The organism is Aeromonas sp. QDB34, assembly GCF_027705405.1.
In the GTDB taxonomy this organism is placed as follows: Bacteria; Pseudomonadota; Gammaproteobacteria; order Enterobacterales; family Aeromonadaceae; genus Aeromonas; species Aeromonas hydrophila.
In genome coordinates this window covers 22,118-74,988 of sequence record NZ_JAPDBT010000016.1, presented here as the reverse complement: position 1 = coordinate 74,988, position 52,871 = coordinate 22,118, and the positions used below count along the sequence as shown (strand labels likewise).

Here is a 52,871-nt window from a genome sequence, read left to right as displayed (position 1 = left end):
GAGCGGGAAACGAGACTCGAACTCGCGACCCCGACCTTGGCAAGGTCGTGCTCTACCAACTGAGCTATTCCCGCAACTACCTTAAAACGGCCGTACAGCATTTGGTTGCTTGCGCTACTGTACGGGAGCCGAATTATAAGAGCAGACATTCCAATTGCAAGGGCTTTTTTGTCTGGTTGCGCGCGTTCGCTCAAAAGCTGGTCGAACTGTCGATTTTAGCAACCGGGAGAGCACAAGCCCTTGCCGCAGACTCAGATCTTGAAGACGTGGCTGCGGTAAAACTGCAGTTCGGCAATGGATTCGCGGATGTCGTCCAGCGCCTGATGGGTACCACTCTTCTTGAACTGATCCAGCAGCGCCGGCTGCCAGCGGCGCACCAGCTCCTTGATGGTGCTGACGTCGACGTTGCGATAGTGGAAGAAGGCTTCCAGATCGCTCATGTGCTTGACCATGAAGCGACGATCCTGGCCGATGCTGTTGCCGCACAGCGGACTGGTACGCTCCGGCACCCACTGGCGAATGAACTCGAGGGTCTCGGCGACGGCTTTCGCCTCATCGTGCTGGCTCGCCTTGACCCGGGCCACCAGACCGCTGTTGGTGTGGGTGTTGACGTTCCAGTCATCCATCTTGGCCAGCTCCTCATCGCTCTGGTGAATGGCGATGACCGGCCCTTCGGCCAGCACGTTCAGGTCCTTGTCGGTGACGATGGTGGCGATCTCCAGTACCACATTCTGTTCGGGGTCCAGACCCGTCATCTCCATGTCGATCCATACCAGGTTCTGCGCGCTGACTGTCATGATTGCTCTCTCTATTGGGAGGAATGGCGGAATTTTGCCAATTTGCATGTATCATACTGGCTTTGGATCTGTTCATAAACTGGCGAATCGAGTGGCAAAGAAAGCAAAACTCAATCTGGGTCAACAAAGGCGCGTCCAGGCCAACCGCGAGCGGCGGCTGCAAAAAGAGCACACCACGGTCGTGGATGACACCCTGTTTGGCCCGGCCATCGAAGGGGTGGTGATCAGCCGTTTTGGTCAGCACGCAGACGTCGAGGCGAGCGATGGTGCCATCCACCGCAGCAACCTGCGACGCAGCAGCATCAGCAGCCTGGTGTGCGGCGACAAGGTGGTGTGGCGTCCCGGCCTCAATGCCGCGACTGCCGGCGTCATCGAGGCGGTGCATCCGCGTCACTCGGTGCTGACCCGGCCGGACTTCTACGACGGGGTCAAACCCATCGCCGCCAACATCGACCAGATCATCATCGTCTCGGCGGTGATGCCCGAGTTCTCCACCAACATCGTCGACCGCTATCTGGTGGCCGCCGAAGATGTGGAGATCCGCCCCCTGATCGTGCTGAACAAGGTCGACATGCTCGATGACGCGGCCCGTGCCCGTATCGAGCGCCAGCTCGAGACCTACCGCAAGCTCGGTTACGAGGTGTTGCTGGTAAGCTGCGAGAGCGGCGAAGGGCTCGATGAGCTGAAAGCCGCCCTGACCGACAAGATCAGCATCTTCGTCGGCCAGTCCGGGGTCGGCAAGTCGTCGCTCACCAATGCCCTGATGCCGGGGCTGGATGTGCTCACCGGCGAGATCTCCGAGAACTCGGGGCTCGGCCAGCACACCACCACCACGGCGCGACTCTATCACTTCCCGAGCGGCGGCGATCTGATCGACTCCCCCGGGATCCGCGAGTTCGCCCTCTGGCATCTGGAGGCCGACCGCATCACCTGGTGCTTCGTCGAGTTTCGCGACTACCTGGGTGGCTGCAAGTTCCGCGACTGCACCCACAAGGACGATCCCGGCTGCGCCCTGCGGGCCGCCGTCGACAGTGGCGCTATCAGCGCCGATCGCTTCCACAACTATCACCGCATCCTGGAAACCATGCAGGAAGCCCGTCACGGTCGCCAACAGGCGCGGCTGTGACCCTATTCAACCTACCTTGATGATGAACATGAGCATTACTGACAACCTGAAAATTGCCGGTCAATACTGTCTGCCCAAACACGCCCTCTCCCGCCTGGTCGGCAAACTTGCGGCTGCCGAAGCAGGCAACCTCACCACCAGGGTGATCGAGGCCTTTATCAAGCAGTACCAGGTCGACATGAGCGAGGCGCTGCACGAGAGTCCGGCCCACTACAAGAGCTTCAACGAATTCTTCACCCGCGAACTCAAGCCGGGGATCCGCCCCCTGGTCGAGGATGCCATGACCCTGGCGCTGCCGGTGGATGGTACCGTCAGCCAGCTCGGTCCGATCCAGCAGGGCCGCATCATTCAGGCCAAGGGCCACGACTACAGCGCCCGCGAGCTGCTGGGCGGTTATGAGGATCTGGTGGCACCGTTCAAGGATGGCGACTTCGCCACCATCTATCTGGCGCCCAAGGATTATCACCGCATCCACATGCCGCTGGACGGCGTGCTGGAGAGCATGGTGTTCGTGCCAGGGGATCTCTTCTCCGTCAACCCGCTCACCGCCGAGAACGTACCCAACCTGTTTGCCCGCAACGAGCGGGTGGTCGCCACCTTCCGCACCCCGCACGGCCCCATGGCGCTGGTGCTGGTCGGCGCCACTATCGTGGCCAGCATCGAGACCATCTGGGCCGGCAACATAGCGCCGACCAAAGAGAAGCGCGTCGTGCGCTGGGATTACAGCGGCGACGAAGCCATTACCCTGCAAAAAGGCGCCGAGATGGGCCTATTCAAGCTGGGCAGTACCGTGGTCTGTCTGTTTGGCCCGGGCATGCTGGCCGGTTTCGAGCCCCATCTGGCCAACGGGGTCACCACCCGCATGGGTCAGCCCTTTGCCAAGCTGGCGGCGCAGGCATGAGCGAGCAGCCCGCCTCCTCGCAGAAGAACAACCCGCTGCACGGGCTGACCCTGGAAGCCATCGTCACCGCCCTGGTCGCGCACTATGGCTGGGAAGAGCTGGGACAGCAGATCAATATCCGTTGCTTCACCGATAATCCCAGCATCAAGTCCAGCCTGAAGTTCTTGCGCAAGACCCCCTGGGCCCGGGAGAAGGTCGAGAGCCTCTATCTGTACGTCCAGCGCAAGCAGGCCAAATCAAAGGAATAACGCCATGGCGTTCAAGATTACCTACACCTACGGCAAAAAAACCAAAGAGATTGGCTACGCCAACGACAAATTCAACAGCATCTACGATGCCATTGCCGCTGCCGAGGGGATCAACCTGGCCAGCTTCCACGCCATGGAAGAGCAACTGGCCCAGGTGTGCCGGCGCGACAAGAAGAGCGTGAAGGATTACCGGGAGAACTACTTCAAGGAGCTGGGCTTCTCCAACATCGTCATCGAACGGGACGCCAAGGAGTAAGCATGCGCACCCTGACCCTGATGGCCGCCTCCCTGCTGCTGGCGGCTTGCAGTACCCCGGAACAACATCTGGTTGGCAGTGATCGCGACAGCCATGGCTGCATCGGCAGTGCGGGCTATCAGTGGTCGGCGCTGACCAAGCAGTGCGTGCGGCTGTTCGAGCAGGGCATCCGGCTCAATCCGACCGATGTCGGCCAGACCAGCAGCGCCTTCGTGCTGTTCAACGCCGATCAGAGCCAGGCCGAGCTGACCCTGCCAAGCGGCGAGCAGCACCTGCTCACCCGCCAGGGGACGGAAGGCAACTGGTCGTGGCAAGGCAGCGGCTACACCCTCTTCCCCTGGAAGGGCTATGTGCTCAAAGCCGGCGAGCAGACGCTGTTTCACGGCGACGTCGCCCGCTAACGCGGCAACCTTCTGCAAGCCCCCGGCCCCGCCGGGGGCTTTTTTATGCATGCCTCGCGCCCCATAAAAAAGCCGCACCCGGCAGGGTGCGGCAAACGGCAGGCAGGGTCACTCATCCACGTCTGGCCAGCAGGGTCCTGGCCGAATCCACCATGGCAATGTAACCACACGCCAGCATCATGATGTCCTTCAGCACCAGCCGCCCCGCTCCCGACAGATAGGGGAAACCGTGGTGGGCATCCCCCAGCGCCGGCACCCAGGTTTCCGGCGTGAACACCAGAAAGCTGAAGGTGACGAAGGGGGTCAGAAACGCCATCATGGCCCCGACCAATCCCAGCAGGGGAAAGCGGAAATTGGCCAGGATCAGCAGGGCGAACACCAGTTCCACCACGCCCAGGCCATGGGAGTAGCCATAGGTGTTGTTCTGCTCGTGCCAGGCCCGGTTTTCCGGCACCAGCTCCCCCTCGTGATTGAGGTGCTGACGATACTGGTCCGGATGTTCATAGAAGAACGACATGAAGGGGCTGTTGGCCACGAAAGGGGTGATGCTGTCCGCCTCGTAGGGAATGAACTTCAAGAGCCCGATCCAGATGAACACGACCCCGACGGCAATGCGGCAGAGGGTCGCGCCCAGACGATCACCACTCGCGAGCACGGCCAGCAAGCGATTGAATATCAACATCCTTACTCCTCAGGGGCCGGCCGCAGCCGGCCCCGCACAGCCTCAACGATCGATGGCATCCAGCACCCGGGCGGAATAAACCATGGCTGCCCCGGCATTCATGGCAACGGCCACGCCCAGTGCATCGGCGATCTCCGCACGGCTGGCACCCTGCTTGAGGGCGGCATCGGCATGGACGGCGATGCAGCCATCGCAGCGGGTCGTGACGGCCACCGCCAGCGAGATGAGCTCGCGGGTCTTGCCATCGAGCACGCCGCTCTTGCTGCCGGCGGCCGACAGCTGCTGATAGCCCTTGAGGGTATCCGGGCTCAGAGTGCCCAGCTCCATGACGCGGCCCATCAACTGTTTACGGTATTGATCCCAGTCTTGCATCTTGATTCTCCGGTTTGGCAGAACAGGCCCCTGCCTGCTCGATGAAACCAGTATTGCATCGAGCAGTGAGTCGTTTAATACTTTAAAGACGCAAATAACAGTCAAATAGAATCATGAACCAGATAGACCAGCTGATCAGCCAGGCCGGCATCCAGGGCACGTTCGACGTGCGCTGCCTCTATCGCGGCGGTTTCAGACTGCCCCATGAGCAAAGCCCGGCCGGGGTGATGCCGTTTCACCTGCTGATGAAAGGAGAGATCCGGGTCAGCACGGCGCAGGGCGATGACGTGGTCCTGCGACCGGGCGATCTGCTGCTGCTGCCCGGTGGCGAGCCCCATACCATCTGGCGCGAAGGCGATGCCCTGACCCTGGCCGAGCCGGGCGACGGGCTGCTGCCGCTAAGGGGCGATGGCGGCGATCAGGTGGAGTTTCTGTGCGGCGAGTACCGCTATCAGGGACCGCTGCGGCCACTGTTGCTGGATGCCCTGCCCAGCCCGCTCTGCATCCCGCTGCTCGCCAGCGAGTCGCAGCAGGCGCTGAGCCTGGTGCTCAGCCTGATCCACCAGGAGCTGCTGCGCGAACAGCAGGGCTCGGGGGCTGTGCTGACGGCCCTCAGTCAGGTGCTGCTGGCCATGGGGTTGCGGGCCCATGCCAGCGATCCGCACGGGGCGCTCGGGCTGGTCGGTGCCCTGCAGGACCCCAGGCTGGGGGGCTCGCTGCAGGCCATGCTGGCCGACCCGGCCCACCCCTGGAGCGTGGATGAACTGGCAGCGCTGGCCGCCATGTCCCGCGCCACCTATTTTCGCCACTTTCGCCAACGGCTGGGCTGCAGCGTCTGGGAGTTCATGGTGCGGGTGCGGATGGTGCGAGCGGCCGAGCTGCTGCGCCACCCGGATCAACTCCCCCTCGGCGAGGTGGCACAGCGGGTCGGCTATCAGTCGGAGGCCTCCTTTGCCAAGGCATTCAAGCAATCGAGCGGGATGGCACCAGGCCGCTTTCGCCAGCAGGGCTGGCCGGCCCTGCCCGGCTAGCGAGCCAAAAACAAAAACCCCGTTGCAGGCAACGGGGTTTTTGCTGGCACTCGGCGCGACTTAATTGCCGAGGGTGGAGAACAGGCTCTGTTCCAGGCTGCCGCGGGAGACGCACACCGGGGTGATGGAGGGTGCCAGCACCCGCTCACCAGAGGACTCGACGAAGTAGAGCTGGGTGTTGCCCTTGACGTTGACGGTCGCCACGCTGTTGTTGCCGCTCTGGGTGATGATCAGGTTGATCTGCAGGTTGGGGTTGCCCAGTGCGACCTTGGAACCCATGGTACCGCAATCCAGCCACTCCAGACCGTCGGCCGAATTCTCGACGTTGGCGGTCATCAGGCCGGAGCCGCGCTGGCTGTTCTCGATGTTAAGACCGTGATCGCCAAACCACTTCTCGGCACGGGCCCACACCAGATCCACCGGGATCTGCATCTCCTGGGTGTTGTTGGTCGCCTTGGCTACCGGCGGGGTATAGCGGTACTGTTCGCCGCCATTGTTGTCGCTGGCACAACCGGCCATCAACAGGGCCAGTGCTACTCCCACAATCTTTTTCATGCTGCTTCTCTCATCCATATAATCCGGCCATCGGCCGACCGGCGGCTATTATGGCGTCAGCGACACAGACTGTCAGCAGGGATCGGCAGAAATGAGTCAGCCTTAACCCAAGCTTTACAAAACCAGCCTGCTATCATAGATTTGCTCGAAATTTCCCCCGTGAGTGTCTGTGTGAACTCCTTGCTCACCCTGCCCCTGCTGCAGCAGATCATCGACCAGCTACCCATGAATATCTTCTGCCGGGATACGGATGGGCGCTACCTGTTTGCCAACCGCGCCTTCACGGAGCAGGCGGGCCTGCCGCAACCGACGGATCTCATCGGCAAGACCGATGCCGACATGCCCTGGGGCGACATCTTTCGGGAAGAGGATCTGCGCCTGCTGGCGGAGGGCAAACCGCTGCTCTATCAGCAGCTGCACTGCAGCAGCGGTGATGCCACCAGCTGGATGGAGATCCACAAGATCCCGCTCTACGACGGGCACGGCAAACCGGTGGCCCTGTTCGGCATGGTCAATGAAATTGGCCAGCGCAAGGAGCTGGAGCAGACCTTTCGCCAGCAGCAGCTGCTGCAGCGCCGCCTGCTGGACGCCATCCCGGATCCGATCCGGCTGGAAGACCACCAAGGTCTGCTGATCGACTGCAACCAGGCCTTTCTCGACTTCATGGGCATGGTGGCGAGCGAGGCGCTCGGCCAGCGGGTCGCCCACCGCCTCTCCACCGAGCTGCCGATGGGGCGCGGTGAATACTGCCTGGTGGACGCCAACGGCCAGGGCCGCCATCTGGAAGTGACCCGGGTCGATGTGCCGGACGACGAGGGCAACTCCCTCGGCATCCTCACCCTGAGCCGCGACATCACCGGGCTGCGCACCACCCAGGCCCAGCTGCAGCAGGAGCAGCACTACGACAGCCTGACCGGCCTGCTCAAGCTCTCCCACTTTCTGCAGACCAGCCGCCATCTCGGCGCCCGCAAGGCCAGCCTGGTGCTGGTCGATTTACAGCACTTTCGCGAGATCAACGACCGCTTCGGCATCCGGGTCGCCGACCGGCTGCTCAATCAGGTGGCCCGCCGCCTGCAACAGCTGGCCCCGCCCCAGTCACTGGTGTGCCGGGTCGCCGCCGACGACTTTGCCATGCTGCTGCCCGAGCTGAGCGAGCCGCTGACCAGCTGGAGCCGCCGCCTGCAGGGGGCGCTGATGGTGCCCTATCAGGTGGAAGAGCACAGGATCCAGATCCCGGTGTTCCTCGGCATCGCCCACGGCAAGGCCAACGACGCCGAACGCCTGCTGAGCCACGCCGAAGCCGCGCTGGCCCAGGGCAAGCGCCAGCAGCAGCACTGCACCCTGTTTGATCCCGAACTCGATGCCAAGCTCAAGCGCCGCCAGCTGATCGCCGCCCAGTTGCCGCTGGCCATCAAGTCCGGCCAGCTGACCGCCGTCTACCAGCCCATCATCAGCACCCGCACCAGCCAGCTGCACGGGGCCGAGCTGCTCTGCCGCTGGCCCCACCCCGAGCTCGGCATGATCTCGCCCGACGAGTTCATCCCGCTCGCGGAAGAGCTGGGGCTCATCGGCCTGCTCGGCAGCCACATGCTGGAGCAGGGCTGTGCCCAGCTGGCCCACTGGCAGGTGGCGGCGCCGGATCTGGTGCTCTCCATCAACCTGTCGCCGCTGCAATTTCGCGACCCCGAGCTCTGCCCGCAGATCTTCGCCTGCATCGAACGTCACGGGCTCGCCCCCTGGCAGCTGGAGCTGGAGATCACCGAAGGGGTGCTGATGGAGAATGCCGACGAGATTGAGAGCAACCTGGCCAACCTGATCGAGGCCGGCTTTCAGCTTGCCATCGACGACTTCGGCACCGGTTACTGCTCGCTGGCCTATCTGCCCAGGCTGCAGGTGGCCACCCTCAAGCTGGACCGCAGCTTCACCCAGGGGCTGGCCACCAACCAGGCGACCACCGCCATCGTGCGCTCCGTCATCGGGCTGGGCCACGAGCTAGGCATCAAGATCACCGCCGAAGGGGTGGAGACGCAGGAGCAGCAAGCGTGGCTGGTGCAGGCCGGCTGCGATCGGCTGCAGGGCTACCTGTTCAGCCGCCCCCTGCCCCCCGCCGATTTTGCCCGCAGTTACCAGCTGCCGGAGCAGTAAGCCAGCAACAACAAGGCCACCCGAGGGTGGCCTTGTTGTTTTTGCAAAGCATGCTTTATCTGGCGCAATTACTCCTGGAAGTAGGTGCCCCAGCCGTCGTAATCCACACCGTATTTCTGAAGGATAGGCAGCATTTTTTCGATATCGGCGACTATGGTCTCGATGTCCAGCTTGCACTCGGTGGTGGCATCGAAGCAGAAGATGGTGGCGCCGTCATCCAGCTCCATCTCTTCGGCATCGGTCACTTCGAAACCGGCCTTGAACAGGTCGACCGCCGCCTTCTCCAGCAGATCGAAATCCTGGCAGGCAAAGTGGTGCTCAATCTCGTATTCCAGATCCGGGTTGCTGCCATCGGCCAGCAACTCGTTGACGATGGCGGTGGTCTCTTCGCGCCACTCTTGCATATCAAGACTCATATTAACCCCAGATGCGACTGTGTTGGTATCAAATGCCCGCGCGGGCGAGCGCCGTATCGGCTGTGCCCCTGCCCCGCAGGCATGGTTGCGGCAAAGCATACCCGCACAGCCACCTAGGCTCAATGCGGCAAGCCAAGATAAGCAGCTGGCGGCGGCCACCCCAAATGGGGTGCCATCACAAAAGGTTAATAAAGCGTAATCTTTTGCCGGGAATGAACTGCTCCACATGGAGCTTCAGCGGGACAAGGGAAAACCGCACAACCCCCGCAACAAGCCGTTTGAAATCAGCAGGATCCACCAGCGGCACCCCGGTGACAAAGACCATGGACGAGGTGTATCAAGGGACGCGGGCGGAGCACTGCCCGTACGGAAAGAGGAGCCAGCCAGGCTCCCTTTTTATCATGTGAAGGAGCACATAGATAATGCCTAAAAAAACAATAATGAGCCTGCTTGTCGGCTCAACCCTTATGATTGGAAACCAGGCCATGGCCGCCCCGGTCCACGGTCCGTTCGATGCCCCGCTGGCCGACGAGGTGAAGGTGCTGGAGATGCTCAAGAAGAGCGGCCGCATCCCCACCCTGGCCTCCCCCGAGCAGGAGCAGGCGGCCCTCGCCAGCTACTATCGCGAGAAATCGCGGGCCTATCAGGGCAACAGCGGCACCCTGGCGGTGAAAGAGGGCAAGGTGCGCGAGACCATCCTCAAGAAGATCCGCCTCAACGGCACCGCCCGTCCCGGTGATCGGGTGCCTACCCTGCTGCTCAAGGCCATCGAGCGGGAGCACTACCAGGGCCAGATGCGCAAGGACAAGATCCTCGCCATCCTGGTGGACTTCCCCGACTACCCGAAGAACAGCGTGCGCCCCGAGCTCACCAAGATGTACTACCCGGATTACACCCCGGCGCACTACAACGATCTGCTGTTCTCGTCCAAGGGCTATGCCGGCCCGAACGGCGAGCGGTTCATCTCCATGCGCCAGTTCTACGAGCAGCAGTCCGGCCAGAGCTACAGCGTGCGCGGTCAGGTGGCGGGCTGGTATACCGCCGACAAGAACGCGGCCTACTACGGCGCCAACGCTACCCCCAACACCATCCGGGAGCTGGTGAAGGAGGCGCTGATCCAGGTGGCGAACGACCCTGCCATCGATCTGGCACAGTTTGACCAGGAGGATCGCTACGATCTCAACGGCAACGGCAACCGCAACGAGCCGGACGGTCTCATCGACCACCTGATGATCTTCCACTCCAGTGTCGGCGAGGAGGCCGGTGGCGGCGATCTCGGCGAAGACGCCATCTGGGCTCACCGCTGGAATCTGGGCGCCCCCTACCCCATCCCCGGCACCAGCAGCCCGAGCCAGAACTTCGGCGGCCAGTTTGCCGCCTACGACTACACCATCCAGCCCATCGATGCGGCGGCCGGGGTCTGCGCCCACGAATATGGCCACGATCTGGGGCTGCCGGACGAGTACGACACCAAATACACCGGCAAGGGGGAACCGGTGGCGACCTGGTCCATCATGTCCTCCGGCTCCTGGGCCGGGGTCATCGGCGGCACCGAGCCGACCGGGTTCTCCGCCTGGGCCAAGGAGTTCCTGCAGGCCTCCCTTGGCGGCAACTGGCTGCACGGCAGCAACGTGCAGCTCGCCGATCTCAGCCCCCGCGGCAACGTCTACATGCTGGATCAGGCCAACGACAAGGGGCGCAACGACGACGTGGTGCGTATCAACCTGCCGGCCAAGCAGATCCCGCTCAACCCGCCCTACGCCGGCCAATACCAATACCACGGCGGCAAAGGCAACAACCTCGACAACCGCATGAGCCTCAAGCTGGACCTGAGCGGCAAACAGAGCGCCAGCCTCGGCTTCAAAGCCTGGTATCAGATTGAAGAGGGGTACGACTACGCCCGGGTGCTGGTCAACGGCCAACCCATCGCGGGCAACCTGACCACCAGCGACGATCCCAACGGGGTGGGCTTCGGGATCGGTATCACCGGCAACTCCAACGGCTGGACCGATGCCGAGTTCGATCTCACCCCCTGGGCCGGTCAGCAGGTCACCCTCACTCTGCAATACCAGAGCGATGGCGGCGTGGCCGAAAACGGGCTGTTCGTGGACGAGCTGCAGATCCTCGCCGATGGCGACACCCTGCTGAGCGACGGGGCCGAGGGCAGCTCTGCCTTTACCCTGGCCGGCTTTGTGAAGAGCAACGGCAACGAGGCCAAGGATCACTACTACCTGGCCGAGTGGCGCAACCACGCCGGGGTGGACAAGGGGCTGGCCCACATCAACGTGGCCGACCAGCTGATGCGCTACGAGCCGGGCATGCTGCTCTGGTACGTGGACAACAGCCAGGCCAACAACTGGGTGGGTGTCCACCCGGGTGAAGGCTTCCTCGGGGTGGTGGATGCGGATCAGCGCACCATCAAGTGGAGCGACGGCGCCGTGGCCGGCACCCGCTACCAGATCCACGACGCCACCTTCAGCCTGGGCTTCCAGCAGCCACTCAACCTCAAGCACCCGAGCGGCTCCCTGCTGCGCGACTTCTGGATCACCCCGAACCGGGTGTTCAAGGATTCCCGCAGCTACCAGAGCAAGGAGATCCCGGATGCCGGTCGCCTGCTGCCCGAATACGGGCTCAAGATCAGCGTCACCGGCCAGGCCCGTGACATGAGCACCGGGCGGATCATCGTCAGCCGCCACTGAGCACGACAGTTGTGAGCAGGGGGCCTCAGGCCCCCTTTTTTTATCTGCTGACCTGCCGCCCAGGATGAAAACGGGCCAAACAGCCCAACAAACGCCCTGATTGCTCACTTGTCGAGCGAACAGTCCGACTATCTGCGCCCTGCGGTTGACACATCCGTTCAGAAAGGGTTTAATGCGCGCCGTTGCCCAGATAGCTCAGTCGGTAGAGCAGGGGATTGAAAATCCCCATGACAGTTTCCATACCACAGCTCTGGATAGCACACCCCACAAGGCTTCGCTTTCAATGCGAGGCCTTTTTGTTATGCGTCTCTGGTCAATCTCTGGCAAGGTTGCTCACCGAGCTCGGGATTAATAATCCCCGCCTCCTGCTCCGCTGCTTCATCTGACAACCGATAGCAAAGTACGCCTCCCTCCCCTGAAATGACTCCCACTTCTTACAAACAACACGTGCCCTCTGAATCGCCCCTACTTTCCCTGCCAACTCTACGTTATACAGGTTGTGTCGTGAGCCGAATCCCGGTTATCGCAGAGGGGCTGCTTCCCGGACAGTCATGGAAGATACTGTGGACCCCATGGCCCTCATTGAGGTATCCTGATTTTCACAGACAGTCCCGATTGTTACGATGAGACAATCGGGGGTATTGAATGAAATCGAGAGAACACTATTCACCAGAGTTTCGGGCAGAGGCGGTTCGACTGGTGTTGGAGCAAGGCCTTGGCCAAGCTGAAGCCGCCAGAAGGTTGGGTATTGCCAAAGGCACACTGAGCAACTGGGTGGTTGTATCCGAGGAGCTAGACAATTGGCCTTCTTTGACATCGATATACCAACTGCAATCAAACTGTGCGCGATGGCCGACCTCTCGATAGTTGCACTGTTGTGGCTATATCGCTATGAGGGGGGATCAAAACGCGCGCTCTCTTTCTTTGTCTCCGGCCAGTTCCTGAGAGCGCTCGGGATGTCGCTTATCAGCTTTCGGGGCATTATTCCGCTGCTGCTATCAGCCCATGTCGGTAATATCCTCGTCTATATCGGAATCGCACTCGAAATATTCGCCTTCACACTGATCAGCCCCTCGCGCTTTCGCCTCACAGAGCCACTCATCGCGGTCGTCGTGACAGGAGCACTGCTGTTTGCGAGCATCGATTTCCTGTATCCGGATCAAGCGGTCGCCAAAACACGGTATGTTCTCGTCTCCAGTCTCGTGATTAGTAGCCTGTATGCTCTGGGAGGGTTGAGCTTGTTCGGCGCCACGTGTTCGTCGCGGCTACGGAAAGGGCTAGGTGCGATCTTTATCGTCCTGGCGCTGTGTTTCCTTGGCCGTCTCCATCCATCATTTGCCCATGGAATGAACATTTTCACACCGGGATTGATCCAATCACTGACCTTTGTTGCCATCCTCATCGCGGCTATCGTTTGCGGTATAGGTTTCATGCTCTTGATGCACGAGGCTGCGGACAAGGCCCTCCGACTAGCGGCTACGACGGACGCGCTCACCGGACTCGCAAACCGGCGACGGTTCAACGAGGTTTTGAACACCGAGTTTTTCCGGCTCAAGCGATCCGGGGCGCCGCTCTCCCTGATCATCCTAGACGTGGACTACTTCAAGCGTTTCAACGACCGCTACGGACATGTCCAAGGGGACGAGTGTCTGAGGGCTATCGGCCAGGCGATCAAGGCTTCCGTCCACCGGCCCCCTGATCTCGCGGCCCGGTTAGGTGGCGAGGAGTTCGTGGTCATCGCGCCCGAAACGGGCGCCAATGGAGCACTGGCTCTGGCAGAACGCATTCGCCATGCTGTCACCAGATTGGAGATTCCCCATGAAGACAATACGGCCGCCCCTCATGTGACGGCTAGTTTGGGCGTCGCAACCTGCTATGCGAACGAACTCGAAACCCCCGAAAGCCTTGTCGAGCTCGCAGATCAGGCACTATATCAGGCTAAGCATTCCGGACGAAACCAGACGCAGATCCGGCTCCGGCAAGAGGATGAAGTCGGCAAGAGGCCAGGGTTCGTGCGCTTGCTCTGGAATGATATGGCCGAGAGTGGTCATCCCCGACTCGACGAAGAACACAAGGCTCTTTTCGATCAAGCAAACCTTCTGCTTTCAGCCATCGCGGACGGACAAACCAAGGCGGAGTGCCGGGTTCTTCTGGATCGGACAATGGAGATCATTGCCGGTCATTTCAGGGATGAGATCGAACTCATCGCCACCACGCCCTTTCCTGATATCGATCATCACCGCCGATGCCATCAAGCGCTTCTAGGAAAAGTCGTTAAAATGTCCGAGCGCTTTGACCACGACGAGCTCTCGATCAGTGAGTTGTTTGGCTTCCTAGCCCACGACGTCATCGTTCAGCATATCATGGGCGAGGACAGAAAATTCTTCCCCTATCTTCCGACGCCGGATCTTGAAGGCTGAGTTGCCACGATTGGCACAATCATCCTAATTGCTTAGGGTGGCGCTGAATTATGAGCAGCAAGCGCTCCTGAATCAGGTGAGTTCCATGTTCTGACAATCCAGTGATGTCAGTTCCTGCTGCCATGGTGATGATTGCAAACCTTGTTATGGGCCAGGAGGCCGTTGTTAAAACAGCTCGGTCCTTATTTCCTCTGGTTGAGGCCGCACAAATGATGAAGCGACCGCTGACTTGTTGACACAACGTATCCAATTACACGAGAAGACGGCTTGGATGCTACGTAGCCTACTTGAGTAATTGCTTAGTGATGTCAGATATGATTAGACCACTACATTCGCTTTCCATACGCAAGATAAACTAATGAGTAACCACGAACGGACCCCCCTAGGGAAGGTGCGAATAAGCGGGGAAATTCTTCTCGACTGACTCAGTCATTTCATTTCTTCATGTTTGAGCCGTTTTTTCTCCCGTAAATGCCTCGAATCAGCCTATTTAGACCGTTTCTTCGCCATTTAAGGCGTTATTCCCAGTTTTTAGTGAGATCTCTCCCACTGACGTATCATTTGGTCCGCCCGAAACAGGTTGGCCAGCGTGAATAACATCGCCAGTTGGTTATCGTTTTTCAGCAACCCCTTGTATCTGGCTTTCACGAAGCCGAACTGTCGCTTGATGATGCGAAACGGGTGCTCCACCTTGGCCCGGATGCTGGCTTTCATGTATTCGATGTTGATGGCCGTTTTGTTCTTGCGTGGATGCTGTTTCAAGGTTCTTACCTTGCCGGGGCGCTCGGCGATCAGCCAGTCCACATCCACCTCGGCCAGCTCCTCGCGCTGTGGCGCCCCTTGGTAGCCGGCATCGGCTGAGACAAATTGCTCCTCTCCATGCAGCAGATTACCCAGCTGATTGAGGTCATGCTCGTTGGCCGCGGTGGTGACTAGGCTGTGGGTCAGGCCACTCTTGGCATCGACACCAATGTGGGCCTTCATGCCAAAGTGCCACTGATTGCCTTTCTTGGTCTGATGCATCTCCGGATCGCGTTGCTGCTCTTTGTTCTTGGTCGAGCTGGGAGCCTCAATGATGGTGGCATCGACCAAGGTGCCTTGAGTCATCATGACGCCTGCTTCGGCCAGCCAGCGATTGATGGTCTTGAACAATTGGCGGGCCAGTTGATGCTGCTCCAGCAGGTGGCGGAAATTCATGATGGTGGTGCGGTCCGGCAAGGCGCTATCCAGGGATAACCGGGCAAACAGACGCATGGAGGCGATTTCGTACAGAGCATCTTCCATCGCGCCATCGCTCAGGTTGTACCAATGCTGCATGCAGTGAATGCGTAGCATGGTTTCCAGCGGATAAGGTCGCCGGCCATTACCAGCCTTGGGATAAAACGGCTCGATGACTTCCACCATGTTTTGCCATGGCAGAATCTGCTCCATGCGGGACAAGAAAATCTCTTTTCTGGTCTGACGGCGCTTACTGCTGAATTCACTGTCGGCGAAGGTGAGCTGATGACTCATGATGAACCCTTTTTAATGGCTCCAAATGACAAACATGATCTCATATCAGGGACTTGTTCGCACCTTCCCTAGGCGTTATCGTGAGACTCGTCAGAGCCATAACGAGCAACCATTATTTGCCCATTGAATTCAAGATATGTAAACAAGTGCTTACCACTTTCAATACCAAACGAATCAAACTTGACTCCATACACAATAGAGCCAAGTAGCTTTTGTTGATTACATATACATCCACTAAGAGTCATGTTTTTCCCTATTTCAATATCATCAAAGAATATTTGAATTTCTTGACCCATTTTTAAAGGTATTGAAAAATGCTTTACTATAAAAGCACATCCATATGTTGATATATCGATAAGCTTAAGTGGTAACCTTACTCCCTCACCAACGATAGACCATCCAAAAATAGAGACTGGATAACGAGCCTCCTTGCGGATACGATTCACTGTAATATATTCTGGCACATCAGTTGTTATAATAGCTGGCTCGGTTCCAACCTTATCAATCACTCCATCAAAATAAACGATGGAGCCAATTCCTTTCTCACATAAAACGGAGGCATGAACTTTGTATCCGGGGTGGCATATAGAAAGCATCTCATCCCGACTGGCTGATGGGAAAGAAAAGTACAGGCGGGGCTGTCTATCCATACCAACAAAAAAAGCAGAAAGTCTTTTTGTCGTTCCTGTAGGTTGTCTAATTTGTATTCCCGCCTTACTAGAAGGATTAAGGTGTAATAAGATATCAGACCCAATAACAATGTACCCAGAGTCCTTTATTTCCCTCAGTTTCTTTTTTACAGTTTTCACTGGCACCTCATATAAAGAAAAACATATTATTGCATGTGACATCAAAAAAATATTCTTCAAATCATATTTCATATTCCAGGGCGAAGTTAATAACTATTTTTATCTGTATGCCACCACAGCCAGGATATGATACTCAGGATTCATACAATTCACATAGCTCAACCTGCAGTTTTTTCAGGATGAAATTTCCGACATAGCTACCGGCGACAGCAGCAAGGCGCTTTTGGACACCTTCTGTTACTCGGTCTTCTACGTATGTTTCCCATGCCGTTAGTGCCATGACCAGCCCCGCGCGCTTCAAGACTTCGGCGTTTGGTGGCGGAGGATTTGCGTTCATGGCGTCAAAGTGAGCAAGGAGTTCTTCGGCGTCTTTTATTCCGTGCTCGAATGCGGTTTTGGCAAGGGACATCTTGTAATCTCTGACAGTGATTAGATGGAAGGCGGTACTAATCCGTTAACAGAGCCTTCCATATAACTCCGCCCCATTTTCATCACCGCCAAGCAAAAATCAAAATTAAATCATAGCATTACCAGTCTACCTCTGACGCTCAAACGCATTCGTTTGCCCCCCTATATTTGCGCTATCACTACCACTGTATAAAAAAACAGCTGACAAGTCAGTCCACTGGGATAATCGCTGCCTCCTAACGTGGTCGCATGGCTCCCGAGTTGTGCCTAAGCTACCGCTCCTGAATTACAACCTTCAGTCTGCTGTTTTTTACCTAGGGCGTTTCTCCAGCCTGGCTCATGGGTGATTCAGGAGAGGCAGTTCCAAACGATTACCCTAGCGCTTCAGATAGATGACACAAAAGAGGGGAATTGTAGTTTTCTGAGCAAGATCAACAAACTAATCCGCATTAGAGGGTGATGGACAGCATCAACACGCGGGAAGCCCTCACTTTCCCTGCATGGCCTTTTTCAAAATCACCGCTCATCCGCTATCAATTGCTGGTCATCCTGATTTCCTGCTCTCCCATTCCCGTAAAAGCCCAATCCTCAAACATATATGAATCTCTGGATAACCCATGACCATTCCGGTCCGGGAACATCCAAGGAGAACATCCATGTCTGAACTTTCATTGTTCGATGCCATTGGCGAAGGCAAAAACGCGACTCAGGATTATCTGGATACCCTGTCGCGAGCACTGCTACGCCATCATCAACTGGTCAAAGCCATCCGCATCCACGGTCGTTATGTACCGGAATCCTTGCCAATGCCCGGTCTGCCGGTACTGGTCGCCATCTTCAGTCACACCAATACCTACACCTTGCACCAACTGCCCTCGACTCAGATAGGGCAGTTGGTGCTGTCGATTGCTCGCTTCTCCGGTCAGGCCACCCATGACCTGGACAACGGCATCTTTGAAGAGGTGTGGGAAATGGGTGACAGCAGCTTCACCACGGACAGCGCCGAGCAGGCCGTCTACTGGTTGCCGTTACCGGAGCGCTGGATTGCTCTGGAAGGCACACAAGTGGCGCTGCACGATAAAGACCATCCGGTGTTCAAGTTGCTCAACGTCACCGCCCGGAACTCTGGTCCGGTCCTGGATATCTGCGATGGCGTGGTCAGTCTGGCGCTGGAGTCAGACTGGGATGGGGAGTGGGCCGCATGACCGAGATAAACCGCTCCTCGCTACTCGCCAAGCTCAAACACATCAAGGGCATGAAGCTGCTGGTTGAGCAGGCCGTCTTGCTCTACCTGTTGATGGCCGACGAGCAGACGCCTGTGTGGGTCAAGACCATCGTGGTCAGCGCACTCGCCTATTTGCTCTGTCCGGTCGATGCCGTACCGGACTTTATCCCCGGCGTGGGTCTCACCGATGACCTGGGGGTCATTAGCGGTGCCATTGCCTCGTTAGGCAGTCATATCCATCAAGGTCATCGCAGCAAAGCGGCTGACTTCTTCAAGTAACCCCTTCAGAAGGAATTTCATTATGGCTAAAGCCACACAACCGGCAGCGTCGGCTGCTCCGGTCTGGACTGTTATTAAATCCGCTAAGGCACCGAAGATAAGCGCACGGGCCAGTGGTTTGCTGCACTACGATGTGGGCAAGAATGATGAGGGTCGCTACGCCCTTCGCATTACCGCCAACGACACGGGCGGCCTGTTCAGCAAGCACTGGTTATCGCTCGATGACATCCTGGCACTGCTGGATATCCTCAAGGATGCGCCATTCAAATCGGTAGCGCTCAAGGCGCTGTTTGTTCGAGGCAGTGCCAATAACCACGGTTTCCTCGCCGCCATCCTGCGGGCTGAAAAGTTACTGGTGGCCGCCGAGCCCAACTCGCCGTTCCACCGGGCCGGTCTCTCTCTCAGCGACTGGTCTACTCAGCTGGATGAACCAGTCAATATGGATAAACAGGCTCGCAAGGGAAAAGCCAAGGGGCAGAAGGGCCAAGATGACATGACCGATGAGATAACCATCGAGAAAGGCAATGAGCCCCCGTTTTTGGAAACAGCCAACGACCAGGCCGGTTTGTCAGACAAGATGGATGAGACAGGGGGTGAAGTTGAAACCGTAGACCCGGCGGCCAGTGAGGAGGCCCAACAATGAGCAACCGTGACATAGCACTGAACTGGCAGGGGCTCCCTCTGCCGGTTTCACGCCAGTTCGCAGTATGTCTGACCGACCTGCTGAACACGCACCATCCCACATGGCCCCAAGCCCGTGCTGTCACGATGAACTTTCGTGATCCGGGTTATGGTCCGGAGAGTGGTGGCTTTCATCCGGTGGAAATCCGTCTACAACGCCGAGGAAATCTATGGTCCTTGGTCTATATGACGGACTTTTCCTATGTCGGCATGGGTGACTATGCCGAATTGGCTAAGGAGGTTGATTTTGACTTCTCAAGCCAGGAAGGGCTGATTGCCTATGCGCATGTGGTGCCGTTGTCTGAGTTGGGTGAGTTCTATGAATTATGGGAGGGCAATTTCCTCACCTACCTGTCGCTGGGTGTCTATGCGATCACGGTAGCCACTGAATGATCCCTCCCTATTAATGCGCAAATTTCGCGGGTTCACGGGGTTGGCGTCGATTTACCCAATCTCTCCAAGGGAAAAACGCGCCCCGTTACCCCCCCGCTCACACGGGGCGGGCACGGGGCTCGCCGTGAATACGCGGGGCAACCCGACCTATTCATTAACTCCCCCATTATTTCCGCAAATTTCGCGGGTTCACGGGGTTGAGATGGAAAAGCCCAATCACTCAAAGGGAAAAACCAGCCCCGTTTCCCCCCGCTCACACGGGGCGGACACGGGGCGGACACGGGGCTCGCCGTGACATTGCGGGGCAACCCGACCTATTCATTAACTCACCCATTATTTCCGCAAATTTCGCGGGTTTACGGGGTTGAGATGAAAAAGCCTAATCACTCAAAGGGAAAAACGCGCCCCGTTTCCCCCCGTTTGTGCGGGGCGGACACGGGGCTCGGTAGCATTTTTACGGGATCGGACCGGGTAGCGACCGGGGCGGCCATCTGTTCACTCACCTTTCCCGCGTTGTCATCGTGCCGGGCCAACCAGGCCAAGGCGCGATGAGCAACGACCACTTCAATCGCCAAGCCAGAGACGGGGATTAGGCCTCCTTTCCACTGTGAAGGGGGCCTATGCCGTGTCTAACCAGCTCACATGTTGAGGAGCGAACCATGAACGAAACACCTACCCGATTTAAATTCACCAATCGACGGATTGCCGATCTGCCCCCAAACCCAGATGACGCCCGCAGTACCGAAGCGGAGTATTCAGATACCGACGTGACCGGTCTGCGCTGCCTGGTGGGCAAAGGGGAAGGCCGCCGCAAGTTCCTGCTGCGCTATCAAATACATGGACGCAAGCGGGCCATTGCCCTGGGGCACTATCCCGCGTTGGATGTCAGCGCGGCTCGTAAGCTCGCGCTCGACTACAAACGCAAGATCGCCGAAGGCGTTGACCCGCAACAAGCCAAGGAGGACAAGCGTAATCAGAAGACCCTGAGCAATTTGTTTCAGGAAGACTATCTGCCCTATCTGCAATCACGAAATCGCAGTTGGAAGACGGATGAACATCGCTTCCGTAATCACCTACGGCCAATCTTCGGCAACCTGATCCCGGAAGAGATCACCGTTACCCGCATCCAGAACATGCAACAGATGTTGCTCAAACGCCTCACCCCGGCCACCTGCAATCGCGTTTTGGCATTGCTCAAGGCCATCATGACCTGGGCAGCCCGTGCCGGACTGATCAAGGACAATCCCGCCGCCTTGGTGTCGTTGCTGCGAGAGAACAATCGGCGCGAACGTTACTTCACTCCAGATGAAATCCGTCGCCTGTTCCGGGCCGCTGATCAACATGAGAGTTTTTATACCGGTCAGTACGTCAAGATGTTGCTGCTCACCGGCTTGCGCCGGGCTGAGCTGGCAAGGGCCAAATGGCAGCACTACAACAAGGAGGACAAGACCCTATACATTCCACACACCAAGAACGGCCATAGCCGTGTATTGCACCTGAACCATATGGCGGTGGAGCTGTTGAACTACTTACCGGTGACACAGGGAAATCCCTACCTGTTTCCAGGCAAGCGGCAAGGGCAGCCATTGCAAAATCCCACCAAGGGGTTTCAGCGGATGCTGGTGCGGGCCGGTATAGATAAAGAGGGGGTCTGCCTGCACACCTGTCGCCATTCGGTCGCGGCGCTGATTGTCTCCAACGGCGGCACCCTGTTTGATGTGCAATCCCAGCTTGGGCACCGGAGCAGTCAGACATCACTGCGTTATGCTCACCTGCATAACACTCGGATGCAGCAGACCAGCCAGAAAATAGCCAACTGCATCCATGATGCCCTGACCAGTTCAGTACCATCCAAGCCGCTGCCGCTTCCCGAAGAGGGCGAGTGGGTTCAGGCCAGCTAGGTATGTCGGTATCTCATCCAGTGGTGAGATACCGATATTGCTGTTTAGCAGCCCAATGATCCGTTTTCAGCGACCGTCCCGACAAACCGCTACACAAAACCTGTCGTGGCTTATGAGCCTTCTCAACCGCTCCTCGCCAGTTGATAACAAAACCCCTCACCTGATGACAAAAGCCCATCGCCGATGATGGGTTTTGCGAAAAACTGCCTACCAGCCAATTCGTCACGCCGTGTCGCGGCCTGTTTGGATAATCCGCAACACGGTTATTCCCCTTCTGTGATGGTATGCACGAACACGACAAGATTGCTCAGCGCCTCGGTATGCTCCTCACCCGCCTGTACAGCGGTGAGAAGCTGCACCTAAGTGATCTGGCCATCGAGTACAACGTCACCGTGCGCACCCTGCAGCGGGATTTCAATCAACGCCTCAGTTATCTACCGATAGAGCACCGCAACCAGCAATACTGGCTGGATCCTGAGTTTCTCAATCACAAGAACGACAAAAAACTGCGAAAGCTGGCCGAGCAGTTGGGTATCACCGACTTGTTCCCTCGTGCCAGCGAACATCGTCTGGGTCAGCTGCTGGACAGAGGCAACCCCAGTCTCTTCGCCATCAAGGGGTTCGATGGTCAATCAGCCGACTCACTCATTCACCAGATACCGGTATTAGAGCAGGCACTGACCCAGCACCTGCAATGCTGGCTCATCACCAAAGACCAGCGCAAGCAACTGTTTAGCCCCTATCAGCTCGTCAACTACAAAGGCACCTGGCACTTGGTCGGCGTCAGCGAGGGGCGGTTGCAAGCCTACCCGCTGAGCTCCATCGCGCTGGTTGAGCTATCGCAACAGACCTTCATCCGCGATGCGCTTATTCAACGACAAATCGATACCGACCCGACGCTCTGGCGCTCCGGCATGATCGAGGTGCTCCTCAAGGCCAGTGCCTCCATCGCCATCAACTTTCAGCACCGCCCATTGCTGCCCGAGCAGGAAATCGTCAAAACCCTGGATGACGGTGCGCTGTTATTGAGCAGTCGCGTGCTCGATGCCAATCAAATTCTGCCCGTCATCAAGTCCTGGATGCCGGGGCTCACTGTGATCTCGCCCGGATTTATCCATGAGCAGATCGTCCGTGATTTACGCCATCTATTGACCCTGATGAGTCAGGCTCCGCCCTGACCAATTTGTGACAAAGATCCCAGTTTATACATCTGGCGACAGCGCCTGACATGCCGCGACACCACCTGTCGCCGCTGTTTTGCATTGTCGTCAACCATCAAGCAGTAGCAATCCAAGGAGTAATACATGAGTAAAATGATCCAAATGAAAGAGTCCACGGCAAAGCGCGAGGTTAAGCAGGAATACGGCCTGACCGAAACTGATGGTCAGACGTTCTGGGATCGGGTTAACCGGGTGATCGGTGAATCCCGAGAGGAGATTGATGAAGGGGACCGCGTTCCCGCTGGATATGAAGTATATTAATCCAGCGAAATAAACTAACTCCTGTTTTATGAAGATGGATTTCTGAGCGATATCTGCCACGAAAGCTCGGAAGTGAAGAGGTCAGGGCCAGTCGGTTCTGGCCTCTTTTTTAACCGTTTGACAATACCTGCTGATGCAGGAGGACTGCTTGGGATCTCGTCACTGAACTGCACCGGTATCTCCCCCCACGGTGAGACACCCGTATCGCGGTTTAGCGACCCAATGAGCCGCTTTAGCCTCACGGCTCTCCAAACCTCCACAACAAGATCATCCTGGCCTTCTCGGCCTGCTGAAACGATCCTCCCCTTTCTGGCCGTAGCATCGGTCAACCACCCCATGACTGACAAGTATTCGCTGCCCTGAGTAACTGTGTAGAGACCACGGTAATTTGCCACCGGATCCCACAAAGCAAGGGGGCCAGTTCGCACTGGCCCCCCCTTCATCTTTTAGAATTTTTCGACATCTACCGGTATCTCTGACATGTCTGGTGAGGACTCAACCATCACGCACCCCGTCTCGCTCGTCGCGCGGCGGGTGAAACTTGGAGCAGGAGGTTCGGATGCTGCTGATGCCTCCGTCTCGCACACCCCACCATCGCTTGAGGGCTGCGAGGGAAGCCAATCACCACCACTAAACAACTTGTTCAAGTCGAACGAATAGCACGGTACATCAGCATCGCCTATGGTGAAGTTTTTGGCATAGCGATCTTTTGCATATCGATCAATGTAGTTGTTTGCGTACAACCACTTAACGACTTTGCCACGGTTGTTTACCACTAGGTCATCAAGAATGGCCTTGCGAATGTAACATCTACCGTTTTCAGTGAACCCCCAGTACTCTCTTGTCACATGAGCAATCCGTCCTTGATTCAGTTTATGCTGGTTCTTGGCCACCTTACCCATAAACTGCAATGCCTCTCTGGTGACATCATCCATGATGCCTCCCATTGACATGAGCCACCGTCGGAAGCATACCAACGCTGCATTATCCACATACGCCACATCAAACGGCAGAATACCTAACTCAACGGCCAATCGCCCCGCTGCCATTGCGTTTGCGAAGCAGCCAGCACCACGATCAGCAAGAGACGGAGGGGTTTCTAATCCCGAGCGACTCATCAGCCACTCTTGGCACTCTTCACGCTTAGCAGCAAAGATAACCGCTAAATCAGCAGGGGTATCGATGTCTGGCATATTCAACAGAGCCTGAATATATGCAGGCATCGCCGTACCGTAGTACTGAGAGGCTGCGGCTTTTAAGCCATTCACCCGGCGACGAGTCAGCTCAAGGCTTTCATCCGCCAGCGCGACATCCTCCGCCATCATCTCAATATCCATCACTCTGACAAAAATCCCTCCCTTGGTGCCCTCCTTGCTCCGCTCAAGCTTCTCCTTCATGGACTCTTCCCCCGAAGAAAGACCGCAAACCACAGAACTTAATGGGCTCTGATTGCATGTCCCATTAATGTTACTACGCAGTCTGGACTGCCCCCCGGTCGCCGCATAGACGAACTGAAGTAGATCGCGGCTAGACAACGAACCTACCTCATCCAGACAGATACCAATACCAGTCCGTTGCTGAAACTTGGCGATAAGCCCAACCAACGTTGCATCCCATTTCACAATGGCCGTTGCCGGTCCACCACTCGGATCGGATGCAACGCCCGACACGCTTTGCGCCACTTGTAGAAGGGTCGTTTTGCCACAAGAACTTGCACCAAAGAAGTGACAAATCATGGTCCCAATATTCGATAACGTCATGAATACATTGGCTAGAGATACCATGATTGCAAAGAGCATAGTTGGTGACTCTTTGACAGGAAGCGCGACGTTCTCTTTCCACTCCAGCAACGTTCCATTCGAGTGGATAGCGTCATGCTCACCAAGAGCAGACACCAGTTCGTGCTGAGGACCACTATAGCCCGCTTTGTAAATTGACTGACCAGGCCAGAGATAGCAGAGATCTTCACTATCAAACCCTGCTTGTTGATGCAGACGGACCACGCAAAGACCTTGGATACTGATGCTGGCGTGCATGTATGACAGCAGCCCATCTTCCCGTGCCCCAGGGCATTCAATCCCAGCTTGGTATAGCTCGGCCTTCACTGCTTTGTATTCATGAATCACCCTATCGAAGAATAGGTCGATGCGCTGGCATTGCTTTCGCTCATCCAGATACATGAAACGAATGCCACTAACGGCTGCACTGTCAGCTCGGAGTATTGATACCGGCAGCAATGGCTTACCGAGTATCGTTTTTGGCTTGCCATGATCGCTAGCCAATTTCCCCCACGGGAACATCGCAAAGCCATCAGGGATAAGCCTCGAATGAACCGGTTTTTTCATCTCCGGCTCAGACCTAGAAAGCACCACACCATCTGGGTCACACACAGTCCCATCAGAGGCTACCGAGCAACGCCCCTCCTTGTACAACGTGTATTCTGCTGAACACTGATCCAGCATAAGCAGTTCACGCCGAACGAGAGGGTTATATTGAGTCTCGTCATCAGGATATGGCTGACAACATTCGTGCTGTTCGGACAATGGGCTCACAGCATCGGGGGCAATATTCGCTCGATGAGCATCACCATGGTGTGCATCAAGGTTCGTTTCCTCCACCAGTAACGGCAGCGAGTCAGGAGCGACTGCAGGGTGCGATTCTGGCGCAGATGCCCCCTGATCCGAGTCCGGTACCGAGTCTGCCGGCGGTACAACCTGATTAGCAATATCGAGGGAACCTAGTGAGCCCCTTCTTTGATGCGTCCTATCAGTAATGAAAAGATTCAGTTTACCGTTATTATCTTTTTTGGAACGATGCATAATCATTAATGGGGGAGTCTCCCTCCCCCATCTCCTAAAGTTTGTTAGCAGGTGAGGTTGGGGAGGTCCCATACGGTGTGAAGTACGTCGACGGCCTTGACCAGCGTCTTATCGTGGTGCCTAGCGTACCTTTCAGTCATCCGAGGAGAGCTGTGGCCTAGGACTTTCTGCAATACATCGAGCGAACAGCCCTTGTTCAGCAGTGAGGTCGCGACTGAATGCCTCGCATCATGTATGCGTACCCCCGATAATCCGCAATCATTACAGACGTGGTACCAGTAACGGCGGGGCTCCGACATCGGAGAGACACCATCTTGGCCTCGAAAAAGCAGGCCGGTCGTGCCATGGCGCTGGCGCTGAAGTTGAACCAATTCAAGGGCGAACTGATTAAGCGGTATAAGCCTTTCTCGGCCAGACTTACTCGTCGGTAGAAAAGCGATCTGAGTGGTGAGGTTACAATCCTGCAGCTTTAGAGCTCTGGCTTCTCCCATCCGGGAGCCCGTTGCGAACAGGAACAGCAACAGACGAGCCTTTTCCTCGTCAATGTCTTCCATCAAGCGAGCGACCAGCTTATTGACTGCCTCATCGGGTAAGCCTTTGGGAGGCAGGACAGGCTCGTATTTGGCGGGAATACCTGCTGCGGGAGACGCTTTGAGTATGCCGCGCTCCACCGCGAAGGTCGCAATAGCCTTGATCTGTGCTAGGTAGCGATTCACCGTAGCAACAGATTTGGTTTTTGCTTGCTCCGCTTGAAAGCGCTCGATGTCATCACGAATGACACGGTTCAGTGGCTTGTGCCCTAAAGCTGCCACGATTGGCTTTATACGGGACTTTATAGTCCTGATAGAACGATGAGTTTCCTGCACTGCGGGCAGGTAATGATCATAAATGAAGCGCTCTACCGATAAACTAGCGCGATAGGCTTGCTTGAATCCATCAGGATCGGTGATGAGCTCCGCCATCAGTTTACGTGCTTTATCGCGCGTCACTTTGAGGCTAGCCTCACTGGTGCTCGCGATCTTAAACCGATAACGCTGATTGTTTCTGTGCACATTGAAGTAGCCGACCCTGGCACCAGATGTATATGTGACCCATGCGAGCCAAGGGACGTACTCGTCTTTCACCTCTTTTTGTTTGGAGACGTGTTCTCCACACGACCCCAGCCTGCTTTTAGCAGTTGGCGTTGACACTTCGCTGCTCACAACTACCTCTCTAACCATAGCCGCCGGGATTGACGGTTATGGGAGGCATTTTGCATTTTCATAGCCAAAGAACAACTGCACAAAAAACAATCAGAGTATTGATATTTAATACATTTTTTATGTTTGAAGACTCTGGATGCCGCCTGGAGAAGGCGATTCTTAGGCAAATATCAGATCGCCTTCTGGAGACCGACTTTCTGAATCTCGTGACAAACTCTCCTGATTTGCTGGGTGATCGTGATTTGCCACTCCGAAAAAGTTTGTCGATTGAGCCCTTTTGTAAGGTGTAACCAAGATTCGATTTTGTGATGTTAGTCACAATAAATTTGAGTTCACCCCGCCGAAACACCATCACTTCTCTTCTTCACAGGGACGCTGAGGAGCTGACGACCGGAGGTACAGAGGCAGCGACACAGCAAACCCTGTCTGGTCAATTTCTGGTAACTTTTCAGCGCACAAAAAACATGCACATTAGTTCATCAGTTTTTTGCCAAAAAGTGGGCTCATTTGTTGGGGGCTCGGGGTGGGTGAGAGAGCGAAAAGGTAATTCCATAAAGGGAAAAAACCTCGATAGAAGAACATACCGACAACCGGATCCCGGTGTGGACTCAGGGGTTCCTTGCTCACTATCTCGCCACTTGGTTCACCCTATGCAAAAACATGCCAGAAACTGGGGGTGCAAGGTTGACACCCCAGTCCAGAAAGGGTTTAATGCGCGCCGTTGCCCAGATAGCTCAGTCGGTAGAGCAGGGGATTGAAAATCCCCGTGTCGGCGGTTCGATTCCGTCTCTGGGCACCACAATTCCTCCTTAGTTCAGTCGGTAGAACGGCGGACTGTTAATCCGTATGTCACTGGTTCAAGTCCAGTAGGAGGAGCCAAATTTGAAAAGCCCGCTCATCGAGCGGGCTTTTTTCATTTCGGTCAGCTGCCGTTGCAGGTTGCCAGCAGCAGGGTCGCTCCGCAGGTGGCACTGAACAGCAGCAATCCTGTCTGCAGCACACCCTCCGGGTTTACCCGTTTCTCTTTTTTGCGAAATCGTATCCACTTAGGCTTCATCAAGCCCACCTCGTCCTGTTACGACCCCTGCCCCGTCGGCAGGCGAGCCATCTTTGTGCAGCCGCCCGGCGCCGTCAACTCCCTTGCCGACAATAAATTCATCACGCTGCCACCGCCCGTTTTCCCTTCGTGACAATGTTAACAATTTGGAAAACCGGCGTGACCCGTTCCCACGCCGGGGCTATGATGAGGCCGACGATTTTCCTACCCTCAGGGAGACCCCAGATGAGCAGCCCGTTGCGTTACGTGCTGGATGGCATCCATTGCGAGCCCCGCTTCTTCACCGTGCCCCTCGACCACCAGCGACCGGATGACGAGGAGACCCTCACCCTGTTCGGCCGCACCCTCTGTCGCCAGGAGCGGCTGCACGACGATCTGCCCTGGCTGCTGTTCCTGCAGGGTGGACCCGGCTTTGGTGCCCCGCGTCCGACCGCCGACAGCGGCTGGATCAAGCGGGCCCTGCAGGAGTTTCGGGTGCTGCTGCTCGATCAGCGCGGCACCGGCCACTCCCGCCCCATCAGCGCCGAGGCGCTGGCCCAGCTTACCGCCCCACAGCAGGCGGAGTACCTCGGTCATTTTCGCGCCGACAGCATAGTGCGCGATGCCGAATACATTCGCGAAGTGCTGAGCCCGGGGCGCCCCTGGAGCCTGCTCGGCCAGAGCTTCGGCGGCTTTTGCAGCCTCACCTACCTCTCCCTGTTCCCGGACAGCCTGCACGAGGTCTACCTCACCGGCGGGGTGGCCCCCATCGGCCGCCGTGCCGACGAGGTCTACCGCGCCACCTACCAGCGAGTGGCGGACAAGAACCGCGCCTTCTTCGCCCGTTTCCCCCACGCCCAGGCCATCGCCAACCGGCTGGCCAACCACCTGCACAGCCATGAGGTGCGCCTGCCCAACGGCCAGCGCCTGACGGTGGAGCAGTTGCAGCAGCAGGGGCTGGATCTGGGTGCCAGCGGCGCCGTCGAGGAGCTCTACTACCTGCTGGAGGACGCCTTCATCGGCGAGCGGCTCAACCCTGCCTTCCTCTACCAAGTGCAGGCGATGCAGCCGTTCAACACCAACCCGGTGTTCGCCATCCTGCACGAGTCCATCTATTGCGAGGGAAGCGCCAGCAACTGGGCAGCCGAGCGGGTGAGAAGCGAATACCCGGCCCTGGCCTGGGCGCCGGGCAAGGATTTCGCCTTCACCGGCGAGATGATCTTCCCCTGGATGTTCGAGCAGTTCCGCGAGCTCATCCCCCTGAAGGAGGCCGCTCACCTGCTGGCCCAGAAAGCGGACTGGGGACCCCTCTACGACCCGGCGCAGCTGGCCCGCAACACCGTGCCGGTGGCCTGCGCCGTCTATGCCGAGGACATGTACGTGGAGTTCGACTACTGCCGCGACACCCTCAAGGGGCTTGGCAACAGCCGCGCTTGGATCACCAACGAATACGAACACAACGGCCTGCGGGTCGATGGTGAGCAGATCCTGGACCGGCTCATCCGCATGAATCGGGATCGCTGATCCCGCCGGGCTCGCGCCCGCAGCAAGACGACAATATCGAGGGCGACCCATGAGTCGCCCCGCCCCTCTGGAAGCAGCACAAAATAATAAGGACACCCATTGGATCATCCGGAAATCTCGGCCGGCTGGCTGAGCCGCCTCTTCTATCACTGGACCGGCCCGCTGCAACGCAAGGGGCTGAGCGAGCCTCAGGTCAACCTCGACGATCTCTATCCCCTGCTGCCGGAAGACAGACGCGATGGCCGCGCCGACGCCTTCCTCGCACTCACCGCCGCCCAGCCGGTGCGCCCCTGGCCCATCACCGCCTTCATCTGGCGCCATTACCGCGGGCGCATTGGCCTGCTCACCCTGCTGCAAATGCTCGGCATGCTGGCGACCCTGGCCAGCCCCTGGCTGCTCAACCACAGCATGACCCAGCTCGGTGCCGGCGCCCCCACCGAGCAGAAATTGCTGCTGGCGTTCGCCCTGTTTGCCTCGGTGCTCGCCTCCGGCATGCTGGCGGAGCACTCGCTGCAGCTGGCGCTCAAGATGCACGTGCCCATCCGCCGCCTGCTGGCCGAGTCCCTGCTCGCCAAGGTGATGAAGCTGGGTGGCAAGAGCTTCGACGACCGGGCCGGTGGCCGGGTGCAGAACCTCATCAACCGGGACGTGTGGGACATTACCTGGATTCTTGCGGACCCCGCCATGCCGCTCACCATGCTGCTACAACTGCTCGGAACCATCGCCCTGCTGGTGTGGCAGGTGGGCAGCGCCGGCCTGGTCGGCTTCGCCGTGCTCACTCTGCTGCTGCTCATCTCCACCCGGGTGGTGCGGCGCATGAACCAGCAGGAGCAGCAGCTCAAGCGTCAACAGGACGAGCGCAACGGCATCCTGGCGGAGTACATCAAGAAGCTGCGGCTGGTGCGCCAGAACGGGCTCGGTGCCTTCTTCACCCGGGCCGCCGGCCACAAGCGCCAGCAGGAGCTGGGGGTGCTGGGGCGGGTGCTCAGGCTCGATGCCATCAACGAAAGCCTGATGCTGAGCACTCCGCTGCTGGTGACCCTGGCCACCTTCACCACCTATCTGGTCTCGGGCAGAGAGCTCACCCTGCCACAGGTGTTCACCACTATCGCCCTGTTCACCGTGCTGCGCATCCCCATGATGCGGCTGCCCTACCTCATCCGCACCCTGATCAACTTCAACACCGGCTTCAACCGGTTATGCGAGTTCCTCAACAGCCCCGAGCAGCACCGGGATCTCACCGACCCCAGCTTGCCGGTGGGCGGCCTGCGGCTCGACAACGTCACCGCCCTGCACCAGCAAAAGCCGGTGCTGGAGGGGATCAGTCTGCACATCGAGCCGGGGGAACTGGTGGGGATCACCGGTGCCACCGGGGCGGGCAAGAGCTGCCTGCTGCACCTCATCGCCGGTTTCGACAACGGCTTCGAGGGCAGCATCCGTCGCCACGGCCGGGTCGCCCATCTGGGCCACAAGCCCTGGCTGATGAACGACACCATCCGCAATAACATCCTGTTCGGTCAGCCCTGGCATGGCGAACGCTATCGCTGGGTACTGGGAGCCTGTGCGCTGGGCGCCGACCTCACCCTGCTCAGCCACGGCGACCAGACCCTGGTGGGCGAGCTCGGCACCCGCCTCTCCGGCGGCCAGCAACAGCGGGTCGCGCTGGCCCGCGCCCTCTACGCCCAGGCCGACATCCTGCTGCTGGACAACCCGCTCTCGGCGCTCGATCCCATCGTCTCGGCCCAGGTGCTGGAGCAGGGGCTCGCCTTCAAGCCGGGGCCGACCCGGCTGCTGGTGAGCCACGATCCGGATGTGCTGGCCCACTGCGATCGGGTGATCCGCATCGAGCAGGGCCGACTGGTGGAGCTCGATGCCCACCAGCTGGCGGATCTCATCCAGCATCCTCGCCCCACCCCGCCGGTGCCGCCTCAGGAGGCGGAGCAGTTCAGCGAGGAAAAGGTGGTGGAAGGCAAGGTGGACTGGGGGCTGTTCGGCTTCATGTGGCAGCGCTTGGCCGCCCCCGGCGCCATCCTGCTCGCCCTGCTGCTCACCCTGGGCCAGGAGGGGCTGCGCATCGCCTCGGATCTCTGGCTCGGCGGCAAGGCCGGGGTAACCGGGGTGAGCGAGCTGCTCGGCATCTATGTGCTGCTGGGGGCTGGCTCTCTCACCTGCATCATGGTGGTGCGGGTCATCAACTACAAACTCGGCCTCAAGCTGGCCTGGACCCTGTTCGACGGCATGCTGGGACGCATCAGCCGCGCCCCCATGGCCTTCTTCGACAAGGTGCCGCAGGGGCGCATCCTCAACCGCTTCGATCGGGATCTGGGGGAAGCCCAGGAGATCCTGCTGTCGATGCTGATGGGGCTGTTCGGCATGCTGGTGTCGGTGGCGCTGCAGGTGGTGGTGATCGGCGTCAACATGCCGCTGTTGCTGCTCATCGCCCCCCTGGTGGGCTGGGCCCTCTACGTGCTGCAGCGCCGCTACCGGGCGGTGCAGCTCAAGCTGCGGCGACAGGCATCGGTGCTGCGCTCGCCGCTCTACATCAGCATCAGCGAAACCATCCGTGGCGCCCCCGCCCTGCGCCTGGCCGGGGCCGAGCGCTTCGCGCTGGATCAGGTGCTGCTGCACTATGACAACAACCTGCGCAGCTGGTACACCACCACCTCCATCAACCGCTGGCTCGGCATGCACCAGACCCTGCTCTCCGCCGCCCTGGTGGGCGCCGTGGCACTGATGGTGGCCTTTGGCAACAGCTCGCTGCTGGGGGCCGTGGCCATCACCTACGCCTTTACCGCCTCCGCCATGCTCAACTCCCTCATCCGCACCTTCGCCGAGGTGGAGCAGGTGATGAACGCGGTGGAGCGGGTGCGCGAATACAGCGAAATAGAGAGCGAGCGTCAGGAGGGGGAGGCCCTCGCCACCGCTCACCCTGCGGTGCGTTTCGACAACCTGGGGCTGCGCTATCCACAGGCCAGCCAGTGGGCGCTGCACAAGGTCAACTTCGAGCTGGCCCCCGGCGAGAAGGTCGGCGTGTGCGGCCGCACCGGCGCCGGCAAGAGCTCGCTGCTGGGGGTGCTGCAGGCCATGTATCCCGCCTCCCAGGGGGAGATCTACTACGGCGAGCAACCGCTGTCCCGGCTGGCACCGGAGGCGGTGCGCGATCTCTACGACACCGTCTCCCAGATCCCGCTCACCTTCTTCGGTACCCTGCGTGCCAATCTGGCCCCCCTGACCGAGCACGACGACGCGGCACTGGAGCAGGCGCTGGCGCGGGTCGGGCTGGCCGAGCGCTGTGCCGGCCGGCTGGACGAGGAGCTCGACAAGCTGCAGCTCTCCGCCGGTGAGACCCAGCTGCTGGTGATCGCCCGCATCCTGCTGTCGCGCCGCCCGCTCATCGTGCTGGACGAGGCCACCTCGGATCTCGATCACATCGGCATGCGCAAGATGGCGGAGCTGCTCTATCGCTACCGGCCAGAGGCCAGCTATCTGGTGATCGCCCACCATCTGGAGCCGTTGCTGTCGGTGGACCGGGTGGTGGTGATGGAGGCCGGCACCGTGGTGGAGCAGGGCTCGCCGGTGAGCCTGCTGGCCAACTCCCACTCCCGCTTCCACCAGCTGTTCGTGGGTCAGGTGAACCGCCAGGTGCCCCAGACGGTGTGAGGGCTGAAAATGACAAGGGCTGCCCGCGGGCAGCCCTTGTTGCTTGAGGAGAGCCTCAACGCTCCATGATCTGGGTGACGTCATCCTTCTTGATCATCACCTCCCGCCCTTCGGTATCGTAATAGCGGTACATGCCGGTGCTCTCGTCCAGCTTGGGTTTGCTGTCGGTGGTGATCATCTTGCCATCCTTGGTGCTCATGATGTACTGGGAGCTGCACGCCACCAGTGCCAGGGCACACACCAGGATCATCATCAGTTGCTTCATCGCCTGTTTTGCCTCCCGCTTCACCCTCACCACGAGGGTGGTGTCTGAAGCCTAGTTCAATCAGATGAGCCCCATTAACTCTGGTTACCGTAACAAGATCCACTTAAAGAATCAGTCAGTTAGCCACTGATGATGGACTCTTCCGACCCGTCGGGAAAAGAAAGGCCGGACATGGGTCCGGCCTGTTTTGTCATCGTCGTCGATTACTTGGCGGGCTTGCGCTCGCCGGTCACGATGGGGTTCTTGGGATCGGCACTCCACTCGTACCAGCCGCCGTCGTAGACGCTGATCCGCTTCCAGTCCATCAGCCAGGCGTAGAAGAACGCCTCGGAGGCGCGCCAGCCGGTACCACAGTAGAAGGCAGCCTGCTGGGTCGGCTCTATGTTCCACTCGTCCCACATGGCGAGGATCTCGCGGGCCGGCTTCATGGTGCCGTCCGGGTTGTGGAAGTCGCTCATGCTGTTGGCATCGACACCACCACGACCCCACTTGGCGCCGGGAATGTCGCCCTTCGGCTTGATGTAGCTGTAGCCGGAGGTGTTGCCGACGAACTCGTCCCAGGTGCGCACGCTGACCAGGGCGCCGTCGGGCTGCTTGAGCAGCGCCTTGGCCTGGCTCAGGGTGGTGTAGTACTCGGGATGGGCCGGAATGGCGACGCCGAACTCCTTGGCCGGAGTGAACTTGTTGGCCAGCCCGGTCTCGGTGCGCAGATGCTGCACGAACCAGGCATCCAGGCCACCGTCCAGCAGCCGCACGTCCTGTACGCCGGCATACATCATCAGGTGGGCCGCACGGGCAGCCGCCATGGTGTTGCGGCCGTAGAGGATGACGGTGGTGTCGTGGCGGATGCCGTTCTCCAGCAGCAGCGCCTTGAGCGCCTCGTCAGAGACCTTGTTCCACAGCGGTTCCTCTTCCAGCCGGTTGGTGTCGATGTAGCCGGCCCCCGGGATGTGGCTCAGCAGATAGGCCTTGGGTGAACCCCACGCCACCTCGAACAGCTTCCAGTCGCCCTTGGGCGCAGCCACCACCGGCTTGCCCTCCTGCAGGTCCGCCAGCCAGCGCGGGTAGACCAGCTGCTGCCAGCGGGCCAGATGCTCGCGCGGCGCGGTTTTCCAGCCCTGCAGTTCGAACAGCTGCTTGATGCCCTGCTGGCGCAACAGGCGAGCCACTTCGGCCACCTCGCGCGGGGCACCGTAGAGCGCCACCGGCCGATCGGCCTTCAGCCCCTTGGTCGCCAGTGCCGCCGGCCACTCCTCATCGCTGTACTTCCACTCGGCGGAGAGGTTCTCGGCGCCAACCACGTGGCCGCCCTGCTGCTCGCCCTCCATCGGCCAGCCCTGATAGAAGTAGCTGGCGCGGGTATCCAGAATGACCGCCTGCTTGGCGTTGGCATCCGCCAGCGAAAGCGGTGGCAGTTCGGCAGCCAGGGTCGGCAGGGCATGCCAGAGCAGCAAGGTTGCCAGGGTGGCCCGTAACAAGCTCATTATTCGTTTCATGGTGATCTCTCGATTCAGAGTGACAAGGTTAAAAAATAGAGCGGCCCAGACGCTCGGCCAGCAGTTCCAGCGCCGCCGTGCCCGCCAGCGAGTTGCCCGCCTTGTTGAGCTCGGGCGACCAGACACAGACGCACAATTCCCCCGGGATCAGGGCGATGATGCCGCCACCGACCCCGGATTTGCCCGGCATGCCGACCCGATAGGCAAAATCCCCCGCCTCGTCATAGAGGCCGCAGGTGGCGAGCAGGGCGTTGACCTGTTTGGTGGTGCGAGCCGGCAGCAAGGGGGTCGTCGCGCCCAGCGGCACCCCGCGATTGGCCAGATAGATGAATGCCCGCGCCAGATCGACGCAACTCATGCGAATCGCACAGGCATTGAAGTAGCTCTGCAGCACCTTGTCCACTTCGTTCTCGAAATTGCCATACGCCTTCATCAGATAGGCGATGGCTGCGTTGCGGGCAGAGTGCTGATATTCGGAGCGGGCTACCACTTGATCCGCCATGATGGCCGGGTTACCCGAGAGGCGGCGCACCAGCTCCAGGGTACGCTGGCGCGGCGCGGTGAGGCGGGTCTCCAGCAGATCGCTCACCACCAGGGCACCGGCATTGATGAAGGGGTTGCGGGGAATGCCCTGCTCGAATTCCAGCTGCACCAGGGAGTTGAAGGGCTGGCCGGAGGGCTCCTTGCCGACCCGGGCCCATATCTCCTCTTCCTGATAGAGGGTGAGCGCCAGCGTCAGGCTCAGTACCTTGGAGATACTCTGGATCGAGAAGGGTTCGCTGGCGTCACCGGCGGTGAACAGCTCCCCTTCCACGGTACAGACGGCGATCCCGAGCCGGTCGGCCGGCACCTGGGCCAGCGCCGGAATGTAGTCGGCCACCTTGCCCTGTCCGAGCAGCGGGCGCACCTCATCCAGGATGCTGGCCAGTAATTCGGATGACAACACCATAAGCGATTCCATAACTAACGTGGCGATCCCATCACCACCGACAAAAATCCCGCCAGCGGCGGGACTTGTCTATCTGCTGTCGCAGGCTGTCGACACCGGGGCGCCTGCCACAGCCAGCCTGTCATCAGGCCGGTTCACCGTACCAGAGGTCAAACAGCTCGGTGACCACCACGGCTTCCATCCCCTTGCCTTCCAGCCAGGCTTTGACGGCAGCGCGGTCTTCTTCGCTGCATTTGCCCAGCTGCTGGGTGCAGATCATCCCTTCCCAGGCCAGGTGGCCGGAGCCGGCGAAGGCCAGCTTGCGGGGTTCGATCACTTCATCGATCATCGCGTCGACTACCGCATCGATGGTCTCTTCGGCGGTACCGACCGGGAAGTTGAAACTGATGTCGAAGCCCATTTCCTGGAATTCATCGACGCGCAGTTTCTTGCGCAGGCGGCGGCTACGATTGGCCATGATAGCTCCTTCAGTTAGTTGACACGTTTGAAAATCAGATCCCAAACCCCGTGACCGAGACGGTGGCCACGTTGTTCGAATTTGGTCAGCGGGCGCCAGTCGGGGCGCGGCACCCAGTTGCCGGTGGCGGAGGTGTTCTCATACCCCTCGGCGGCACTCATCACTTCCAGCATGTGCTCGGCGTAATTTTCCCAGTCGGTGGCCATGTGGAACACGCCACCGATGGCCAGCTTCTGGCGGATGTCCTGGGCAAAGGCCGGCTGCACGATGCGGCGCTTGTGATGGCGGCTCTTGTGCCAGGGATCCGGGAAGAACAGCTGCAGGCAGGCCAGCGAGCCGTTCGGGATCATGTGCTCCAGCACCTCGACCGCGTCGTGGCAGATGACACGCAGGTTGGTGACTCCCGCCTCCTGGGCGGTACCGAGGCAGGCACCGACACCCGGCGAGTGCACTTCGATGCCGATGAAGTTCTTCTCGGGGGCATTCTTGGCCATCTCCACCAGGGAGGCGCCCATGCCGAAGCCGATTTCCAGCACCACCGGGGCCTCGCGGCCAAACAGGGCAACCAGATCGAGCGGCTCCGGTGCGAAATCGATACCCATGACCGGCCAGAGCTCTTCCAGGGCCTTCTCCTGCCCTTTGGTCAGGCGGCCTTCGCGACGGACAAAGCTGCGGATCTTGCGCATGAACTTGCCGTCTTCGTTAAACACATCTTGGGTCACTGGCATAATCAAATTGCTCGTTATTGCATCGGTCTGGGTCACAGACCACATAAATGGATTGCTCGTTATCTCGTCGTACTGGTCACAGACGACCGAGATGAATTGCTCGTTGTTTCATCGTTCCACCTCGCCGACGAGGCGCGAACTTGTTCGTCATTTCATCGCTCGGCGAAACAGGGTAGCGAATTATCCCAAGATAGGCTCAGGGCGCAAGTGTTTCGCGCAACAAATCCCCCGCCACTGACCAATTCCGCCACCGCGATTGACAAATGCCACCCCCTTCACAGAATCTGCCAGGCGCCGGGTGCATGCTGACCTGCGCAAATAAAACCATACACAACAAAGGATTGCAGTATGAAACACACCGCATTGGCGTTTGCCATCACAGCCCTGCTGGCCGGGTGCAACACCTCCAGCAACGATTCACAGGCCCCCTCCGCCGCCGAGCAGGCCTATGAATACCTGGTGCAGCTGAGTTCCACCGCCGAGGGGATCGGCGCCAGACCCACCGGCAGCGAGGCCGAGACCCGCGCCGCCGCCTGGATCCAGGACCATCTGGCCGGCTGGGGCTACGAGGTGCAGAACCAGCCCTTCACCTACACCAAGAGCGGGGCCAGCAAAACCTCCCAGAACCTGGTCGCCGAGCTCAAGGGCAGCAGCGACAAGGTGATCCTGATCGGTGCCCACTATGACAGCACCGGCGACAAGAAGGGCTCCGAGGGAGCCACCGACAACGGTGCCGGCGTCGCCGCCCTGCTGGCGGTGGCCGAAGCGCTCAAGGGGCAGACCCTGCCCTACACGGTACGCTTCGCCTTCTTCGGCGCCGAAGAGAACGGCCTCAACGGCTCCAAGGCCTATGCCGCCAGCCTCGACAGCACCGCCGTCGCCAAGCTGCTGGCGATGGTGAACTACGACACCATCGCCGGGGGCGACATCGTCTACGTTCACTCGGCCCACTCCGACGTGGCCGAGTACAACTGCGCCGATCCGAGCCGCTACAGCTTCGATCCCAAGGTGCGGGATCGCCTGCTGGCCATCTCCAAGCAGACCGCCACCCCGTTTGCCATCCACCCCAGCTACAGCGGCTACCCGGAAGGGGAGACCGGCAGCTGGTCCGATCATGCGCCGTTCGCCTGCCTCGGGGTGCCCATCGCCTACGTGGAGGCCACCAACTTCACCATCAACGGGGCGGATGGCTACGACGGCTACTCCCAGACCACCAATCCGGCGCTGTGGGACTGCTACGACGATGCCACCAAGAGTGCCTGCGATCGGGACAGCGAAACCCAGTGGGGCAAGATCTGGCATACCCAGTATGACCGCCTCGACAAGATGGCCGAACTGTTCCCGGGCCGGGTACAGCAGCAGCTCGGTGCCAACACCGAGCTGATGATCCGCTTCCTCAAGGAGCCGGGACTGTAACGGGTCACGCCGGGGCTTTTGCGCCCCATGGCCGTCCCCGACCGATAAAATTCGGGCAGGTGCCAAACCTGCCCTTTTTTATCGATTTTTGTTACAGCCATTGCCTCATTTTTTAAATCTGATACAAACGGATAACTTGGCGGTCGAATGGAGCGACCGCTCACCATGCCAGAGAGAATCCTATGCAGCCGTTTTTTGCCCAGCGCTTCGAGAAGGTAGAGCCTTCCTTCATCCGCGAGATCCTCAAGGTCGCCGCCAATCCGGAGATCATCTCCTTCGCCGGCGGTCTGCCCAATCCGCACCTGTTCCCGGTCAAGGCCATCGACCAGGCCTGCCAGGACGTGCTGCGCGAACAGGGCGCCGCAGCCCTGCAGTATGCCGCCACCGAGGGCTTCGCCCCGCTGCGCCAGTACATCGCCGACCGCTATCTGGCCCGCCACGGCATGCAGGTCAATCCGGACAATATCCTCATCACCAGCGGTTCCCAGCAGGCGCTGGATCTGCTGGGCAAGGTGCTGATCGACGAGGGGCAGGATCTCATCATCGAGGAGCCGGGCTATCTTGGCGCCATCCAGGCCTTCTCCGTCTATCAACCGGCCTTCAAGCCCATCACCCTGGGTGAAGAGGGGCTGGATCTGGCGGCGCTGGATGCGCTGCTGGCCGGCGGCTCCAACGCCAAGCTGCTGTACGGCGTGCCCAACTTCCAGAATCCGAGCGGCGTCTCCTACAACCGTGCCAACCGCGAGGCGCTGGCCGAGCGGCTGGTGCGCCACGAGCTGTTGATGGTGGAAGACGACCCCTATGGCGAGCTGCGCTTCGAGGGCGAACACCTGCCCCCCATCGCCAAGCTGGCGCCGAACAATACCGTGCTGCTCGGCTCCTTCTCCAAGACTGTCGTCCCGGCCTTCCGTCTCGGCTGGATGCTGGTGCCGGACTGGCTGCGCAAGAAGGTGACCATCGCCAAGCAGGCCACCGACCTGCACAGCAACGCCTTCAGCCAGCAGGTGCTGCACCGCTTCCTGATCGATAACTCGCTGGATGCCCATCTGGAGAAGATCAAGGAGGTCTATGGCCGCCAGCGTGCCGCCATGGAGGCCGCCCTGGCCCGTCACTGCCCGCCCGGCGTCAGCTATACCCGGCCCGAGGGTGGCATGTTCCTCTGGCTGACCCTGCCCGCCAGTGTCAGCGCCATGGCGCTGTTTGACGAGGCGATCAAGGAGAAGGTGGCCTTCGTACCGGGCGCCCCCTTCTACGTGCGCCCCGAGATCCAGAACACCCTGCGCCTGAGCTTCTCCTGCGTGGATGAAGCCACCATCGAGGAGGGGGTCAAGCGTCTGTGCCGTGCCCTCGCCCGCATGCTCTGACCAGCCTCTGGACGAAAAAAAACCAGCGACTTCAGTCGCTGGTTTTTTTATGCACGAAATTTGGCTCAGCCCTGCGCCAGCAGGCCGGCAAACTCCTTCATCGGCATCGGCCTGCCATACAGATAGCCCTGCAGGAAATTCACCTGACGCGCCCGCAGATAGGCGGCCTGCACCTCGTTTTCCACCCCTTCGGCAACCAGCAGCAGACCGAGCCGGGTCGCCAGATCGATGACGTTCTCGACGATGTGGCTGGAGAGGGCATCGGAGCCGATCATGCCGACGAAGCTCTGATCGATCTTGAGAAAATCGACCTGGAACTGCTGCAGATAGGTGAGGCTGGAGTGGCCGGTACCGAAGTCATCGATGGCGATGAAGACCCCCAGCTGATGCAGCTCGGCAAACAAGCGGTCGGTCGTCTCGTCCGCCACGATCAGCTCCCGCTCGGTCAGTTCCAGCACCAGCTTGATGGGATTCTCCCGAAACGCGTTGATGAAGTCGCGGCAATCCTCCAGCAGGCTCATGTCCTTGCAGTGGCTGGCGCTGATGTTGAAGCCGAAGTGGAACCCTCTGGGCAGGCTGTGCACCCGGTCGGCGAACTGCTCGCGCACCTGCTCCATCAGCAGCCGGGTCATGGGCACGATGAGGCCGCTGTCTTCGGCCAGCGGAATGAAGCGATCCGGCGAGATGAGGCCCTGGCGCGGGTGCTGCCAGCGCATCAGCACCTCGCAGCCGCTCCAGTGGGCATCGTCACCGGTCACCACCGGTTGCAGATAGGGGATGAACTCCCGCTGATCCAGCGCCCGCCGCAGCTCCTGGGAGGGCGAAGTCGAGCGGCCGGCCAGCCAGTAGACCAGGCAGCCCGCCAGCAGACCCAGCAATGGGTAGATGATGAGACTGGCCCGAGAGTAGTTCCAGATATGGCTGCCGTACTCGTCGTGGGAGAGATCCGTGACCACCCGAAACGGGTATTTGCCGGAGGTCTGCTCCAGCGACCCCAGCGCCACGGGCGGCACCTCGTCATGGATCTGGCCGTCGGCCAGCATGCTCTGCGCCCCGATCACCAAGGTCAGCGGCGAGTTGCGGCTGAGCATGTCGAGGATGTTGTGCAGGTAGTAGCCATCGATGCCGACCAGCACGCTGTACTCCCCCACCGGTTGGCGATAAACCACCAGAGGCCGCCCCGGCGTCACCGGATTGCCCCGCATCAGATCCAGCTGGCCATTGGCATAATCGGCCAGCTTGAAAGGCCCCTGATAGGGGCCGTAGAGCGAGGAGCAGTAGACCACTTCCCCTTTGGCCAGGTTGACGGTGCGCACGTCCGGCACGGTCGCCACCTGATCCCGCAGCCCCTGCACCACCTCCTCGCAGGGACGTCCCACGCTACCCTGTACCATGGCCGCCGCCTGATGGGCGTGATCCAGGGTGCGCTCCAGCATCTCCCTGGCATGGAGCAGACGCTCTTCGGCATCCTGCTTCATGCCGGCAAAGGTCTGCCAGGAGACGATCAAGACCCCGAGCAGCAGGGGGAGCAAGCCGGCCAGCAACGCCGCCCCCAGCCTGGTATAAAACTGGCGCAACCTCAAACGACGAAACGGCATACCCACCCTCGCGGCAACGGTGAAAAAGCGGACGAGTCTACTCCTATCCCCTTCTCTGACAAGCCTTTCTGACAACTCTGACGGCAGAGCGGGGCGCTCTGACCAACACTATATCGCGTCTGCAGCGGGGCGACAGCGGCAGTCGCAGCCATCCCTTCGCATGTGCGCAGTGCTCGCTGCACGCCCCCTGGCGCGATGCGCCAGATGCCTGCTGTGACGATTATAATCTTTGCAAAAACAGCTGCTTGTTCATCTGGTGCCGGCCCACTAGAGTAGAGCCAATAGCGTCAGGGAGTCTGCATATGAAAATATTGATCACGGGAGGGACAGGCTTCATCGGTCGCCGTCTGGTGGCCCATCTCAAGGTGGCCCACGAGGTGCTGGTGCTGACCCGCCAGGGCAGCCGCGCCTATGATCTGCTCGGCCACGACGTCAAGCTGCTCGACAGCCTGGATCGGCTCGACAACCTCAACGACGTGGACGCGGTCATCAACCTGGCGGGAGAGCCCATCGCCAACGGCCGCTGGAGCGAGCGGCGCAAGCAGCTGCTCTGTGACAGCCGCTGGCTGCTGACCGAACAGCTGGTCGATCTGGTCAAGCTCTCCGATACGCCGCCCAGGGTGCTGATCAACGCCTCCGCCATCGGCTGGTATGGCCGTCAGGGCGATGAGCCGCTGGACGAGCAGTGCCAGACCCCTCACGACGAATTCACCCATCAGCTCTGTCAGCAGTGGGAAACCCTGGCCCGCGAAGCCCGCAGCAAGCATACCCGGGTCTGCATCGTGCGCATTGGGCTGGTGCTCGGCACCGACGGCGGCGCCCTGCCCAAAATGTTGCCTCCCTATCGCGCCGGCCTCGGTGGCCCCATGGGCACGGGGCACCAGATCATGAGCTGGATCCACATCCAGGATCTGGTGCGCGCCATCCTGTTCCTGCTGGAGCACGACGAGTGCGACGGCCTGTTCAACGGCACGGCGCCGCAGCCGGTCAGCAACCGCGAATTCAGCCAGACCCTGGCAGGCACTCTGCACCGGCCGCACCTCTTCTTCGTGCCGGCCCCCCTGCTGCAGTTGCTGATGGGCGAAGCGGCCGATCTGCTGCTCACCGGCCAGAGGGTGCTGCCGACCCGTCTGCAGCAGGCCGGCTTCCATTTCACCTACCCGGCGCTGCCCCAGGCCCTTGCCAATCTGCTGAGCACGCCCCGCTGACTGGGCTCATCCGCCAACCGGATAACAATCAGCCCGGCCATTGGCCGGGCTGATTGTTATGGCGCCTTGCGGCATCCGCACAGGATGCGATGATCAGAGCAGGCCCTGCCCCAAGCCACGCAGCCGATCACTCAGGGTGCCCGCCAGCAGCTGGCGCTGCATGCCCTGCCCCGCCAGCGTCACCAGCACGGCCCCCAGCAGCGGTAGACCGGCCCAGATGGCCCAGTGGAACTGCCACTGCCCCTCGAACCACCACCACTGCAGGCCGAGGGAGCAGAGCTCGACTACCATGGCGGCGCACAGCCCCGCCAGCAGGCCGCTGGCAACCAGCTCCCAGCGCAGCATCTTCCTGAGCAGCTCGCTGCCGGCCCCCAGGGTGCGCATCAGCAACAGCTCCCGGCGCCGATGGGCCATGCTGGCCTGGGTCTGGGTCAGCAGTACCAGCAGCGCCGCCACCGTCACCAGCCCCAACATCAGCCCCAGCGCCCGGCTCACCTGATCCGACACCGCCGTCAACCGCACGATCAAATCGTCCACATCGATCAGGCTCACCGTGGGGTGTCGGCGGATCAGCTCCACTTCGGCCACCCGCCCCTGCTCCGGCAGACGATAGCTGCCGAGCCAGGTCTGGGAGAAGGGCGCCAGCACATCCGGCGAAAAGATCATGTAGAAGTTGGGCCGCATGTTGTCCCACTTGATGGCCCGCAGGCTGGTCACCTGTGCCTTGAAGCTGCGCCCCTCAATGGTGAAGCCCAGGGTGTCGCCGAGGGCGATGTCGAGCCGTTTGGCCAGATCCTTGTCTACCGATACCTGGCCGGGACCATCCAGCCAGCGTCCTGCGGTCAGGGTATTGTCCGGCGGCAGGGTGGCAGTGGTGGTGAAGTTGAGCTCGCGATTGACCCCTTCGCGGCCATCTTCATCCGTGTCACGCACCGCCTCGCTGGCGATGCTGACCAGCCGGCCGCGCACCATGGGGTAGAAGTCCGAGGTCACGGCCCCCGCCTGGCGCAGATCGGCCAGGATCCCCTCCCGCTCCCCGTCTGCCACGTTGACCAGGAAGCGGTTGGGGGCATCCGCCGGCAGCCGGGCCGAAAACTCGCCGAGCAGGTCGACCCGCGCCGCCCACAGCAGACCGAACAGCATGAGTGCCAGCGCAAAGCCCGCCAGCTGGAACAGACCGCTGCCCCGCTCGCGGGAGAGATGGCTGATGGCCAGCCGCAGTGCGTGGGGCCCCTGCACCCGGCGACCCAGTCGCAGCAGCAAGGAGGCGATCAGCGCCAGCAGCCCCATCAGCAAGCCCATGCCGCCGATCAGCCCCAGCGCTAGGGTCGCATCGGCGGTAAAGCCCCACACCAGCCCAAACAGCCCGAGCAGCGCCACCGGCAATGCCAGCCAGGGCGGGATCCCTGCCTCCAGCTCGCGCCGCAGCACCCGCAGCGGCGGTACCTTGAGCAGGCGCAGGAAGGGCACGAAGGCCAGCAGCAGGGTGATGAAGAAGGCCACCGCCAACCCCAGCGCAAAGGGTCGCCACGATGGCGGTGGTAGATCAGCGGGCAGCAGGTTGCCCAGCAGATGCAGGGTCAGCCACTGCATGGCGCTGCCCGCCACCAGACCGAGCAGGGCGCCGACCAGCGTCAGCGACAGCAGCAGGGTGCCCATCAACTGCCAGAGCGAGCGGCGGGAGGCCCCCAGGGTCTTGAGCAGCGCCACCATGTTGGTCTGGCGCTCGGCGAAGTGACGCACCGCGATACCCATGGCCAGCGCCCCCAGTAGCACTCCCGCCAGGGAGGCCAGCCGGAAGAAGCGCTCGGCATTGGCCAGCGAGCGGCCCACCTGGGAGCCCTGGTCGTCCGGCTTGATCAGCTTCTGCCCCGCCTTGAGTCTGGGTTTGAGCCAGCGTTCATACTCGGCCACCTGCTCGCGGGAGCCCTTGAACAGGTAGCGCCACTGCTGGCGGCTGCCCGGCAGCAGGGCACCGGTCGCCTCCACATCGGCGCTGTGGATCAGCGCCCTCGGCGCCAGCAGGAAGGGGCTGAAGCCCTGATCCGGCTCCTGACCCAGTACTCCCGCCACCTTGAGCACCGTATTGCCCACTTCCAGCGCATCCCCCGGCTTGGCCGCCAGCAGCTGCATCACCCGGGCGGAGAGCCAGATCTCGCCGGGCGCCGGCGCCCGCTGGGGGCTCAGCTCCAGCTTGCCGTAGAAGGGGAAATCCTCGGGCACGGCGCGGATGGAGGCCAGCTGCAGGGCATCGCCATGAAACAGCATGCTGTTGAAGCTGACCGTGGTCTGCACCGCCAGACCCGCTTTTGCCGCCTGCTCGAGCCAGGCGGCCGGAGCCGGCGTGGCCGAGCGCAGCACCCGGTCGGCACCGATAAAGTCGCGGCCCGAGGCTTTGAGCCCGGCATCCAGCCGATCCGCCACCAGGGCCACGCTCAGCACGCAGGCCACGCTCAGCGCCAGCGCCAGCACGAACCAACGCAGCTCGCCGTTGAATCCTTCCCGGCGCAATAACTTGAATCCCAGTCGCCACTGATTCATGACAGCTCCCTGACTCTTGCTGCAGAGGCGGCTTCGGATGCTGACGCATCCGCCGCCAGTCGTCCCGCCGCCATCACCAGCTGCCGCTGGCAACGCTGAGCCAGCTCGTGATCATGGGTCACCACCACGAGCGTGGTGCCATGCTCGCGATTGAGCTCGAACAGCAGCTCGATCACCCGCTCCCCGGTCTTGCTGTCGAGGTTGCCGGTGGGCTCATCGGCCAGCAGCAGGCTGGGCCGGGTCATGAAAGCCCGGGCGATGGCGACCCGTTGCTGTTCACCGCCGGAGAGGCGCGGCGGCAGATGGTGCAGCCGCTCGCCGAGGCCGACCGCCGCCAGCAGCTCGCGAGCCCGCGGCTCGCAGCGGGTCTCGCCACACAGCTCGGCAGGCAGCATGACGTTTTCCAGCGCGCTCAGGGTGGGCAGCAGCAGGAAGGACTGGAACACAAAACCCACCTGTTCGGCCCGCAGCCGGGCACGCCCCTCCTCGTCCAGCTGCAACAGCGACTGGCCGAGGATCTCGATATCCCCCTGGCTCGGCAGATCCAGCCCGGCCAGCAGTCCCAGCAGGGTGGACTTGCCGGAGCCGGAGGCGCCGACCAGCGCCACCGTTTCGCCGCTATTGACTTGCAGGTCGATCCCTTCAAGGATGGTGAGGCTTTCCTGGCCCAGGCGCACTGTCTTGCCCAGGCCCTTGACGTTGATAATGGGAGTTGAATTCATGACGCGTTTCCTGTTTGCCTTGTGCTGCCTGGTGTCATCGGTGCAGGCCCAGACCCTGATGGTACTGGGCGACAGCCTGAGTGCGGGTTATCAGATGCCGGCGGAGCAGAGCTGGCCTGCGCTGCTCAATCAGAAATGGCAGCAGCAGGGGGGTAAACATCAGCTTATCAATGCCAGCATCAGTGGTGAAACTACGCAAGGTGCGCTGGCCAGATTGCCGGCCCTGCTCAAGGAACATCAACCGGACTGGGTGCTGATCGAGCTGGGTGGCAACGACGGGCTGCGCGGGTTCGCGCCGGCCATCACCCGGGACAATCTCACCAGGATGGTGGCGCTGACCAAGGCGCAACAGGTAAAAACCGTGCTGACCCAGATCCAGCTGCCCCGCAACTACGGCGCGCGCTACCTGCGCCAGTTCGAGCAGATCTTCCCGGAACTGGCCAGCGCCAATCAGCTGCCGCTGATGCCCTTCTTCATGGATGATATTGCGCTGCGCCCTGAACTCATGATGAACGATGGCATCCACCCCACCGCCGCCGCCCAGCCGCAGATCCGCGACCGGGTGGCCAGCTTCATCGAGCCGCTGCTGACCCAGTGATCCCGGTGTCATGGCCTTGCCTATCTTCCGGGCTCCAACTCCAATAAAAATCCCGCCAAGGCGGGATGTTTATTGCTCCTGTCTCAGCGTTCCAGGATCTGGCGCAACCGCTCCTGGGCCACCCCGACCAGCAGGTCTGGCTGGAACTTGGAGATAAAGCGATCGCAGCCCACCTTCTTGACCATCGCCTCGTTGAAGTTGCCGCTCAGCGAGGTGTTGAGGGTGATGAAGAGATCGGACATGCGGGCATCGCTGCGAATTTCATGGGTCAACCGGTAGCCGTCCATCTCCGGCATCTCGGCATCGGTGATCATCAGCAGGATCTCGTCGGTCACCTTCTTGCCCGCATCACACCACCCCTTGAGCAAGTTAAGCGCCTGCAGGCCATCCTGGCACTCGATCACCTCCAGCCCTAGCTGGCCCAGGGTCTCGCGCACCAGGTTGCGGGCCGTGCTGGAGTCGTCGACGATGAGCACCTTGCGGCCGTGCATTTCCGGCAGGATCTCCCGATCCAGCACCTCTTCCGAGATGCGGATGTCATAGGTGATGATCTCGGCCAGCACCTTCTCCACGTCGATGATCTCGACGATCTGATCGACGCCGTCTTCGGGTATGCGGGTGATGGCGGTCAGGTAGTTCGCCCGCCCGGCCGAGCGCGGCGGCGGCAGTATGTCCTTCCAGGTCATGTTGACGATGTTGGCCACCTGCCCCACCAGAAAGCCCTGAATGGTGCGGTTGTATTCGGTAATGATGAGGTTGGACTCGGCATCGATGGGCATGGGGCGCATGCCGATGGCGCTGCGCAGGTTGATCACCGGAATGGAGGTACCACGGATGTTGGCCACCCCGCTGATGTTGTGGTGCGCTCCCGGCATTTTGTTGAGATGGGGTAGCTTGACCACTTCCCGCACCTTGAACACGTTGATAGCAAACAACTGTTGGGATCCCAAACGGAACATCAACAGCTCCAGGCGGTTCTCCCCTACCAGCTGGGTACGTTGGTCCACTGAATCCAATATGCTCGCCATATAAAGCCCTTACGTCCGTTGCCCGAGTCTCGCCATAGTATAGAAGGGTCAGAATCCCAACACGACCCGTATTCTTATCCTATGTCGGCCAGATGATGCAGGAACTTGATAAAAAAAAGCGAGACCCGGCTCGCGGCCAGGCTCTCTTCAAGCTTGTCAGTAACCATTCGCTCACAATCCTGTGGTGACGGTGATATTGCCCTGATTTTCCGGTGAAAATCAGCCCCCCCTTCAATCGTATGACATAAAAAAAGCGGCAGATGAATCTGCCGCTTTTTGCCTGGGGTCGACCGGATTACTTGTCGATATCCAGCATGTTGTTGTTCAGCATGTAGTCGATCACCTGGGACGAGGTGGCCGACGCGCTGCCGGTGAGGCTGTCGAACGTGTGGTTCATCAGCACTATCTCCTGGGTCACGGGGGCGGCGCTGCTCTCCTTGACCTGCAGGTGAACCCCTTCGCTGTCCTGGAAGACAGAGAGCAGGCTCTTCAGATCGTTCTGGTTGCGAGAACCATCGTGATCCAGCAGGTCGCTCAGATCCAGCTTGTCACCTTCCGCCTTGGAGAAGTCGACCACGTAATCCTTGGCCACGCTGCCCGCAGCGGTATCGCCCTGCAGCCAGGTGAAGGTATCGGCGCCGCCATCCCCCTTGAGAATGTCATTGCCAAGCCCGCCGACCAGGATGTCATTGCCCAGACCACCGCTCAGGGTATCGTCACCACTACCGCCGTACAGGGTGTCGTTGCCGCTGCCGCCGTACAGGGTATCGTTGCCGCTCTCGCCGTACAGGGTGTCGTTGCCGGCACCACCGAACAGGATGTCGTTGCCGGCCCCGCCGAACAGGAAGTCATCGCCACCCTGGCCGAACAGGATGTCGTTGCCATCGCCGCCGATCAGCACGTCCGCCTTGTCGTTGTTGGAGGACTGATCGAACTCGCTGGCATGATCCGTGATGTAGTCATGGACCTGGGCATCGGTCACCGAGCCTGCACTCAGCTTGCCGGCCACGTACTGCTTGATGGCCGCGTAGCCTTCACCATTGATGCCGGCGAAGTGGATGGCATCACCGAACAGGATGTCGTCACCGGCACCGCCGTCGATCCGGTCGCTGCCCGGCAGGTTGTTCACCGAGGTACCCAGGATGGCGTTGGCCAGGTCGCTGGCGTTGACACCGGTCATGATGACGCCGTCAGAGTCGTAGGACTTGAGATCGTTGTAGGAGATGTTGGCCCCCAGTCCGATCGCTTCCACCGTGACCCCCATGCCCGTCAGCAAGCCAAAGCCGGCAACCGAGTTGGCGATAGTGGTACTGCTGGTAGAGTTGCCCGTGCCCGCCAAAGTCGCATAGACATAGCGCCCGGCGCCATCTGGTCTCATATAGCCAATCTGGTTGCCGTTGTAGTCATAAACCACACCGTTGCCGTTAACTACCGTCCGACCATTCACCGAGTATGTTTGGCCGTAGGTGTAGCTAGTACCAATGACATTGCTCAGGTAAACATCATTCACTGTGCCACTGCGGTCACGGATCATGGGGTCACTACCCTCATTCTCCAGATAGAAGGTCGGCTGACCATCGGTAATGAAGTAGGTCAGGTTCTTGGCATTGGTATTACCCTGTACGGTCGAGCTGTTGAACCAGTTGGCAGTGGTTTTGAACACATCCTCGTAGTTGGTGCCACCACCGCTGTTGGTGCTGCCATCCATGCTGTCGAGAATGGCTTGCAGCTGGCTCAGGGCGTTGCTGTCCTTCAGGTTCACGCTGACCGACTTGTTGGCCAGGGTGTCGAAGTCCACCAGGAAGATGTTGACAGTCCCGGCGCCATCGGTGCCGGCGCTCGCCTTGAGGCTGGAGAACACCTGAGCCAGCTGGCTCTTGATGGTGTTCATCGCGCTGGTGCCGATGCTGCCCGAGCTGTCGACCATGAAGGCGATGTTGTAGTTCTGGCCCGGCAGTACCACGCTGCCATCCAGATCCCCGACCACGATATTGTGCTCGTTGCCATAGGTGCGGTTCTGATCGCCCGGCTCCCCTTCGGTGGAAAGGAAGTAGCTCATGCGGATCGAATCCTGATCCGATGCACTGCTGGTCTGATCGGTCGCCACTTCCTTGGCGATGGCTTCTACCTTCAGGTCGAACTGGCCGGCACTGCTGCCCGGCACCCGCAGGGTCAGACCGGTCAGCTTGACGTCCAGCGCGCTCTGGTTCCACAGACCGGTCAGCGTCAGCTTGCCATCGGCCCCCACGGTGCCGAGCACGGTGGAGCCCTGATAGAGGGTAGACCCCGTCGGCATGCCGGTCAGCACCAGGCTGTCGAACTGCTCGCTGCCATCCCGGTCGGTCAGGGAAGCGCTGATCTCGAGCGGGTAATCCACCACGCTGGGCGGTACCGCCGTCAGGGTGCCGTCGGTCTGGTTGAACTGGTAGATGCCGTCATCAAATTGCACCAACTCGATGTCGTAGAGCGACTTGCTGATGGTGACGCCGTTCTCCTTCACCAGGAAGTTGAAACCGCCGTCACTTCTGCGCTCGATGACATAGTTGGCACGCGAGCCCATCAGTACGGCCAGGTCGGTACCGGCGCCGCCAAACAGGGTGTCACCACCCAGTCCGGCCACCAGGATGTCATTGCCGGTGCCGCCGTCGAGGGTATCGCCGGAGACCGAGTTGCCGCCGACCAATACATCATTGCCCGCACCGCCGACGAAGTAATCGCCGCCCCCCTTCACGCTGACGATGTAGTCGTTGCCGCTGGTCCCCACCACGCTGTCCTGAGTGGTGGTGCTGTCGGTAAAGCTGCTGGTGATGCCAAAGTTGCCCTTGTTGAAGTTGCCACTCTGGAACGCTCCGGTGGAGATGCCGGACGACGGGTACTGGGTATAAAGCGGGACGCCGTTACCCGTCAGGCTGATGTCGACCACCGGCTTGTCCGCGACCGCCGTGATATCGATCACCAGCTTGCCGCTGTTGCTCAGGTTGGCGCCGTCACTGATCTGGTAACCAAAGCTGGCGTAATCACCCTGCAGGTTGCCGGTAACGACGCCATTGCCGTTGCTGGCGTTGGTGCTCGACTCGTTGAGGCCCGGCACGAAGCGCAGGTGGCCGCTGTCGATATCGGTGTAGGAGACAAGATCCCCCACCTTCACCGCAATCCACTGGCCGGCTGCGTTCAGGTACTCCAGCTTGCCGTTCAGCGGCAAGGTGTTGATCTGCACACTCAGGTCAGAAGCGGCCTGATCATCGCTGGCACCAAACTGGGCCCACTTCAGCACCAGCGGCATGTCTTCCTTGCCGGCACTGTAGCCACCCGTGGTCACCGGCGCACGATCGTTGTCGATGATGGTACCGATGCCATTCTGACCACCCACGGTCACGGTCAGGGTTTCATTCGCTTCGACCAGACGATCGTCCACCGTCGGGATGGTCACGGTAAAGCCCGACACCCCGGCCGGCACGGTGATCTTGCCGGTGGCGCTGTTGTAGGTCACCCCGTTGCTGAACTGGGCAGTACCCCAGTCAAGGCTGGAAGCCGGGTTGGTACCGCTGCCTTTGATGCCGAAGTCATACTGGGTCGCTTCCTGGGTCGCATCAGAGAGCGTCACCGTGTGCAGCAGGTTGCCGCCTTCGGCCGCGCTCTCGCTGGAGACCGACTGTACGATGGGCGTAAACAGCGGCTTGGTTGCGAAAGAGCCCAGGCTGTAGTCGCCGTCGCCATCCACCACCTTGATCTGGAAGTCGATGTCGCCATCTCCCAGCGGCTTGGACATGTTCTGATACTGGAAGAACTCCCACTTGCCGGTGGCCGGGGTAAATTCCAGACGGAACACCAGGGTGCCATCGCTGGCCTTGCCGACCAGGGTATTGGCCGATTCCATCGTGGTGGTGATCAGCTTGCCGGTCGCCGTGGTCAGCCCGGTCTCGGTAGAACCGACCAGCTGCATGTAGCCCTTGCCGTCGGCCCCCCACTGCGGAGTGACCGTGCCGGAACCGTAGGCGATGGCCGGCGCCGTGGTGGCACCGAGGAACTCGATGCTCTTCACGGTGAAGTCGCTGTTGTCGGCGTTGAGGCCGTTACCATTGTTGGTGGCCTTGATGACCATGGTATCGAAGCCGCCCTGCTGCACCTGGAAGTTGCCGGCATAGTCGCCACCCGCCGCGTTGGAGCTGAAGGTCTGGGTACCGATCAGCACACCACCGCGGTAGAACTCGACCACGCCGCTCTCCAGCTCGCCACCGAACATCTGGCTGAACTTGATGTTGGCGCCATAGGCTACCTTGCCCGCATCCAGCTTGACGATCAGCTGCTCGGAAGCAGAAGTACCGTTTGCAAAGTGGCGGAAGTCCACCTCGTTGGCGAGGTTGTGGTTCGGTGAACCGACGCTGGAAACCCCCAGACCAGAGCTGGAACCATTGACATTGGCGGTGATCAGGGCCGAGTTGGTCGACGAAGTAAAGCCCAGCGCCGTGATGCTGAAGCCGCTCACGTTCAGGGTCGTCTGGTTGCTGCCACTGTACTTGGTCAGATCAAACAGGCCGGTCAGAGTATCCGGGATGTTGGTCTTGATGACGGAGACGGCCGCCATGTCACCGGCCACCGGCGAGTCATCCTCGACCGAGATGGGCAGACCGCCAGTGGTAGTGGTCTTGCCATCCGATACGGTCACACCGATCTGGAAGTTGAGTACGTCTTCACTGCCCTTGACCGGATGATCAAGCGGGGCCTTGAGCGTCACGTCATAACTCCAGTCGCCCTTGCTGCCACCGGCAGGCGCGGTCAGCTTCACATCCATGACCGCCTTGTAGTCGGCACCGCCAGGTGTACCGGTATAACCAGTCAATACCTTGGTGGCGGCATTCCAGCTCCACTGCACCGCAGCACCGCCAGCCGTCAGGCCAGCCGGCCCGTTCAGGCTGATGGTAAGCGTATCCTGGCTGTCGACATCGCCGACCGTGATCTTGCCGCTGGCGGCCACGCTGTCGATGGTATCGCTGCTGCCTGCCGTATCGGCAATGCCGCCAGCCAGTCCCTCTTCGGATACCACGGCCCCCTTGTCGATACTCAGGGTCGGTGCATCGTTGGTGCCGGTGATGGTGACCGAGACGATATGGCTGGTGCCATCCACACTCTTGACGGTGAAGCTCTCGACGCGGGTCTCACCTTGGCCCAGGTACTGCACCTTGCTGTTGTCGACGTTGTAGGTCCAGGTACCGGTCTCGGTGATGGAGAGACTGCCCAGTGCACCATTGCTCGGGGTGCCGTTGCCGGCCACAAACTTGGCCTGACCCTGGTCCGCATCGCTGATGGTCAGCACGCCGCTGTCGCTCAGCAGGCCTGCGGTCGAGACGTTCAGGTCTTCGGTCACTGCACCCAGGTCATCCCCCGCCACCACGGCTCCATCGTTCACGCCAGTAATAGTGATGGTCACAAGGTGCGGCGTGCCGTCGACGCTCTGGACGGTGAAGGTCTCAACCTTCTTCTCGTCTTTGCCCAGGTACTGCACCTTGCTGTTGTCGACGTTG

The 52,871-nt window shown here is 60.1% G+C and carries 43 protein-coding genes, 3 tRNA genes and 1 pseudogene (1 of these 47 cut by a window edge); 25 read left to right on the top strand and 22 right to left on the bottom strand.

Going from position 1 to position 52,871, the window contains the following annotated elements; all coding sequences use genetic code 11:
* Window position 1 precedes the first annotated feature (1 nt).
* Window positions 2–74 (bottom strand) — tRNA-Gly (locus OKC29_RS17975).
* Between the two features lie 177 nt (window positions 75–251).
* Window positions 252–797 carry an oligoribonuclease gene (gene orn / locus OKC29_RS17970; RefSeq protein WP_045526077.1) on the bottom strand — a complete coding sequence of 182 codons (546 nt, stop codon included), beginning with the start codon at window positions 795–797 and terminating at the stop codon, window positions 252–254.
* Between the two features lie 91 nt (window positions 798–888).
* On the opposite strand from orn, the gene rsgA reads away from it, so the two are divergent.
* From rsgA to OKC29_RS17945, 5 genes are read left to right on the top strand one after another with little or no spacing between them, the layout of a single operon-like run.
* Window positions 889–1,923: a small ribosomal subunit biogenesis GTPase RsgA gene (gene rsgA / locus OKC29_RS17965; protein ID WP_039215125.1), complete on the top strand. Its 1,035-nt coding sequence runs from the start codon at window positions 889–891 to the stop codon at window positions 1,921–1,923.
* 28 nt (window positions 1,924–1,951) lie between these two features.
* Complete coding sequence (gene asd, locus OKC29_RS17960; RefSeq protein WP_017410933.1) at window positions 1,952–2,824, top strand: archaetidylserine decarboxylase; 873 nt, start codon at window positions 1,952–1,954, stop codon at window positions 2,822–2,824.
* Window positions 2,821–3,072 carry a VF530 family DNA-binding protein gene (locus tag OKC29_RS17955; RefSeq protein WP_029299157.1) on the top strand — a complete coding sequence of 84 codons (252 nt, stop codon included), beginning with the start codon at window positions 2,821–2,823 and terminating at the stop codon, window positions 3,070–3,072. Before asd ends, OKC29_RS17955 begins: the two co-directional genes overlap by 4 nt.
* Before the next feature lie 4 nt (window positions 3,073–3,076).
* Window positions 3,077–3,328, top strand: coding sequence for a DUF2960 domain-containing protein (locus OKC29_RS17950; protein ID WP_011707214.1), 252 nt, complete (start codon window positions 3,077–3,079; stop codon window positions 3,326–3,328).
* Window positions 3,329–3,330: 2 nt separating this feature from the next.
* Window positions 3,331–3,729 carry a hypothetical protein gene (locus OKC29_RS17945; protein WP_073351496.1) on the top strand — a complete coding sequence of 133 codons (399 nt, stop codon included), beginning with the start codon at window positions 3,331–3,333 and terminating at the stop codon, window positions 3,727–3,729.
* 112 nt (window positions 3,730–3,841) lie between these two features.
* On the opposite strand, the gene rclC is transcribed toward OKC29_RS17945, so the two are convergent.
* Together rclC and OKC29_RS17935 are read right to left on the bottom strand one after the other, a co-directional pair.
* Window positions 3,842–4,411 (bottom strand): reactive chlorine resistance membrane protein RclC, encoded by a 570-nt coding sequence (gene rclC, locus OKC29_RS17940; RefSeq protein ID WP_073351497.1) that lies wholly within the window; start codon window positions 4,409–4,411, stop codon window positions 3,842–3,844.
* Window positions 4,412–4,453: 42 nt separating this feature from the next.
* Complete coding sequence (locus OKC29_RS17935; protein WP_017410929.1) at window positions 4,454–4,783, bottom strand: carboxymuconolactone decarboxylase family protein; 330 nt, start codon at window positions 4,781–4,783, stop codon at window positions 4,454–4,456.
* A gap of 113 nt (window positions 4,784–4,896) precedes the next feature.
* On the opposite strand from OKC29_RS17935, the gene OKC29_RS17930 reads away from it, so the two are divergent.
* A complete protein-coding gene (locus tag OKC29_RS17930; RefSeq protein ID WP_073351501.1) occupies window positions 4,897–5,814 on the top strand; it encodes an AraC family transcriptional regulator in 918 nt (305 codons plus the stop codon).
* A gap of 60 nt (window positions 5,815–5,874) precedes the next feature.
* Here the strand turns inward: OKC29_RS17930 and OKC29_RS17925 are convergent, their stop codons facing one another.
* On the bottom strand, window positions 5,875–6,369 hold the full coding sequence (locus OKC29_RS17925) for a hypothetical protein (protein WP_017410927.1): 495 nt from the start codon (window positions 6,367–6,369) through the stop codon (window positions 5,875–5,877).
* Between the two features lie 171 nt (window positions 6,370–6,540).
* Between OKC29_RS17925 and OKC29_RS17920 the strand changes: the two genes are divergently transcribed.
* Window positions 6,541–8,514 carry a sensor domain-containing protein gene (locus OKC29_RS17920; protein ID WP_073351502.1) on the top strand — a complete coding sequence of 658 codons (1,974 nt, stop codon included), beginning with the start codon at window positions 6,541–6,543 and terminating at the stop codon, window positions 8,512–8,514.
* A 68-nt stretch (window positions 8,515–8,582) separates the two neighbouring features.
* On the opposite strand, the gene rraB is transcribed toward OKC29_RS17920, so the two are convergent.
* The gene (rraB, locus tag OKC29_RS17915) at window positions 8,583–8,930 is read right to left on the bottom strand and encodes a ribonuclease E inhibitor RraB (RefSeq protein WP_073351504.1); all 348 of its coding nucleotides are present in this window, start codon (window positions 8,928–8,930) and stop codon (window positions 8,583–8,585) included.
* Between the two features lie 485 nt (window positions 8,931–9,415).
* On the opposite strand from rraB, the gene OKC29_RS17910 reads away from it, so the two are divergent.
* The 3 genes and pseudogenes from OKC29_RS17910 (at window position 9,416) to OKC29_RS17900 (ending at window position 14,049) form a co-directional block, all read left to right on the top strand.
* The gene (locus OKC29_RS17910; RefSeq protein ID WP_232090980.1) at window positions 9,416–11,629 is read left to right on the top strand and encodes an immune inhibitor A domain-containing protein; all 2,214 of its coding nucleotides are present in this window, start codon (window positions 9,416–9,418) and stop codon (window positions 11,627–11,629) included.
* Window positions 11,630–12,274: 645 nt separating this feature from the next.
* A pseudogene (locus OKC29_RS17905) lies at window positions 12,275–12,413 on the top strand (transposase); the annotation flags it as partial.
* A gap of 16 nt (window positions 12,414–12,429) precedes the next feature.
* Window positions 12,430–14,049, top strand: coding sequence for a diguanylate cyclase (locus tag OKC29_RS17900; protein ID WP_050490563.1), 1,620 nt, complete (start codon window positions 12,430–12,432; stop codon window positions 14,047–14,049).
* A 531-nt stretch (window positions 14,050–14,580) separates the two neighbouring features.
* On the opposite strand, the gene OKC29_RS17895 is transcribed toward OKC29_RS17900, so the two are convergent.
* The 3 genes from OKC29_RS17895 to OKC29_RS17885 form a co-directional block, all read right to left on the bottom strand.
* A complete protein-coding gene (locus tag OKC29_RS17895; RefSeq protein ID WP_000019402.1) occupies window positions 14,581–15,561 on the bottom strand; it encodes an IS5-like element IS5 family transposase in 981 nt (326 codons plus the stop codon).
* Window positions 15,562–15,629: 68 nt separating this feature from the next.
* Window positions 15,630–16,430: a PilZ domain-containing protein gene (locus OKC29_RS17890; protein WP_162275766.1), complete on the bottom strand. Its 801-nt coding sequence runs from the start codon at window positions 16,428–16,430 to the stop codon at window positions 15,630–15,632.
* Between the two features lie 73 nt (window positions 16,431–16,503).
* The gene (locus tag OKC29_RS17885) at window positions 16,504–16,779 is read right to left on the bottom strand and encodes a HEPN domain-containing protein (RefSeq protein WP_223954878.1); all 276 of its coding nucleotides are present in this window, start codon (window positions 16,777–16,779) and stop codon (window positions 16,504–16,506) included.
* A 655-nt stretch (window positions 16,780–17,434) separates the two neighbouring features.
* Here OKC29_RS17885 and OKC29_RS17880 point away from each other — a divergent pair.
* The 7 genes from OKC29_RS17880 (at window position 17,435) to OKC29_RS17850 (ending at window position 22,738) form a co-directional block, all read left to right on the top strand.
* On the top strand, window positions 17,435–17,983 hold the full coding sequence (locus OKC29_RS17880; RefSeq protein ID WP_123785038.1) for a hypothetical protein: 549 nt from the start codon (window positions 17,435–17,437) through the stop codon (window positions 17,981–17,983).
* On the top strand, window positions 17,980–18,282 hold the full coding sequence (locus tag OKC29_RS17875) for a YkvA family protein (protein ID WP_029304363.1): 303 nt from the start codon (window positions 17,980–17,982) through the stop codon (window positions 18,280–18,282). Before OKC29_RS17880 ends, OKC29_RS17875 begins: the two co-directional genes overlap by 4 nt.
* Window positions 18,283–18,304: 22 nt before the next feature.
* Window positions 18,305–18,925 (top strand): hypothetical protein, encoded by a 621-nt coding sequence (locus OKC29_RS17870; protein WP_073351514.1) that lies wholly within the window; start codon window positions 18,305–18,307, stop codon window positions 18,923–18,925.
* Complete coding sequence (locus OKC29_RS17865; RefSeq protein WP_043130272.1) at window positions 18,922–19,356, top strand: DUF2787 family protein; 435 nt, start codon at window positions 18,922–18,924, stop codon at window positions 19,354–19,356. The genes OKC29_RS17870 and OKC29_RS17865 overlap by 4 nt, the downstream gene beginning before the upstream one ends.
* Before the next feature lie 659 nt (window positions 19,357–20,015).
* Window positions 20,016–21,257: a tyrosine-type recombinase/integrase gene (locus OKC29_RS17860; protein WP_073351516.1), complete on the top strand. Its 1,242-nt coding sequence runs from the start codon at window positions 20,016–20,018 to the stop codon at window positions 21,255–21,257.
* A 284-nt stretch (window positions 21,258–21,541) separates the two neighbouring features.
* A complete protein-coding gene (locus OKC29_RS17855; protein ID WP_073351518.1) occupies window positions 21,542–22,435 on the top strand; it encodes a helix-turn-helix transcriptional regulator in 894 nt (297 codons plus the stop codon).
* Between the two features lie 126 nt (window positions 22,436–22,561).
* Window positions 22,562–22,738: a hypothetical protein gene (locus OKC29_RS17850; RefSeq protein ID WP_005348328.1), complete on the top strand. Its 177-nt coding sequence runs from the start codon at window positions 22,562–22,564 to the stop codon at window positions 22,736–22,738.
* A gap of 446 nt (window positions 22,739–23,184) precedes the next feature.
* On the opposite strand, the gene OKC29_RS17845 is transcribed toward OKC29_RS17850, so the two are convergent.
* Both OKC29_RS17845 and OKC29_RS17840 read right to left on the bottom strand, forming a co-directional pair.
* Window positions 23,185–25,563 (bottom strand): DUF927 domain-containing protein, encoded by a 2,379-nt coding sequence (locus tag OKC29_RS17845; protein WP_162275767.1) that lies wholly within the window; start codon window positions 25,561–25,563, stop codon window positions 23,185–23,187.
* 38 nt (window positions 25,564–25,601) lie between these two features.
* A complete protein-coding gene (locus OKC29_RS17840) occupies window positions 25,602–26,759 on the bottom strand; it encodes a tyrosine-type recombinase/integrase (protein WP_162275768.1) in 1,158 nt (385 codons plus the stop codon).
* A gap of 723 nt (window positions 26,760–27,482) precedes the next feature.
* Between OKC29_RS17840 and OKC29_RS17835 the strand changes: the two genes are divergently transcribed.
* Both OKC29_RS17835 and OKC29_RS17830 read left to right on the top strand, forming a co-directional pair.
* Window positions 27,483–27,558: transfer RNA gene (locus tag OKC29_RS17835), tRNA-Phe, on the top strand.
* Window positions 27,559–27,562: 4 nt separating this feature from the next.
* Window positions 27,563–27,638 (top strand) — tRNA-Asn (locus tag OKC29_RS17830).
* A gap of 43 nt (window positions 27,639–27,681) precedes the next feature.
* Here the strand turns inward: OKC29_RS17830 and OKC29_RS17825 are convergent.
* A complete protein-coding gene (locus tag OKC29_RS17825) occupies window positions 27,682–27,816 on the bottom strand; it encodes a hypothetical protein (protein ID WP_011707223.1) in 135 nt (44 codons plus the stop codon).
* Window positions 27,817–28,041: 225 nt separating this feature from the next.
* Between OKC29_RS17825 and OKC29_RS17820 the strand changes: the two genes are divergently transcribed.
* Together OKC29_RS17820 and OKC29_RS17815 are read left to right on the top strand one after the other, a co-directional pair.
* The gene (locus OKC29_RS17820; protein ID WP_073351524.1) at window positions 28,042–29,319 is read left to right on the top strand and encodes an alpha/beta hydrolase; all 1,278 of its coding nucleotides are present in this window, start codon (window positions 28,042–28,044) and stop codon (window positions 29,317–29,319) included.
* A 99-nt stretch (window positions 29,320–29,418) separates the two neighbouring features.
* Window positions 29,419–32,979, top strand: coding sequence for an ATP-binding cassette domain-containing protein (locus OKC29_RS17815; RefSeq protein ID WP_065479247.1), 3,561 nt, complete (start codon window positions 29,419–29,421; stop codon window positions 32,977–32,979).
* Between the two features lie 55 nt (window positions 32,980–33,034).
* Here the strand turns inward: OKC29_RS17815 and OKC29_RS17810 are convergent, their stop codons facing one another.
* The 5 genes from OKC29_RS17810 to trmB all read right to left on the bottom strand — a co-directional run bounded on the left by OKC29_RS17810 (window position 33,035) and on the right by trmB (window position 36,874).
* A complete protein-coding gene (locus tag OKC29_RS17810; protein WP_016351843.1) occupies window positions 33,035–33,244 on the bottom strand; it encodes a YgdI/YgdR family lipoprotein in 210 nt (69 codons plus the stop codon).
* A 203-nt stretch (window positions 33,245–33,447) separates the two neighbouring features.
* Window positions 33,448–34,740, bottom strand: a complete 1,293-nt coding sequence (locus OKC29_RS17805) for a sulfurtransferase (RefSeq protein ID WP_073351528.1) — start codon at window positions 34,738–34,740, stop codon at window positions 33,448–33,450.
* A 28-nt stretch (window positions 34,741–34,768) separates the two neighbouring features.
* On the bottom strand, window positions 34,769–35,689 hold the full coding sequence (gene glsB / locus OKC29_RS17800) for a glutaminase B (RefSeq protein ID WP_162275769.1): 921 nt from the start codon (window positions 35,687–35,689) through the stop codon (window positions 34,769–34,771).
* 124 nt (window positions 35,690–35,813) lie between these two features.
* The gene (locus OKC29_RS17795; RefSeq protein WP_011707230.1) at window positions 35,814–36,146 is read right to left on the bottom strand and encodes a YggL family protein; all 333 of its coding nucleotides are present in this window, start codon (window positions 36,144–36,146) and stop codon (window positions 35,814–35,816) included.
* 14 nt (window positions 36,147–36,160) lie between these two features.
* Window positions 36,161–36,874, bottom strand: coding sequence for a tRNA (guanosine(46)-N7)-methyltransferase TrmB (trmB, locus tag OKC29_RS17790; protein WP_017410916.1), 714 nt, complete (start codon window positions 36,872–36,874; stop codon window positions 36,161–36,163).
* Window positions 36,875–37,222: 348 nt separating this feature from the next.
* On the opposite strand from trmB, the gene OKC29_RS17785 reads away from it, so the two are divergent.
* Both OKC29_RS17785 and OKC29_RS17780 read left to right on the top strand, forming a co-directional pair.
* A complete protein-coding gene (locus tag OKC29_RS17785) occupies window positions 37,223–38,290 on the top strand; it encodes a M28 family metallopeptidase (RefSeq protein WP_043166085.1) in 1,068 nt (355 codons plus the stop codon).
* A 182-nt stretch (window positions 38,291–38,472) separates the two neighbouring features.
* Complete coding sequence (locus OKC29_RS17780) at window positions 38,473–39,654, top strand: aminotransferase-like domain-containing protein (protein ID WP_073351532.1); 1,182 nt, start codon at window positions 38,473–38,475, stop codon at window positions 39,652–39,654.
* Between the two features lie 65 nt (window positions 39,655–39,719).
* Here the strand turns inward: OKC29_RS17780 and OKC29_RS17775 are convergent, their stop codons facing one another.
* On the bottom strand, window positions 39,720–41,252 hold the full coding sequence (locus OKC29_RS17775; RefSeq protein WP_029299126.1) for an EAL domain-containing protein: 1,533 nt from the start codon (window positions 41,250–41,252) through the stop codon (window positions 39,720–39,722).
* Between the two features lie 302 nt (window positions 41,253–41,554).
* Between OKC29_RS17775 and OKC29_RS17770 the strand changes: the two genes are divergently transcribed.
* Window positions 41,555–42,460, top strand: coding sequence for a TIGR01777 family oxidoreductase (locus OKC29_RS17770; RefSeq protein WP_073351535.1), 906 nt, complete (start codon window positions 41,555–41,557; stop codon window positions 42,458–42,460).
* A 93-nt stretch (window positions 42,461–42,553) separates the two neighbouring features.
* On the opposite strand, the gene OKC29_RS17765 is transcribed toward OKC29_RS17770, so the two are convergent.
* Entirely contained in the window at window positions 42,554–45,001 is a 2,448-nt protein-coding gene (locus OKC29_RS17765) for an ABC transporter permease (protein WP_073351537.1), read from the bottom strand.
* Window positions 44,998–45,723 carry an ABC transporter ATP-binding protein gene (locus tag OKC29_RS17760; protein ID WP_073351539.1) on the bottom strand — a complete coding sequence of 242 codons (726 nt, stop codon included), beginning with the start codon at window positions 45,721–45,723 and terminating at the stop codon, window positions 44,998–45,000. The genes OKC29_RS17765 and OKC29_RS17760 overlap by 4 nt, the downstream gene beginning before the upstream one ends.
* Between OKC29_RS17760 and OKC29_RS17755 the strand changes: the two genes are divergently transcribed.
* Window positions 45,722–46,321: an arylesterase gene (locus tag OKC29_RS17755; RefSeq protein WP_049049146.1), complete on the top strand. Its 600-nt coding sequence runs from the start codon at window positions 45,722–45,724 to the stop codon at window positions 46,319–46,321. The genes OKC29_RS17760 and OKC29_RS17755 overlap by 2 nt on opposite strands.
* Window positions 46,322–46,404: 83 nt before the next feature.
* On the opposite strand, the gene OKC29_RS17750 is transcribed toward OKC29_RS17755, so the two are convergent.
* The gene (locus OKC29_RS17750; protein WP_017410908.1) at window positions 46,405–47,349 is read right to left on the bottom strand and encodes a chemotaxis protein CheV; all 945 of its coding nucleotides are present in this window, start codon (window positions 47,347–47,349) and stop codon (window positions 46,405–46,407) included.
* A 295-nt stretch (window positions 47,350–47,644) separates the two neighbouring features.
* Window positions 47,645–52,871: the 3' portion of a VCBS domain-containing protein gene (locus tag OKC29_RS17745; RefSeq protein ID WP_442866131.1), read on the bottom strand. Its footprint extends 311 nt past the window's final position; only the last 5,227 of its 5,538 coding nucleotides appear in the window; the start codon falls outside the window, past its right edge — the gene reads right to left on this strand; it ends in the stop codon at window positions 47,645–47,647.

Bases quoted from the DNA above. Each gene is read 5' to 3' on its own strand.
- orn (WP_045526077.1), bottom strand. From the start codon at position 797: ATGACAGTCAGCGCGCAGAACCTGGTATGGATCGACATGGAGATGACG.
- asd (WP_017410933.1), top strand. From the start codon at position 1,952: ATGAGCATTACTGACAACCTGAAAATTGCCGGTCAATACTGTCTGCCC.
- OKC29_RS17955 (WP_029299157.1), top strand. From the start codon at position 2,821: ATGAGCGAGCAGCCCGCCTCCTCGCAGAAGAACAACCCGCTGCACGGG.
- OKC29_RS17950 (WP_011707214.1), top strand. From the start codon at position 3,077: ATGGCGTTCAAGATTACCTACACCTACGGCAAAAAAACCAAAGAGATT.
- OKC29_RS17945 (WP_073351496.1), top strand. From the start codon at position 3,331: ATGCGCACCCTGACCCTGATGGCCGCCTCCCTGCTGCTGGCGGCTTGC.
- rclC (WP_073351497.1), bottom strand. From the start codon at position 4,411: ATGTTGATATTCAATCGCTTGCTGGCCGTGCTCGCGAGTGGTGATCGT.
- OKC29_RS17935 (WP_017410929.1), bottom strand. From the start codon at position 4,783: ATGCAAGACTGGGATCAATACCGTAAACAGTTGATGGGCCGCGTCATG.
- OKC29_RS17930 (WP_073351501.1), top strand. From the start codon at position 4,897: ATGAACCAGATAGACCAGCTGATCAGCCAGGCCGGCATCCAGGGCACG.
- OKC29_RS17925 (WP_017410927.1), bottom strand. From the start codon at position 6,369: ATGAAAAAGATTGTGGGAGTAGCACTGGCCCTGTTGATGGCCGGTTGT.
- rraB (WP_073351504.1), bottom strand. From the start codon at position 8,930: ATGAGTCTTGATATGCAAGAGTGGCGCGAAGAGACCACCGCCATCGTC.
- OKC29_RS17910 (WP_232090980.1), top strand. From the start codon at position 9,416: ATGGCCGCCCCGGTCCACGGTCCGTTCGATGCCCCGCTGGCCGACGAG.
- OKC29_RS17895 (WP_000019402.1), bottom strand. From the start codon at position 15,561: ATGAGTCATCAGCTCACCTTCGCCGACAGTGAATTCAGCAGTAAGCGC.
- OKC29_RS17885 (WP_223954878.1), bottom strand. From the start codon at position 16,779: ATGTCCCTTGCCAAAACCGCATTCGAGCACGGAATAAAAGACGCCGAA.
- OKC29_RS17880 (WP_123785038.1), top strand. From the start codon at position 17,435: ATGTCTGAACTTTCATTGTTCGATGCCATTGGCGAAGGCAAAAACGCG.
- OKC29_RS17875 (WP_029304363.1), top strand. From the start codon at position 17,980: ATGACCGAGATAAACCGCTCCTCGCTACTCGCCAAGCTCAAACACATC.
- OKC29_RS17870 (WP_073351514.1), top strand. From the start codon at position 18,305: ATGGCTAAAGCCACACAACCGGCAGCGTCGGCTGCTCCGGTCTGGACT.
- OKC29_RS17865 (WP_043130272.1), top strand. From the start codon at position 18,922: ATGAGCAACCGTGACATAGCACTGAACTGGCAGGGGCTCCCTCTGCCG.
- OKC29_RS17860 (WP_073351516.1), top strand. From the start codon at position 20,016: ATGAACGAAACACCTACCCGATTTAAATTCACCAATCGACGGATTGCC.
- OKC29_RS17855 (WP_073351518.1), top strand. From the start codon at position 21,542: ATGCACGAACACGACAAGATTGCTCAGCGCCTCGGTATGCTCCTCACC.
- OKC29_RS17850 (WP_005348328.1), top strand. From the start codon at position 22,562: ATGAGTAAAATGATCCAAATGAAAGAGTCCACGGCAAAGCGCGAGGTT.
- OKC29_RS17845 (WP_162275767.1), bottom strand. From the start codon at position 25,563: ATGATTATGCATCGTTCCAAAAAAGATAATAACGGTAAACTGAATCTT.
- OKC29_RS17825 (WP_011707223.1), bottom strand. From the start codon at position 27,816: ATGAAGCCTAAGTGGATACGATTTCGCAAAAAAGAGAAACGGGTAAAC.
- OKC29_RS17820 (WP_073351524.1), top strand. From the start codon at position 28,042: ATGAGCAGCCCGTTGCGTTACGTGCTGGATGGCATCCATTGCGAGCCC.
- OKC29_RS17810 (WP_016351843.1), bottom strand. From the start codon at position 33,244: ATGAAGCAACTGATGATGATCCTGGTGTGTGCCCTGGCACTGGTGGCG.
- OKC29_RS17805 (WP_073351528.1), bottom strand. From the start codon at position 34,740: ATGAAACGAATAATGAGCTTGTTACGGGCCACCCTGGCAACCTTGCTG.
- glsB (WP_162275769.1), bottom strand. From the start codon at position 35,689: ATGGTGTTGTCATCCGAATTACTGGCCAGCATCCTGGATGAGGTGCGC.
- OKC29_RS17795 (WP_011707230.1), bottom strand. From the start codon at position 36,146: ATGGCCAATCGTAGCCGCCGCCTGCGCAAGAAACTGCGCGTCGATGAA.
- trmB (WP_017410916.1), bottom strand. From the start codon at position 36,874: ATGCCAGTGACCCAAGATGTGTTTAACGAAGACGGCAAGTTCATGCGC.
- OKC29_RS17785 (WP_043166085.1), top strand. From the start codon at position 37,223: ATGAAACACACCGCATTGGCGTTTGCCATCACAGCCCTGCTGGCCGGG.
- OKC29_RS17780 (WP_073351532.1), top strand. From the start codon at position 38,473: ATGCAGCCGTTTTTTGCCCAGCGCTTCGAGAAGGTAGAGCCTTCCTTC.
- OKC29_RS17775 (WP_029299126.1), bottom strand. From the start codon at position 41,252: ATGCCGTTTCGTCGTTTGAGGTTGCGCCAGTTTTATACCAGGCTGGGG.
- OKC29_RS17770 (WP_073351535.1), top strand. From the start codon at position 41,555: ATGAAAATATTGATCACGGGAGGGACAGGCTTCATCGGTCGCCGTCTG.
- OKC29_RS17765 (WP_073351537.1), bottom strand. From the start codon at position 45,001: ATGAATCAGTGGCGACTGGGATTCAAGTTATTGCGCCGGGAAGGATTC.
- OKC29_RS17755 (WP_049049146.1), top strand. From the start codon at position 45,722: ATGACGCGTTTCCTGTTTGCCTTGTGCTGCCTGGTGTCATCGGTGCAG.
- OKC29_RS17760 (WP_073351539.1), bottom strand. From the start codon at position 45,723: ATGAATTCAACTCCCATTATCAACGTCAAGGGCCTGGGCAAGACAGTG.
- OKC29_RS17750 (WP_017410908.1), bottom strand. From the start codon at position 47,349: ATGGCGAGCATATTGGATTCAGTGGACCAACGTACCCAGCTGGTAGGG.